This window comes from Sulfitobacter sp. AS92, from assembly GCF_038900015.1.
Taxonomy (GTDB): domain Bacteria; phylum Pseudomonadota; class Alphaproteobacteria; order Rhodobacterales; family Rhodobacteraceae; genus Sulfitobacter.
In genome coordinates, this window is the sequence record NZ_JBBMQL010000002.1 from 569,306 (window position 1) to 617,594 (window position 48,289).

Here is a 48,289-nt window from a genome sequence, read left to right on the forward strand (position 1 = left end):
ATCGCCATCCTTACCAATGGCGCCGTTGCGGGCGCGGGCGACAACCAGGCTGAGCATCAGACAGCCACCGGCGCTTTGATCGCGGGATCGGGATCATAGCCTTCGAAAGTGAAATCCTCATAGCGGAATTCAAAGATTGAGCTGACCTTGCGGTTGATCCGCAGTTTCGGCAGCGCTTTGGGTGTTCGCGCAAGCTGGGTCTGCACCTGCTCTACGTGGTTTGAATAGATATGCGCGTCGCCCATGGAATGCACGAAATCACCGGGCGCGTAGCCAGTAACGTGGGCCAGCATTTCCAACAACAGCGCGTAAGAGGCGATGTTGAACGGCACACCCAGAAACATATCAGCCGAGCGTTGGTAAAGCTGCAGATGCAGCTTGCCGCCTGCGATGCGTACTTGCCACAGGGTGTGGCAAGGCGGCAACGCCATCTGATCAACCTCCCCGGGGTTCCAAGCTGAAACGATCAGGCGGCGGCTGTCGGGGGTGGCACGGATCGCGTCTACCAATTTGGCGATTTGATCAACTTGGCCCGAGCGGTGCAGCACCGTGCCGTCAGGCTGGGGCATGGGTTCGCCCACCATGGGGAAGCGCCGCCATTGGTGACCATAGACCGGGCCAAGATCACCATCCTCATCCGCCCATTCGTTCCAGATGGAGACACCGTTTTCTTTGAGATAGGCGATATTGGTATCACCTGCGAGGAACCACAAAAGCTCATGCACGATGGATTTCAGATGCAGCTTTTTGGTCGTAACCAATGGGAAGCCATCAGCCATACGGTAGCGCTGCTGCATCCCGAAATGAGAGATCGTGCCCGTCCCGGTACGGTCGGTCGAGGTCACCCCCTGGTCCAGCACTTCGCGCAGCGCATCATGGTACTGTTTCACGCGGCAACCCTCGTCATTGTGGCATTTTCTTCTGCATAGCCGCACGTGGCGTTTTCCTCAAGCGGCGCGCTATTGCTTTTCAGCTTCACTCCGGCCCCAAGTTGCCCGACACGGCGCAAGCACGTTGACAGAATAGGCGCGGCTTTGTGACAGTTTGGCAAAACAAGCAGACGCAGAAATTGAGGCAGCGCAATATGACACGGATTTGGATGGGCCTTGCGCTCGGCTTTGGGCTTTCGGCTTGTGGTGGAACGCCCCCTTTCGGCGGCGAAGGCGATGGCGACACCGAAGCGGGCAGTGACAGTGTTTACTTTGCTGAGAGCAGCGACACCATGACGCTGAACAACATCACCTACGATCCCACGACGGATACATTAACACTCAACAACATCCCCTTTGATGACCCCGATAACGCTTATGAGCGGATTACTCAGGAAAATTTTTCGAATAACTTTGACGCCTACGAGAGCGCTCCAAAAGCGGGCACCAATGAAATCCAGTATTTTGCGGTCTTTCGCCGTTCTGACACTGGTGCATCGCAGGTCGCTGCTGCCGGGACCAATGGCTATATCGACTTTGGCTACGGCGGTGCGGGTGCACAACGCCTTGGCAATCGGCCAAACCTGCCTTCGTCGGGCATCTATTCCTACAATGGTGAATATGCCGCCGTCCGCACGACACGCGATGGGACGAACGATGGCGTGACCTTCGTTACGGGAGATGCGAACCTGCGGGTCGATTTTGATGATTTCGATGTCGTCGGCGCAGCGGGTGGCTCGATCGGCAACCGTGAGGTCTATAACGTTAACGGTCAACGCATCGGGGCGCTGGACGGGTTCATTTCGCTGACCGATACGACCATTGATTTTGACAACAGCAACATCGGATCGGCAACCGCTACCGAGATTGACGGCACCGGAACCGCGACAGGCGCAAGCGGCAATTGGCAGGGCGTCTTCGCCGGACCGAACGGGAGCGAGATCGCAGGTATCGTCTTTGTCGAAGGGTCGGAAACACGAGAAGTTGGCGGTTTCATCGCCACACAATGATGCAAAAGCTGGCCCTCGCCGCTGCGATGAGCCTGACAGTCGGGGACCATGGCGCAGCGCAATCCACGCTTGAACCAGAGGCCGCGCGGCTGACTGCCGCGCAGCTGCTGTCGCGTGGTCATGCGCAGGCTGCAGCACAGATCACCGATGTGCTGGTGCTGCGCGACCCCAAAGACAGCACCAGCCTAATCCTAAATGCCCACGCCCTGCGCACGATGGGCGACAACACCCGTGCCCGCCAAGCCGCACGTCAGGGCTGGCAGACCGCCGACCGACCGGTTGAGCGTTATGGCGCGGCGATGGCCATGGCGCAGGCACTGTCGTCAGATGGTGCGAAAACACGGGCGCAATTCTGGCTACGCCGCGCGGCGCATGTGGCCCCTGACGCGCGTACCCGCGCCCGCGCCATCCGCGACTATCGCTATGTCAGCACGACAAACCCATGGTCGGTGAACCTGTCCTTCAGCTTTGATCCCAGCGACAACGTCAATGGTGCGCCCAGCGACAACACTTTTGTCTTGGGTGGGCTGATCTTTACCAACCCCACCGCGGTGCCGATCTCGGGCGTTGTATTGCGCCAAAATACCGCGCTGCGCTACAATTTTGGCATCAGCTCAACCGAGCGTAATTTCGTGGCGCTAAATTGGACCGAAAGCCACACCGTTTTCACCGACAACGATGTGCCCTTAGGTGTTAGCGCCTCGGATTTTGCCTTTCGTCGGGTACAGGCGCAGTTTGGCCGCGACTTTACGACAGGGCCAGAGGCCCCGCGCCAGACCCTGTCGCTGAGCATTGGCCGCCTGTGGTCTGCAAATGCTCCCCTCGCGGATGAGGTTAAGGTCGATTGGCGGCAGACATACGCCCGGCCCGAGCAACGCCTATTTTCGTGGAACGCCGGGCTTGGCTATTCGCAGCGCAAAGACAGCGACCTACGCTCGGGTGTGACGGCGACGCTGGGCAGCTATTGGGCGCGTCCGACGGCCAGCGGCGGCCGGTTATCATGGAACGCCGAGGTCGGGCGAACCGATACCGACAGCCGCGCGTTGACGCACACGACCCTCTCGGCGGGGGTGCAGTACACTTTCGCCGAACCGGTGCTAGGGGCCACGGCGCAGATCGCGCTGAACGCGCAGGCCAAACAGTATGACGATCCGCTTTACGGCCCAGACCCGCGCGCCGATCTTGGGGCGGTGGTTTCGACCTCGCTGGTATTTACCGACTTTGACACCTACGGTTTCGCCCCTAAACTTACCTTTGAAGCGCGGAAGACAAATTCCAACATTACCCGCTTTAAGACAGAGAATTTCGGTCTGAATATGGGGTTTCAATCCCTGTTCTGACGGACCGCTACAGACCAAAGGAAAACCGATGCCCATCAAATACCTGCACACAATGGTGCGCGTGAAAGACCTCGACGCCTCTATCGCATTTTACAAACTTCTGGGCCTTGTTGAGCGGCGGCGCATCGACAATGAGGGTGGCCGCTTCACGCTGGTCTTTCTCTGCCCACCGGGCATGGACGATGGCCATGCGGATGTGGAGCTGACCTACAACTGGGACGGCGACGATGCGTTGCCAAGCGACAGCCGCCACTTCGGCCATCTCGCCTATACGGTCGAGAATATCTATGAGACCTGCCAAATGTTGCAGGATAATGGGGTGACCATCAACCGGCCGCCGCGTGACGGGCGTATGGCCTTTGTCCGCTCGCCCGACAATATCTCGGTCGAGTTGCTGCAAGAGGGCGACGCCCTTCCCGCACAGGAGCCTTGGGCCAGCATGGAGAACATCGGCCATTGGTAAGGATTTGCATCAGTGCCGCGCTGGCGCTGATGCTTGCGCCCATGGCTGCGCGGGCGGCGCCCTGCCGTCTTGCGCTACTGCTGGCGCTGGATGTGTCCTCATCGGTTGACCCCGAGGAGGACCGTTTGCAACGTGGTGGACTGGCCGCTGCGCTACGGGCGCCGTCGGTCGCGCGGGCTTTTTTTGCCAGTGACGCGCCGGTGACGATTGCCGCCTTTGAATGGTCGGGCGAGGCGCATCAGCAGATCGTGCTGGATTGGACGGTGATCGACCACCCCGGCGCCCTCGCCCGCGCCGCTGACGTTATTGGGTCGAGCCAACGCAGCGAAAGCAGCCAACCCACAGCGATGGGCCACGCCCTGCGCTTTGGGGCGACGTTTTTTGACGGCGCGCCGTCCTGTGATGCCCGGGTGATCGACATGGCCGGCGATGGGCAAAACAACGAAGGAATCGGTCCACAGACCGCGTATCGCGCTACAGCTTTTTCGCAAATCACCGTCAATGGTTTGGTCGTGAACGCCGCCGATTTCGAAGGCGAACTGGGCCTCATCGCCTTCTATAAATCTCAGGTGCTGCACGGACCGGGCGCTTTTATGGTCATCGCCTCTGGCTTTGCCGATTTTGAGCGCGCCATGCGCGTCAAGCTGATCCGGGAAGTCTCGCCGCCTGCGCTCGGCGCTATAACACAGCCTGAAAGACCGAAGGGATGATCCGCACGGCCCTTGCCTTCGTTCTGACCCTCAGTACCACCCAATGGGCCGAAGCCGCCTGTCGGCAGGCGCTCGCCTTGGGGCTGGATGTGTCCGGCTCTGTCGATGCGCGGGAGTATCGGTTACAAATCGGCGGCTTGGCCGATGCGCTGAACGATCCCCGGGTGCGGCAGGCACTGCTCATGCTGCCGGGGCATCACGTCGATCTGCTGGTTTTCGAATGGAGCGGGTCTGGCGATCAGTCTGTGATCCTGCCTTGGACGCCGCTGAGCGACACCGCAGCGCTCGACGCGGCCATCGCCCGCCTGCGCGCCACTCAGCGGCGAGACGCATCGCCCGGTACGGCCCTTGGCGCGGCGATGGAACTTGGCGCGCGACTGCTTGCAGAGCGGCCCGGGTGCCAGAAACACACACTCGACATCTCTGGCGACGGCATCTCGAACTTCGGCCCCCGCCCCCGGGATGTGCGTGACGGTTTAGCAGCGCTCTCCATTGGCCCACTCGGGCTGACCATCAACGGTCTGGTGATCGGCGCGGATGATCCCGCCTCTGGCGATAGCCGACAGGCCGAGATCGGCGCGCTTGCGTCTTACTACCGGGCCGAAGTGATGCTTGGCCCCGAGGCATTTGTTCAAACTTCGCTAGGGTTTGAGGACTACGCCCGCGCCATGGCTGAGAAACTACTGCGTGAGCTGGACGGGATGGTATTTTCCCAACTCACGCCCCCTGCCCGTGTGGATCAGTAGATATAGCGGATCTGGTCGGTCCAATAACGCTCCATCCTTTTGAGAGAGCGGGTAATATCCTCAATCCCCGCGTCCCCCAGCACACCTTTGCTTTCCATCCCATCGGCATGGCGGGAGAAAAGCTCAGCCACCACATCACGGATATAGCGCCCCCGTTCGGTAAGCCGCACGCGGACCGAACGGCGGTCAATCTCGCAGCGTTGGTGGTGCATATACCCCATCTCGACCAGTTTCTTGAGATTGTAGCTGACGTTGCTGCCTTGATAGTAGCCACGGCTTTTCAATTCGCCCGCCGTGACCTCATTATCACCGATGTTGAACAGCAAAAGCGCCTGTACGGCGTTGATCTCCAACACGCCGACGCGCTCAAACTCGTCTTTGATCACGTCCAGCAGCAAGCGGTGCAACCGCTCTACCAAAGACAGGGATTCAAGGTAGCTGACCATGAAACCTTTTAAAGCCATCGGCTGCGTGGCGGGGTCTTGAATGCTCATGCGAAATCTCCGGTTCAAGCTGTTTAAACCGGAAACTCGCTGAAAAATCGGAATATTTCGTTAAACCCGAAGCAATTCCTTGGGCTATCCGCGCGCCTCGGCCAATTGCCCGCGAATATCTGTGACCATTCCGCTGTATTTTTCTGGCGCTTCGGTCTGACCGCTGACCCAAAGATATAGATCGTGGTCATTCTCATTCAGCATCTGATCATAAAGCGTAAGACCCGCGTCATCCATCTGCGGCAGCCGCGCTTCGGCATAGGCTGATAGGATCAGATCCATTTCCTTGATGCCCCGGCGCATGGAGCGCATTTGCAGGCGTTTCAACCGGTGTTCATGAACTTCAGGCATCTGCGGGCTCCGTCATAAGGCGCCGAATGCGCTTTTCCAATTTGCCGACAGTCTCGGCTTTTTTCAGCAGGTCGGTGCGCAGGGCACGCATATCGGCCAGCACCTCTTCGAGATCAACGCGGCGCGCGGTTTCACCTGCGTCGGGGGCATCGACGCCCTCGCCTTCGCCGTTGATCAACCACATCATTGAGACATTCAAAAGCCCCGCCAGCATCGAAAGCCGGTTCGCGCGTGGCTCAGACAGGTCTTCTTCCCAGCCCCGCAAAGTGGCCAGACGCACGCCCAGCCGTTTGGCCAGCATCGCCTGCGTCATGCCAGTCTGTTCGCGGGCCGCCGCGACCCTGTCGCCAAAGGTGGCGGCCTCAGGGCCGTACCAGTCAATCTCGTCGGTCATGCTACATCTCCTGCCAGATACCCTTGCCGGGTGCGGGGACGCCCCCTATGAACGTGGGGATATTCATAAGCAACCCGAGGCAAAAATGGAACTGCTGTCCGCGACCCTTGATCGGGTCAAACCGTCGCCCACTGTCGCCGTCACCACCCAGGCGGCTGAACTCAAGGCCGCGGGGCGCGACATCATCGCTCTCGGCGCAGGTGAACCGGATTTTGACACGCCGCAGAATATTAAGGACGCAGCCGTGGCCGCAATCAATGCGGGCAAGACGAAATACACAGCCGTCGACGGTATTCCCGAGCTAAAACAGGCGATCTGCGCCAAGTTCAAGCGCGACAATGGGCTGGACTATACGCCTTCGCAGGTCAGCGTCGGCACTGGCGGCAAACAGATCCTCTACAACGCGCTGATGGCGACGATGAACCCCGGCGAAGAAGTCGTGATCCCCGCGCCCTATTGGGTCAGCTACCCCGATATGGTGCTGCTCGCAGGCGGCACCCCAGTGATTGCCCCCGCCACGCTTGAGAATAATTTCAAACTGACCCCCGAGGCGCTGGAAGAGGCGATCACGCCGAAAACCAAATGGTTCATCTTCAACTCGCCCTCGAATCCCACCGGCGCAGGCTATAGCCGTGACGAGTTGAAGGCGCTGACCGATGTGCTGATGCGCCACCCGCATGTCTGGGTGATGACCGACGATATGTATGAGCACCTCGCCTATGACGGCTTCGCGTTCTGCACCCCGGCTGAGGTGGAACCCGCGCTTTACGACCGCACACTGACGGTCAATGGCGTGTCCAAGGCCTATGCCATGACCGGCTGGCGCATCGGCTATGCCGCAGGCCCGGAAAAGCTGATCGGGGCGATGCGCAAAATCCAGTCGCAAAGCACGTCGAACCCCTGCTCGGTCAGCCAGTGGGCCGCGGTTGAGGCGCTGAATGGCACGCAGGATTACATCGCTGAGAACAACGAGATGTTCGTGCGCCGCCGCAATTTGGTGGTGGAGATGCTTTCGGCTATCGACGGCATCACCTGCCCCACGCCCGAGGGGGCCTTCTACGTCTATCCCTCCATTTCAGGGCTGATCGGCAAGACCACAGCGGCAGGCACCAAGATCACAGATGATGAAACCTTCGCCACCGCCCTGCTTGAGGAAACCGGCGTTGCGGTCGTCTTCGGCGCGGCCTTCGGTCTTTCGCCGAATTTCCGGGTCAGCTACGCTACGTCTGACGAGGCGTTGAAAGAGGCATGCACCCGCATCCAAACCTTCTGTGCCGGGCTGACGTAAGGGCGAACCATGGCAGGCGATCTTCCCGACTATTACTTCAGGGTCCGCGAGAATGGCGCGGCGGTGTTTCGGCTCGATACCGAGAACCGCCAGCGCCGGATCGAGATGGAGCAGATCGCCGTGGTCAACCTGCGCAGTGGCGAGGTAAAGCCGCACGGGCTGCACCGTCTGACCGAAGCTGATGAGGCCGAGATCGCCCGCTGGGCAGAGGCGCGCCGCGACACCCTTGCCGCGCGGGAGATTGACGACATCCGCCGCGCGGTGGATCACCTGAACCTCACCACCCAATGGGTGCAATCGCGCGCCACCGACGCAGAGCTCGACGCCGTGACCGATGACCTGTTGCTGGCGATGCATGATTTGCGCAGCACGCTTGTGCGTAAAAAGGCAGACCGTATCGGGCGCAGCGACGAAAGCGCTTGAAGGGCGCAGGTCTGTCTCTCCGCACTTAGGCGGGGTCAGAACGGTAGTATCTTGATCGTATGCTTCCAGAACCGCAGGTTCAGCAGTACGCCCGCGACACCGAGCCCTGCCACCAAACCGGCCCAAATACCCATCGCGCCATACCCCAGTGTGAAACCCAGCAGATAGGAACAAGGCATGCCGACCAGCCAATAGCTGATCGCGGCCATGATCATCGGCACTTGTGTATCCTGTACGCCGCGCAGCAGGCCCAAAGCCACCACCTGCGCCCCGTCGACCAACTGGAACAACGCCGCCATCACCAAAAGCCCGGTGCCGATGGCGAGGATCTCCAGCCGGGCGGGCTCATCCTCTTGCATAAAGACCGAAATTAGCGGCTCTGGCCAACCAACAAAGCCGACCATAGTCACCAGCGCAAAGACCAGCGACAGCCCCGTTACGATCACCGCACCGCGTGCCATATGCTGCACATCCCGACGGCCATAGGCGTTACCGGCGCGAATGGTAGCGACATTGCTCAGCCCCAGATGCACCATGAAGGTCAGTGAGGCGAGCTGGATCGCAATCCCATGCGCTGCCAGCGTGATCGTTCCGAGCCAACCCATCATCAACGACGAGGCCGCAAACAGACCGACTTCGCTCAGCGTCGTCAAACCAATCGGCAGGCCCAGCGTAAAGACCCGCACCAGCATCTGCGTATCGACCCGCCACAGCCGCACGAATAGGCTGTGCTGCGGCAGCGCGATCAGCACGTAGATCACCACCCCGATGAGAGAGACGAACTGCGTCGTGACCGAAGCCACGGCCGCACCCATCACGCCAAGCTCGGGCGCGCCCCAGTTGCCAAAGATCAGCGCGTAGTTCGCCAGCGCGTTGATCGTGGCAGCCAAGAGTGTGATCCACAGCACCACCTGCGTGCGTTCCAAAGCGGCGAGGTAGGATTTCAGCACCATCACCAGCAGCGCAGGCACGATGCCCCAGCCTGCGACTTTGAGGTAATCGCCCGCCGTATCGGCAAGGTTGGGCCCCTGCCCCAGCAGGTCCAGCACCGCAGGCGACCAGATCATCGCGGGCAGCGCGATCATCGCAAAACCCACCGACAGCCACAGCCCCATGCGCGTGGCGCGGCGCAGGCCAATCTCATCATCCTCAGCGTCATAGGCGGCCACCAGCGGCATCACCGCCATGGCAAAGCCCGAGCCAAAGATGAACAGCACGAAGAAATAGGTACTGCCCAGAACAACCGCTGCCAGCGCCTCGACCGAATACCAGCCCAGCATGACCGTATCGGTCACCCCGATGGCCATCTGTGCCAGATGTCCGCCGATCAGCGGCAGGCCAAGCGTTAGGATCGCCCGGACGTGATTGCGGTTGGTCATTACTTTGGTCATGGGGAAAGCCTTACGCCGGGGTTGGGCAAAGGGGAAGTCCGGTTTTAACGCTCTATCATAGGGTTGCGGGACTTTGTTGCCCTGATTTTGACATGAATTCCTTGCGTCCGAAGCCCTTAACGGCAAAGCTAGATGCAGGAGGGATCGCGATGGAACCGACACGGACCGAAACCCGCCAAGTGAACGGCCAAGAGATTTTCATTCGCCATTGGGGCGATGAGAGCCTGCCGCCGCTTCTGATGTTACATGGCTTTCCTGAATATGGCGGCGCATGGGCTGATCTCGCCCCGCTGCTTTGCCAGCACTTCCACTGCATCGCCCCCGACCAGCGCGGCTATGGCCAAAGCAGCACGCCCGAAGGGATTGAACCCTATGCCATGGCGCATCTCATGGCCGATATGGCCGCGTTGATCGAAGATAAGCCGGTCACCGTTCTGGCCCATGATTGGGGCGCCTCTGTCGGCTATGCTTTGGCGATGTTTCGGCCCGAGGTGGTGGCGCGGTTGATCATCCTCAACGGCGTGCATCCCGTGCCCTTTCAGCGCGCCATGGCGGCAGGCGGCGCGCAATCCAAGGCCTCACAATATATCAACACACTGCGCAGCGAAGGCAGCGCGATCAGATTGGCCAAAGACGATTTCGCAGGACTGCTTAAGTTGTTTTCGGCCCATATGGACCTCAGTTGGCTGACAGCCGATCGGCTTGAGGCTTACCGCGCGGAATGGGGGCGGCCAGGGCGGCTGAGAGCGATGATCAACTGGTATCGCGCCTCCCCCCTGCAAGTCGCAGCGCCCGGCAAGCCGATCCGAGATCTACCTGATTTCCCGGTAGAACGCCTACGTGTGAGATGCCCGCATTTGTTGATCTGGGGCCGTGAGGATACCGCATTGCTGCCCGAAGCAACCGAAGGGCTAGAGGTCTTCGCGCAAGACCTCACCCGCGTCGAGATCGAAGGCGCGGACCATTGGCTACACCACCAGAAACCACAGGCGGTGGCCGAGGCCGTGTTGGACTGGTGCGCGCAGCGGCCCTTGTAAAATGGGCTGTGTAGTGTATATTTAAATATACATTGAGGAAACAAAACATGTCTCGTATTCACACCAATCACATCGCGACCATGACCGAAATGCGCGAACCGCATAAGGTGCTCGAACGCTCGGGCGGCAAGCCCGTGGCGGTGATGAAGAACTCGCGCTGCGTAGGCTATTTCGTACCGGCAGAGGCGACACTTCAAGAAGAGCCGCGGGTCGCGACCATGGACGAGGTGATGGAGAGTATTGCGGCCACCCGTGCGCAAACCCAGCCTGTGCTCGACTATCTTAAAGATAAATGAGCTACGTCCTTTTGAACGCCGACATTGTTGAGGCGATTCACGATGCCGTGCTGAACCCCGGCGAACTTACAGGTCGTGCGCTCGACAAGTCACTGGATGGCGCTTTAGCACGGGTCGACAACCGGCTGGTCTACGGCCTGATCGAGGATATCTTTGACCTTGCAGCCGCCTATTGTGTGGCGGTGGCGACGGGCCATGTCTTCAATGATGCCAACAAACGCACATCTTATAAAACCATGATCGTTTGCCTGCATCTTAACGGCGTCCGTATTGCCCATGAAACAGTCGAAGCCGGTGATCTGATCCGCGAAGTGGCCCAACGGCGCATCGACGAAGAGACCCTCGCCGATTGGCTGCGCGCCAAAGCCACCTGACCACCCCAAATCCAGCCCATCTGACAAACCCGCGATTGCCCCCGGCGCGCGGGACTGTCAAAATGGCCCCCACCCATAACAAAGAGCAGGCCCGCATGACCGACCTTCTTTCCGGCCAAGAACCCACAGATTACGACGCCTCCTCCATCGAAGTGCTGGAGGGGCTGGAGCCCGTCCGCAAGCGCCCCGGCATGTATATCGGCGGCACCGATGAACGCGCGCTGCACCACCTTGTGGCCGAGGTGCTCGACAACTCGATGGATGAAGCGGTGGCAGGCCATGCAAACCGGATCGAGGTGGAGTTGAACGCGGATTACTCCGTCACCATCCGCGACAATGGCCGCGGCATCCCGATCGACCCGCACCCGAAGTTTCCTGATAAATCCGCGCTTGAAGTGATCCTCTGCACACTGCACGCGGGCGGGAAATTCTCGGGTAAAGCCTACCAAACCTCGGGCGGTCTGCACGGGGTTGGTGCCTCGGTCGTCAACGCGCTGAGCGATTCCATGGTGGTGCAGGTCGCGCGCAACCGCGAATTGTTCGAACAAAGCTTTTCGCGCGGCATCCCCCAAGGCCCGGTCGAAAAAATCGGCGCAGCGCCTAACCGGCGCGGCACAACCGTCACCTTCCACGCCGACGAGCAAATCTTTGGCGCGCATCGCTTCAAACCGTCCCGACTGCTCAAGATGGTCCGCTCCAAAGCCTATCTCTTCTCCGGCGTCGAAATCCGCTGGAAGTCCGAGATCGAAGACGGCGACACGCCGATAGAGGCGACCTTCCACTTTCCCGGCGGCCTTTCTGATTACCTGCGCGAAACACTCGGTAAATCAACCACCTACGCCGAAAATCCCTTCGCAGGCACCGTCGAATTCCAAGAACGCTTTGGCGTGCCGGGCAAGGTCGAATGGGCGATCAACTGGACCCCTGCCCGCGACGGCTTCATCCAGTCCTACTGTAACACCGTCCCCACGCCCGAGGGCGGCACCCATGAAGGCGGCTTTTGGGCCGCGATCCTCAAAGGTATCCGCGCCTACGGCGAGCTTGCGAACAATCGCAAAGCCAAGGACATCACCCGCGACGACCTGATCACCGGGGGCTGCGCGCTGGTGTCTTGCTTCATCCGCGAGCCGGAATTCGTGGGCCAGACCAAAGACCGTCTCGCCACAACTGAGGCCGCGCGTCTGGTGGAAAACGCCGTGCGCGACCACTTTGACAACTGGCTGGCGGCGGATACCAAATCCGCTGGCGCGATCCTCGATTTCCTTGTCCTGCGCGCCGAAGAACGGATGCGCCGCCGTCAGGAAAAAGAAACCGCCCGTAAATCCGCCACCAAGAAACTGCGCCTGCCCGGCAAACTGACCGATTGTACCAGCAAGACCCGCGAAGGCACCGAGCTGTTCATCGTCGAGGGCGACTCGGCGGGTGGCTCTGGCAAGGGCGCGCGCAACCGGAACACGCAGGCGCTGTTGCCGCTGAAGGGTAAAATCCTGAACGTGCTCGGCGCGGCCTCCAGCAAGATCACCACCAACGCCGAGATCAGCGACCTCTGCGAGGCGCTTGGCGTTGGCATGGGCACGAAATTCAACCTCGACGATCTGCGCTATGACAAGATCATCATCATGACCGACGCGGACGTGGATGGCGCCCATATCGCGGCGCTGCTGATGACGTTCTTCTTCACCCAGATGCGCCCGTTGATTGATTCAGGGCATCTGTACCTGGCCTGCCCGCCGCTGTTCCGTCTGACCCAAGGGGCCAAGCGGGTCTATTGCTTGGATGAGGCAGAGAAAAACATGTGGCTGGAGAAGGGCTTGGGCGGCAAAGGCAAGATCGATGTCAGCCGGTTTAAAGGTCTGGGCGAGATGGACGCGAAGGACCTTAAAGAGACCACCATGGACCCCGCCACCCGCAAGCTGATCCGCGTGACCGTGGATGAGGACGTGCCGGGCGAGACGGGGGATTTGGTGGAGCGGCTGATGGGGAAGAAGCCGGAGATGCGGTTTGAGTATATTCAGCAGAACGCGCAGTTTGTGGAGGAGTTAGATGTTTGAATGGTAGATTTTTTGCTATTTGCAGACGAGGGGAACCCGGAGCAAACAGATGTAAACAAGTTCTTCTGCTACGGCGGAACATTCATTCCTACGCGGCACTATTCTGCGCTGTCTAAGGCTATAGAACAGCTACGCAATAAGTACGACTTGGATAGAACCGACCCGCTAAAGTTTGCGTCTCGGGATCGCCCTAAAGGAATGGATGTCCAAACGCACACCAAGCTAAAGAACGAAGTTTACTCGCTCGCTTTCAAGCACGAAGTAAAATTTTGTGGCTATGGCATTCTCCACGCAATTTCACGGCATCACGATCATAATACCTTAGTGGGTTTCGGTGCGAACAATCTGCTTTCAAAATTCAACCAGTTCCTAGGAGAGAACCGAGCGAAAGGCTGGGCTAACTTTGACCGAATGAACACAAGTAACCCATTCGGCTATTTGCGCGAGAAGTTCTCTCACAGAATTAAGAGTGAAAACGAGCGCGTACAATTGGAGAATATATTAGGATATTCATTCACTTGCGATGGAGCTTCGCACGCCTCCTCTGTTGCGGACATTTTGCTTGGTGGCTTTCGATACATACTCAACGAGCCACAACGCGATATTGCAGGTCGAGCAATCGCAAAAGAGCTATCTAGCGTGATGTGGCATTCACCTGAGCCCTACGAACAAAGAAACTTCTTCGATCGTGGCTTAGTCCTACGCCCCAAAGAGATTAGTTTGACTAGGTACCAAGCAGATTATCAGGAAATTCGAGATAGATTCACTAGATGGGTCGAGGTTCCAGATTGATAACCCCCAGCCACATCTGTTCCGTATCAAATGCGCCTTTGGCGCATAGCCCCTTCCCTTCCCCCCGTGGGGAAGGGGCTTCGACACAACAATAGGTCGGGACCGCACCAGCAGTTACCCGCAACATCAGCGCCCACCCCCAATCTTTCCCCTTGATCCGCCGCCCACACCGGTCCTAACTCCCCCCATGATCCGCGCACTCCTCCTTCTCCTTCTCCTCACCGCCTGCGGTCGCCCGCTGACGGAGAACGAGCGCGCCTATCTCTCCACCATCCACGGCACATCTGTCGACTACGACCGCGTGCGCCTGCACGACGGTGCGCCGACCCGCGCCGTGACCTTCACCCGCAAACCGCGTCCGCGCACCACCTGTCGTGAGTTAATCCTACCGCCGCAGGAGGGCGACACCGTCACCTCCAAACCCGCCGCCGTGGCGCTGTGGAACGACCTGCTTTTCGACAAGGATTGGTATCTCGACGACTACCTGCCCGATCACCCTGACCGCATCGGCCTGATCGCCGCGATGCTGCTCGCGCATGAGGTCACCCATGTCTGGCAATGGCAGAACCGCCGCGTGACGGGCTATACTCCGCTGCGTGCGGCGTCGGAACACAGCAACAACCCCGACCCCTATCTCTTTGATATCGATACGAAACCGCGCTTCCTCGATTTCGGCTACGAGCAGCAGGGCTCAATCGTTGAGGAATTTGTCTGCTGTCGCGCGCTCGACCCGCAGGCGCCGCGCACCAAGCGGTTGCACGACATGCTGTCCGAGGTCATGCCCGTCGCCCCCCTGCCCCAAAGCCGCGCCCATGATGTGCGCCTGCCGTGGGACGGGGTCGAGCTGGACAATATCTGCGGCTAGATCAGACCGGCACCAATTGCCCAGCCTCAAGGCGGATCTGTCGGTCCATCCGCGCGGCCAGTTCGAGGTTATGTGTAGCAATCACCGCCGAAAGCCCGGTGCCGCGCACCAGCGCCATCAGCGCGGCAAACACCTGATCTGAGGTCGAGGGGTCGAGGTTGCCCGTAGGCTCATCTGCCAGCAACAGACGCGGCGCGTTGGCCAGCGCCCGGCAAAACGCCACCCGCTGCTGCTCACCGCCCGACATGGCAGCGGGGCGGTGGTCGGCGCGTTCCGAAATGCCCACTTCGGCCAGCAATTTGCGCCCGCGCGCTTCGGCCGCAGAACGCGCCACGCCGTTGGCAAGCTGCGGCAGGACAATGTTCTCCAGCGCCGTGAACTCGGGCAGCAGATGGTGGAACTGATAGATGAAGCCGACGTCCGCCCGGCGCACCCCGGTGCGCTTGCGGTCGCTCTGGCCGGTCAGGTCATCCCCCGCGATTTCGACCGTGCCGCTGTCCGCCGTATCCAGCAGCCCTGCGATATGCAGCAGCGTCGACTTGCCAGCCCCGGAGGGCGCGACCAGTGCCACGACTTCACCGGGAGCGACCTCCAGATTGATGTCGCGCAGGACATGCACCTCGTTGGGCTTGCCGGGGTTGTAGGCCTTAGAAATGCCGCTCAGGCGCAAGACGGGATCATTCATAGCGCAAGGCCTCCACAGGGTTCATCCGCGCCGCGCGGCGGGCGGGAAAGATCGTGACGATGAAGCTAAGGCCAAGCGACAGGGCCACGGCGGAGAGCACATCGGCCAGCTGCAATTTGGCAGGCAGGAAGTAGATGCCCCGGATCGAGGCATCCCAAGCATTGCCGCCGCTGAGATAGTTAACGAAGGCAAAAATCTGGTCGACGTAGATCGCAAAGAGCACGCCCAGCACCACGCCCGCGGCGGTGCCGATGATGCCCGTGAACGCGCCGCAGATAAAGAACACCCGCAGCACCGAGCCCTCAGACAGCCCCATGGTGCGCAGAATGCCGATGTCGCGGCCCTTGTTCTTGACCAGCATAATTAGCCCCGACACGATGTTCATCGCGGCAATCAGGACCAGCACCGAGAGGATCACGAACATCACCCGGTCCTCAATATCCAGCGCCGACAGGAACGACCCGGACGCATCGCGCCACGTCCAGACCTGCGCCCGGTCGCCCGCCGCCTGCATCAACGCGCGCGCCATGGCGTCAACGCTCTCGGGGTCTTCGACCATGACTTCCAACTCGTCCGCGACACCTTCGCGGTTGAAAAAGCTCTGTGCCTCAGCGATCGGCAGGTAGACACGTGTCTTATCAATGTCATAGCGCCCGGCAGAGAAGACATAGACGACCTCATAGCCGTTCACCCGCGGGCTGGTGCCAAAGGCGGTTTTCACCCCATTGGGCGAGATTAGCTTGATCGTATCGCCCACCTGCACGCCCAAGCTCTGCGCCACGCCGCTGCCGATGGCGATGCCTTCTTCGAACCGACCAATGTCTCCGAATGACCTTTCCGAGGGCTGGATGCCGGGGATGGTCATCAGATCATCAGACGCGATGCCAAAGACCTCAACGCCTGCGTTGGACTGCCGCCGGTTCGCCATGACCTGCTGGCGCACCAAGGGGGCCACGCGGGTCACGCCGGGCACTTTCGCAACCTCGGCGGCCATTTCGGTATAGTTGGCGATGGTGCGGTCAATCTGGCCGGTCTCTTGAACCTCGCCCATCGTGTAGACCGTCACATGGGCGTTGGCGCCAAGGATCGTGTCGACGAATTCGGCCCGGAAGCCCGAACGAACCGACAGCGTGGCAATCAGCGCGAAGACCGCGAGCGTGATGCCGATCAGGCTGATCCACGTCATCACGCTCACCCCGCCCTCGGCGCGGCGGGCGCGGAGGTAGCGCCAAGCGATCATCCATTCAAAGGCCGCGAATGGGGCGGTTCGGGTGGGCTTACTGGCCATCGGGGAGGGCTCCGGTCTGAGGTGCGCGCAACGTGAGGCTTTGCCTCAGAAGGGTCAAGAATGCAATGCCCGGCGGCGGCGGTAGCGTCCGGGCCATGTGGGCAGCCAGAGAAGCAGTCGCGCGATGGCTGTCCCGACGATGAAGCCTATGGCGGCAAAGATCAATTCGGCACGGCTGCGCGGCGCGGTGGGCGAAAACATCTGCGCGGTCGCGCGCAACGCTCCTGTATCAGGCGCGCGCAGCAGGTAATAGCTGCGCAGGAACGGACCCGCCGTTTGCAGTCGCGGCAATTGCGCCTCAAGCGCCGCGTGACGTTCGATGTTTTCGATCAGTTCAATACGGCGACGTTCCAGCAGAGCCGACCCACGCAGCCGCGTCAGTGCGGCCTCTCGGTCAATCCCGGCGGCGCGGGCGGCAGCGTCGAAATGCGCCACAACGCCGGAGAGCGTCCGCTCTGCGGCCACTAGCTCAAACACATAGGCCCGGGAAAACCCCGGGCCTTGCGCCGCAATCCCTGCCCCTATGATCCCACCGGCCAATGTCAGCGCCCGCAGGATCATCGGCGACCTCAGGCAATACCGGCGTAGATTTTCGCCAGCTTTTCGACCGCCTGCTCTGGCGGTAGCTCTTCGCTTTCACCTGTGCGGCGGCTGGTCAGCTCAACCACACCATTCTTCAGCCCGCGTGGCCCGACCGTGATGCGCCACGGCAGACCGATCAGATCCATTGTCGCAAATTTCATACCCGCCCCGCCCTTGCGGTCGTCATAAAGTGGATCAAGGCCCAGCGCCTTCAAGCTCTTATAAAGCGCGTCACAGGCCGCATCGGCTTCAGCGTCGCCTTGTTTGAGGTTCACGATACCCGCGTGGAACGGAGTCACGCCCTCAGGCCAGATGATACCCTTATCGTCATGGCTGGCCTCAATGATCGCGCCCAGCAGGCGGCTGACGCCGATGCCGTGGCTGCCCATATGCACCGGCACCTGTTTGCCGTCGGGGCCTTGGACCTTGGCGTTCATCGCGTCGGAGTATTTTGTGCCGAAGTAGAAAATCTGTCCCACTTCAATGCCGCGCGCGGTGCGCTGGCGGTCTTCGGGCACCTTGGCGAAAAGCTCGGGGTCGTGGGTCTCATCGGTGCGGGCGTAGCGCGAGGTGAACTCCTCCAGCACAGCGCGGCAGGCGTCGTGATCGCTGGGGTCAATCTCGCGGTCGCCAAAGGTCAGATCGGTGATCTCGCTGTCATAAAAGACCTCCGACTCGCCCGTTTCGGCCAGCACGAGGAATTCATGCGTGTCATCGCCGCCAATCGGGCCAGAGTCCGCCCGCATCGGGATCGCCTGCAGGCCCATACGCTCATAGGTGCGCAGATAGCTGACCAAATGGCGGTTGTAAGCGTGCAGCGCATCCTCTTTCGTGAGGTCGAAGTTGTAGCCATCCTTCATCAAGAACTCGCGGCCTCGCATCACGCCAAAACGCGGACGGATCTCGTCGCGGAATTTCCACTGGATGTGGTAGAGCGTCAGCGGCAGGTCTTTGTACGACCCAACATGGCTGCGGAAGATGTCGGTGATCATCTCTTCGTTGGTGGGACCGTAGAGCATGTCGCGGTCCTGGCGGTCGCGGATGCGCAGCATTTCGGGGCCGTAGGCGTCATAGCGGCCCGATTCCTTCCACAGATCCGCCGATTGCAGCGTCGGCATCAGCATCGGGATATGGCCCACGCGCTGCTGCTCTTGATGCACGATCTCTTCGACCTTGCGCAGCACTTTGTAACCCAGCGGCAGCCATGAGTAGATCCCCGCGCTGGATTGCTTGATCATCCCCGCCCGCAGCATCAGCCGGTGGCTGACGATCTGCGCCTCGGCAGGGTTTTCCTTCAGCACGGGCAGAAAATATTGGGACAGACGCATGGTGTTTCCTCATTGACGAATTGTCCCCTGACTAGTGCATGTCAAAGGGCGAGACAATCACATCGCGGCAGGGCCTCAGGCTTTTGCGGCCCGCTGCGCCAGTTCCACTGCCACCTTGGTGGCCAACGCCATGTCCTGCACCGAAATCCATTCCAGTGGCCCGTGAATTTCCTGCATTCCGGTAAAGACATTCGGACAGGGCACGCCCATCTCGGTCAGACGAGAGCCATCTGTGCCGCCGCGAATGGGGACCGAGCGCGGCTCCAGTCCCACCGCTTCGACTGCTCCGCGCACCAGATCGACGGGGGTCATGTCCTTCTCCAGCCAATAGCGCATGTTGCGGTACTGCGGCTGGATATCCACCTCAATCTTCGCGCGCGGCTCGCAGGCGGCGACGGCAGCACAGACCTGACGCAGCAGATCGCCTTTGGCCTGCAAGCCTTCACGCTCAAAGTCGCGTAAGATCAGTTTAATCTCGGCCTCAGACGATCCGCCGTTCACTTCCGATATATGGATGAAACCTTCTAGCCCCTCGGTCGTTTCAGGCGTCATCGTGGCCTGCGGCAGGGTCATCACGATCTTCGCCGCCAGATGCAGCGCGTTGACCATCTTGTCCTTGGCGAAACCGGGATGGGCCGAGACTCCGGTGATCGTCACCATGGCCCCATCCGCGCTGAAGGTCTCATATTCGATCTCACCTGCCTTGCCGCCATCAAAGGTATAGGCAAAGTCACAACCCAAATCCTCAGGCAGCCGCGCGTCTACCCCGCGCCCGATCTCTTCGTCTGGCGTAAAGGCGAGGCGGATCTTGCCGTGCGGAATCTCTGGGTTCTCAATCAGATGCCGCGCTGCCGTCATGGCAATCGCCACCCCCGCCTTGTCATCCCCGCCCAGCAAGGTCGTGCCGCTAGCGGTAATGATATCCTCGCCTTGTTTCTCAGCCAGATAGGGCGAGTTTTCAGGCGACAGCCGCAACTCCGGCGCATCGGCAAAGGTAATATCACCGCCGTTGTAACCGCGATGCACCACTGGCTTTACTCCCGTGGCGTTGTACTGCGGGGCCGTATCCACATGCGCGACCCAGCCCATCACCGGGCCACCCTCAACCGTGGCAGGCACCGTCGCCAGCACCACGCCATAGTCGGTGAGCGTGACATCCTGCGCGCCCATCTCGTGCAGTTCCTCAACCAGCAGCCGCGACATATCAAGCTGGATTTCTGTGCTGGGCGCGGTCGGGCTGTCCGCATCGCTCTGGCTGTCGATCTTCGCATAACGGACCAACCGCTCTTCCAGCTCGTCGTCAAATTCACTGCGCATCATTTGCTCCCTCAATTCACCGCCATCGTCGCCTGATCTACCGCACTGTCAAGCCGCCCTGCCCGCAGGCGAGACTTGAAACGAAACGCCACATGGGCGATGTGATGATATTCCTTGCCGGAGAGCATCATGGCCCTGCCAATCCGAGACCAACTGAAATACTGGGGCATCGCTGCGGCGGTGTTCATGGTGGCGCTGTGGTTTATGGGCGATGTGCTGCTGCCCTTCCTGCTGGGCGGGGCGATTGCCTATTTTCTCGATCCCGTGGCCGACCGGCTTGAACGTTTGGGGCTCAGCCGGGTTATGGCCACCGCGCTCATCACCGTGGCGGCAATTTTGATCTTTGTGCTCATGGCACTGCTGGTCGTGCCGACGCTGGTCAATCAAACGGTCAACCTGATCGAGACTGCCCCGCAGGTCACCCGCAACTTCACCGATTTCATAACTAGCCGCTTCCCTTCGCTGCTCGACGACGATTCGACCCTGCGCACCTCGCTGACCACCTTAGGCACCACGATCCAGGAACGCGGCGGGGAGTTGTTCCAGACAGCGCTTGCGTCCTTTGCGTCGCTGATCAACATCCTGCTGCTCTTTGTCATCGTACCGGTGGTGGCCGTCTATCTCCTGCTTGACTGGGACCGCATGGTTGCTGGCATTGACCGCCTTTTGCCGCGCGACCATGCCCCCACGATCCGCCAACTGGCACGCGAGATTGACGCGACACTTGCCTCTTTCGTGCGTGGCATGGGCACGGTCTGTCTGATCCTTGGCACCTATTACGCCGTGGCGCTGATGCTCGTGGGGCTGCAATTTGGCCTCGTTGTCGGTTTTATCGCCGGGCTGGTTACCTTCATCCCCTACCTTGGTGCACTGATTGGTGGGGCGCTGGCCATCGGGTTGGCGCTGTTCCAGTTCTGGGGGGACTGGCTCTCGATTGGCCTCGTGGCGGGCATCTTTGTGTTGGGCCAGATTATTGAGGGCAACCTGCTGACGCCGAAACTGGTCGGCAATTCGGTCGGGCTGCACCCGGTCTGGCTACTGCTGGCGCTGTCGGTTTTTGGCACGCTCTTTGGATTTGTCGGCCTGCTGGTTGCCGTACCCGTGGCCGCCGCCATTGGCGTGATTGCCCGGTTCGCCACGGCCCGCTACCGCGAAAGCGTGCTCTACAAAGGCCGTGAACCGGAACCGACACTTGACGAGGACATCCGCTAACATGGCCCATCAACTCGGGTTGAACCTGCCCAGCCGGACGGCTCTGGGCCGCGACGCTTTCTTTGTTGCCCCTTCCAATGCGATGGCGATGGCGATGATCGACGGCTGGCGGGGTTGGGCCGGGGGCAAGCTGGCGCTGACCGGGCCACAGGGGTCGGGCAAGACGCATCTGACGCATGTTTGGGCGGACCTTTCGGGCGCGCAGATCATCAGCGCGACGAACCTGCAAAAGGCCGACATCCCTGTCCTTGCCCGTGGCCCTGTTGCGGTGGAGGACGTACACCTTATCGCGAATGACGACGCTGCGCAGACTGAGCTGTTTCACTTGCACAACCTCGTACTGGCAGAGGGCCAAGCGCTGCTCCTGACCGGCACCGGCTCTGTCGCCCATTGGGGGCTGACGCTACCCGATCTCGTCAGCCGGATGCGTGGCGCCACGGCCGTAGAGATGGACGCGCCAGATGACGCGCTGCTCTCGGCGCTGCTGGTCAAACTGCTGGCTGACCGGCAACTCACGCCCAAACCGGAGTTGATCAATTACTTGATGACCCGGATGGACCGTTCCTTTGCCGCCGCCATCGCGCTTGTTGACCGGCTGGATGCCGCCAGCCTTGCGCAGAAGCGCCCCCTAACCCGCGCACTGGCCGCGCAGGTGCTGGACATCGCCCCGCCCCGCGCGTGATACTGGAATAATTAACGCAAGCCTTCGCAAACCCGTTACATTCCAATGTCATGAGGCCCGCATGACCCAAGCTGATTTTCTGCAAGCGCCCTTCCCGCCCGCCACCGATCTGCCCGAGCTTGATACCGCCGGGCCGGGCCGTTTCTTTAACCGCGAGCTGAGTTGGCTCGACTTCAACTGGCGGGTGCTGGAAGAGGCCGAGAACCCCCGCGTGCCGCTGCTGGAGCGGCTGCGCTTCTTGTCGATCTCGGCCACCAATTTGGACGAATTCTACACCGTGCGTGTCGCGGGCCTGCGTGAATTGGCGCAGGCGGGCAATACCACCGCCGCCGCCGATGGGCTGACCCCAGCCGAGCAACTGGTGCTGATCAACGAAGACGCACGCAACCTGATGATGTCTCAGCAGCGCGTGCTGGTCGATCTCATGGCCGAAATGGACGCCCAGAACATCATGCTGGAGCGCACGGCCGATCTGACCGAGGCCGACCTAAAACATCTCGAAGGTGTTTTCCTCAATCAAGTCTTCGCGGTGCTCTCTCCGCTGGCTATCGACCCCGCGCATCCCTTCCCCTTCATTCCCAACACCGGTTACGCGCTGGCCTTGCAACTGGAACGCACCCGGGACAAGCGCCCGCTTCAAGCCCTGCTGCCAATCCCCGGCCAAATCGACCGCTTCGTATCCCTGCCTGCGCCTGAGGGCTGTCTGCGGTATCTACCGCTCGAAGACTTACTAATCATTAATATTCCCAACCTTTTTCCCGGCTACAAGTTAAAGGCCCATTTCGAATTCCGCGTCCTGCGTGACAGCGACCTCGAAGTTGAAGACGAAGCCGAAGACCTCGTGCGCGAGTTCGAAGTCGCTTTAAAGCGCCGCCGCCGCGGCGAGGTCGTGCGCCTAACCCATTCCGCAGGTGCCCCGGACAAACTAAAATCCGTCGTCATGCGCGAGCTTTGCGTGCGGCCTCAGGATGTCATTGAGCTTGAAGGGATGCTAGGCATTGCAGACTTGTCCAAACTGGTGACAGACGCCCGCGCCGATCTGCTTTGGCCGTCTTTCACCCCGCGTGTGCCCGAGCGCGTGAGCGACCACGACGGCGATATGTTCGCGGCAATCCGTCAAAAAGACATGCTGCTGCACCACCCATACGAGACCTTCGATATGGTGGTGCGTTTCCTCGCCCAAGCGGCGCGTGACCCTGATGTCGTGGCGATCAAGCAAACCCTCTACCGCACCTCGCGCGACAGCCCGATTGTCGAGGCACTTTGCGAAGCTGCCGAGGATGGCAAGTCGGTCACCGCGCTGGTTGAGCTCAAGGCCCGTTTTGACGAGGCCGCCAATATCCGCCAATCTCGCCGACTGGAGCGCGCCGGCGCACATGTGGTCTACGGGTTTCTTGATCTCAAAACGCACGCCAAAATCTCGACCGTGGTGCGGCGCGAGGGCGATCAGTTGGTGACCTACACCCACTATGGCACCGGCAATTACCACCCGATCACGGCGCGCATCTATACCGATCTGTCGCTCTTTACCTGCGACCAGAACCTTGGCCGCGATGCCACCAAGGTCTTCAATTTCCTCTCGGGCTACGCCCCGCCGGAGCGGCTTGAAAACCTTGCGATCTCTCCCACCACGCTCAAGCCGCGCCTGCTAGAGATGATCGCCGCCGAGGCCGAGCATGCCCGCAGCGGCAAGCCTGCAGCGATCTGGGCCAAGATGAACGCGTTGATCGACGCCGAGGTGATTGACGCGCTTTACGCCGCGAGCCAAGCCGGGGTCGAAATCAGCCTTGTTATACGCGGCATCTGCGGGCTGCGGCCTGGCGTAAAGGGGCTGTCGGACAACATCCGCGTCAAATCAATCATCGGGCGTTTCCTAGAGCACAGCCGCATCGTTTGTTTCGGCAACGGCCACGGGCTGCCGCACAAAAAGGCGCGCGTGTTTATGTCCTCCGCCGATTGGATGGGGCGTAACCTGAACCGCCGGGTCGAGACGCTGGTCGAGATCGACAACCCGACCGTAAAGGCGCAGATCACCAGTCAGATCATGGCGGCCAATCTCGCTGATGTGGCGCAAAGCTGGGTCATGGGACCGGAGGGGAAATTCACCCGCCCCGCCATCCCCGAAGGCACTTTTGCGTTCAACTGCCACCGCTTTTTCATGGAAAACCCGTCGCTTTCCGGGCGCGGCAGTGCGGGGGCGTCGGATGTGCCCAAGCTGACCCATACCGAGGATTGACCTATGGAGAGGTCCGTTAGCAATTGACCTTACCGCCCCCCTGCGCCAATTATCCCCCCCAAACGGATGGCCCGCAGGAGCATTGATGGCAGACCAGACCGACCCCTCCCGAGCTGCCCCAGTCCCTGAGACTGGCGTGGCGGAACTGGGCCTTTTCGCCAAACCCTTGTTTCAGGATCCGGGCGCGCGCGCCTTGGCGCGGGTCGGCGTGGTCGATGTGGGCTCGAACTCCGTCCGGCTTGTGGTGTTTGACGGTGCGGCGCGCTCTCCGGCCTACTTCTACAATGAAAAGATCATGTGTGCCCTTGGCGCTGGCATGTCTGAGACGGGCCACTTGTCCCCCGAAGGCCGCGCCCGCGCGCTCTCGGCGCTGCGGCGGTTCAGCAAGCTTGCCGATGGCATGGGCCTGTCGGAACTCACCGTCGTCGCCACGGCCGCGGTGCGCGATGCCAGCGATGGGCGCGAATTCTGCGCCGATGTGCTGCGTGAAACCGGCCTGCGCATCTGGGTGATCGACGGCGAGGAAGAGGCGCGGCTCTCGGCCCAAGGCGTGCTGTTGGGCTGGCCCGGCGCTTACGGCCTTGTCTGCGACATTGGCGGCTCTTCGATGGAGCTTGCGGAAATCTCTGGCGGGCGCGTTGGGCGGCGGGTGACCTCGCAACTCGGGCCCCTGAAACTGCGCGACCTTAAGGGCGGGGCCAAGGGGCGTCACGCACATATCAAAGAGGTCATCACCGGGCTTCAGGAGAAGATGGGCAGCCAACGCGATCGGTTGTTCCTTGTGGGCGGCTCTTGGCGCGCCATTGCGCGGATCGATATGTACCGCCGCGGCTATCCGCTGCATGTGCTGCATGAATACCGCATGACCGTCACCTCGGTCCGCGAGACGGTGAAGTTTATCCAAGGCTCTGATCTAGATGAGCTTCGCAACGCCTGCGGTGTATCTTCCAGCCGCATGTCGCTGGTGCCCTATGCCGCCGAGGTGCTCAGCCGTCTGGTCAAAACCTTCCGCCCCAAAGACATCGCAATCTCAAGCTACGGCATCCGCGAGGGCATGCTCTATGAGCAGATGCCGCAACGCCTGCGCGACCGTGATCCGCTGATCGAAGCCTGCTATTTCGCCGAAGCCAAAGATGCGCGGATGCCCGGCTTTGGCAAGGTGCTCTATAACTTCATCCTGCCGCTTTACCGCTCTGCACCACATGCGCGCAAACGCCTCGTCAAAGCGGCTTGCTTGCTGCATGACGTCAGCTGGCGCGCGCATCCCGACTACCGGGCAGAGACCTGCTTTGACAATGCCACCCGCGCCAATCTGGGCGGGCTGAAGCATTTGGAACGCATCTATCTGGGGTTGGCGCTGCTGCACCGCTACTCCAACAAGCGCGAGAATACGCGGTTCGAAGACCTTTATGAAATGGTCGACGAACAAACCCGGCTTAAGGCTGAGATACTGGGCAAAGCCATGCGCTTTGGCGCGATGCTGTGGATGGACAAAAACGAACAACGCGGCGAATTGCGCTGGTTCCCCAAGAAAAAGCAGCTGGAACTGTGGCTTACCCCTGACATGGTGCCCCTCTTCGGAGAGGTCGCAGAGGCGCGGCTCAATTCGCTGGCGAAATCGCTTGATGCTGAGGTGCATGTGCGCACCGGCAAACGGCCTCCGAAATAGTCCGCGCTACAGATCGATCTGAGGTGTAGGCTCTGTCGGAGTTTCTGGCGGGACCATCGGGTGGTCCGGCTTGCGGCGGATGATAATATCGCCGTTGGGCTGCATCTCGGGCGCTTGATAGGCGCTCCAATCCTCAACCTGATCCAGCAGTTCCGTCAGCTTCGGCCCCATCTCCCGCGCGAAATCGCGCAGCGCGGGGCGCATGGTTTCGGTGAAGCCTTCGAAACCCTCCATGACCGGGCCCATCTCATCCATGATGCCGTCCATGAACATCTGCGCGCCGCGCTCCATCAGACCGAGGCCGCGTTCTTCGGTGTCTTCCTGCGCGTGGGCCGAAAGCGGCAGCATCGTGCAAAGGGCGATAAGGGGCATAAAGCGTGTCATGCAATTGATGTAGGCGGCGCATTTGGGATTTCTAGTCCTGTGGCGATGCGCTGGCACAAGCCCGCCTAGAGGTCGACATCCAGCGTAACGGGGAAGTGATCGGACGCCGCCAGCAGCGCATCGCGCAGCGCCTCATTTCGCCAGCAGGCAGGATCATCCATTGGATGCCAGATGCGCCAACGGGCATCGCGGGCACGGATTTGCGGGCTGACCATGATGTAGTCCAACAGCGCCTGAAGGAAGCGTTCTTCTGGCGCGATCCAGAAGCGCGCGCTGGTGGGCGCGGCCCCCAATAGTCGACTGAGCGCCTGTTTGGCATGTGGGTCAAAAAGGGCGGCCTCCCCCTCCCCCAGAATGATCTCAACCGAGGACCGTCCGAACAGGCTTTCGAATTCATCCAGCCCCGGCCCGTCATTCAAATCACCCATCACCATCATCGGCCGATCCTCCGCCAGATGCATGTCGATCCGCCGCCTGAGCCAGATCGCCTGCGCCAATTGCTTGCGCCGGTTGGCAATGGCGATGCGCAGCACATCGGCCTCGGACTTGGCCCCATGGGGCGCCTTGGATTTCAGATGCGCGCCGATCATCTGAAAGGCAAACCCGGCCTTTGTGGTCACTTCCAACTCTAGCGGCGGTTTGGAGAAGACCACGGCGTCTTCCGTCGCATCGACATCCAAATCAATCCGCAACGTCTGATCAAAGCGCGGGGCATCAGCAGCAGCCTGCGGCGCATGGCGGGCCGTGAGCTTGTCCGGATCATAAAGCAGCGCAATCTCCTGCTCTGTATCGTTGGAAAACCCCATGACGGCCGCCCGCGCCCTAAGGGAAAACCGCGCGGCGAAATGCTCAAGTGCTGCCACGGTGGACTGCCGCCGCCCGTGGTTTGGCGCCTCAATCACCATGATCGCATCCGCATCCAGCGCGGTGGAAACCAATCCTAAAGCCGTCGTTTGCTGCGCACGCGTTACATTGTAGCGCGAAGACCAGCCGCCATCGTCATAGAGCCGGTTGTCGTTATCAAAAAGGCTCGCGAAATACTCAACATTGTAGGTCGCGATGCGCATCAAGCGTGTTTGCCCGAGATCGTTTCCCACGCGCGGTTGATGTCAATCATGCGCTTTTCGGCCATCTTGACCGCCTCGTGCGGCAGGCCACGTGCCACCAGCGCGTCGGGGTGGTTCTCCCGCACCAATCGCCGCCACGCCTTGCGTGCTTCTTCGCGCGTGGCATGGGGGCCGATGCCCAGAACGGTGCGCGGCAGGGGTGAGCTGTCGGGCACAAAGCGTGCTTTGAGCGAGGCAAAGGCCTCCTCTCCCATGCCAAAGATCGCGGCGACATCCTCTAGGAAGGCGTTCTCATTCGGGTGATAGATCCCGTCGGCCATAGCGATGTGAAACAACCCCTCCAAGAGGTCGTGCAGCATCTCCGGCTGGCCACTGAACATATTGGCGATGCGTTTAGCGTATTCCTCAAATCCCGTCACATCCTGACGGGCAAGGTTGAAAACACGCGCAGCGCCGTCTTGATCCCCTTCGGCAATCTGGAAGACCTCGCGGAAAGCCGTCACCTCGTCGCGGGTCACCAGCCCATCAGCCTTGGCCATCTTCGCACCCAAGGCGATCACCGCGATGGTAAAGGCGACCGACCGCTCAGGCGGGCTGCGCAGACGGTCAAAGACGGCCGACAGCCCCTCGCCCGCGGTGAGGGCTGACAAAGCTTCGGTAATGCGTGTCCAGATCGACATGGGCTAACCCCTTGGTATTCGGACCCCAGCTTAACCGCTGGCACCGGGGAAGTCAGGATGCTGACAAGGTTTTTTGCATCAAGATCAGGTCAAGCCATTGGCCGTGTTTGCGCCCCACCTCGGGCATCTGGCCCACCTGTGCAAAGCCCAATTTTTCATGGAAAATCACGGCACCAGGGTTGGCGCTGCTGATCGCGGCGACCATCACATGATGGCCCTGCGCCGCAGCCGCCTCCTCTGCCCGCGTCATCAAGCCGCGGCCCAGCCCCTGCCCCTGCGCGGCGGCTGACAGAACGATGCTATGCTCCACCGTCGCGGCATAGCCCGGCCCGCTGCGAAAGCTGCCGTAGGTGACAAAGCCCAGCACTGTGACTCCATTTTCGGCCACCCAGAAAGCATCTACGCGGGTGGCGATTAGCGCGGCAATCTCAGCAGGCGTCTTTTCATCTGTGGTGAATGTCGACAGGCTATCGCGGATCATGCCGTTCCACAGGTCGGCCACGGCAGCGGCATCGCGCGGCTCTGCCAGACGGATCACCCCGCCCCTTGGGGCGGAGCGATCAGCAGACTGCGTCACTTCCGCGTCTCACGGATCAGCTTGAGGATATCCTTCGCTGCCGTCGGGATATTCGTCCCCGGCCCAAAGATCGCCTTGACCCCAGCGTCTTGCAAGAACTTGTAATCCTGCTGCGGAATGACCCCGCCACAGATCACCAGAATGTCCTCCGCACCCGCATCCTTCAGAGCCTGAATAAGCTGCGGGGCCAATGTCTTATGCCCCGCCGCTTGACTGGAGATGCCGATCACATGCACGTCGTTGTCCACCGCATCCTGCGCGGCTTCGGCAGGCGTCTGGAACAGCGGGCCGACATCCACGTCAAAGCCGATGTCGGCGAATGCCGTGGCGATCACCTTGGCCCCGCGGTCGTGCCCGTCTTGGCCCATTTTGACCACCAGCATACGCGGACGACGGCCTTCGGCCTCGGCGAACTCGTCGACCGATTTCTGAATATCGGCAAAGCCCGCGTCGCCCTCATAAGCTGCGCCATAGACGCCCGACAGCGTCTTGACCTCGGCCCGGTGCCGCCCGAATTCTTTTTCCATCGCCATGCTGATCTCTCCCACTGTGGCGCGCGCGCGCGCGGCTTCGACCGCCGCGTCGAGCAGATTGCCGCCCTCGGCGGACCGCCGTGTCAGTTCTGCCAATGCGGCGGTGCAAGCTGCGTCATCGCGCTCGGCCCGGATGCGTTCCAGCGCCTTGATCTGTCCGGCGCGCACCTTGACGTTGTCGACATCCAGAATGTCGATCGGCTCTTCCTTGTCACGACGGTATTTGTTGACCCCGACTATCACATCGGTTCCCCGGTCAATGCCCGCCTGCCGCTGCGCCGCTGCCTCTTCGATGCGCAGTTTCGGCATGCCTGAGGCCACGGCTTTGGTCATGCCGCCCATCTCTTCGACTTCTTCGATCAGCTTCCACGCGGCCTCGGCCAGATCGGCGGTCAGCTTTTCGACGTAGTAGCTGCCCGCGAGCGGATCGACGACGTTAGTGACGCCGGTTTCTTCTTGCAGGATCAGCTGGGTGTTGCGGGCGATGCGGGCGGAATGCTCGGTCGGCAGGCCAATCGCTTCGTCCAGCGAGTTCGTGTGCAGCGACTGCGTGCCGCCCAGCACGGCAGAAAGCGCCTCATAGGCCGTGCGCACGACGTTGTTAGAGGGGTCCTGTTCAGCGAGGCTGACGCCAGAGGTCTGGCAGTGGGTCCGCAGCATCGATGACTTGGGGTTCTTTGGCTCAAATTCCGCCATGACCCGCGACCAAAGCAGGCGCGCGGCGCGCAGCTTGGCGGCTTCCATGAAGAAGTTCATGCCGATGGCAAAAAAGAAGCTCAGGCGCGGCGCAAAACGGTCCACATCCATGCCCGCCGCAATCGCCGTACGCACATATTCGCGCCCATCGGCGATGGTAAAGGCCAGCTCCTGCACGAGGTTCGCGCCCGCCTCTTGCATGTGGTAGCCCGAGATCGAGATCGAGTTGAACTTCGGCATGTGGTCCGAGGTATATTCAATGATATCCCCGATGATCCGCATCGACGGTTCCGGCGGATAGACATAGGTGTTGCGCACCATGAATTCCTTGAGGATGTCATTCTGGATCGTGCCCGACAGCTTGGCGCGGTCGTGCCCCTGCTCTTCACCCGCGACGATGAAACTCGCCAAAATCGGGATCACCGCGCCGTTCATCGTCATGGAGACGGAGACCTGATCGAGCGGAATGCCATCGAACAGGATCTTCATATCCTCAACACTGTCAATGGCCACACCGGCCTTACCGACATCACCCTCGACGCGCGGATGGTCACTGTCATAGCCCCGGTGCGTCGCCAAATCGAAAGCGACCGACACACCCTGCTGCCCGGCGGCCAGCGCGCGGCGGTAAAAGGCGTTGGATTCCTCTGCCGTGGAAAAGCCCGCATATTGCCGGATCGTCCAAGGGCGGCCCGCGTACATCGTCGCTTTCACCCCGCGCGTAAACGGCGCTTCGCCGGGGATGCTGCCGAGATGCTCCAGACCACTGACATCGTCGGCGGTATAGAGCGGTTGTACATCGATCCCTTCCAACGTCTTCCACGTCAAATCATCCAGATTGCGCCCGCGCAATTCGCCTGTTGCCAGTTCCTGCCAGCGTGCCTTGGCGTTTTTTGGGTCGGATGTCATATATCTGTCCTTCTCTCATGGCACCGGGCGGCAGGCATGAGCCTGCGCATCGCCGGCGGCTGATTTGTCACGGGGCACAGCCCGGCAGGTATAAATCCCCCCTGCGGCGCTTTGCCCTTCGCAAACTGGCGCAAGACCCCTATATCTGAGGGGACAGGAGCCTTGATGAAACGTTTGATCTCACTTGTTTTTGCAGGATTACTCGCCACCGCGGCGATCGCCCAAGGGGCCGACGCCCCGCTGGAGGATCCGCTGTTCTTGGTTGCCGACATGGCTGACCTCAGCGAGTTCCAGTGGAAAAAGCGGCCTGTTCTGGTCTTTGCCAATTCCGAAAACGATCCCGCATACGTCGCCCAGATGGAATACCTGCAAGATCGCGAAGAAGAGCTGCGTCTACGAGATGTTGTGGTGTTGACGGATACCGATCCCGCTGCACGCAACCCGCTGCGGCTTAAAATGCGGCCGCGCAATTTTATGTTGGTGTTGGTCGACAAAGAAGGCGGCATCGAGCTGCGCAAACCCTTCCCTTGGGACGTGCGCGAGATCACCCGCAGCATCGATAAGATGCCCCTGCGCCAGCGCGAAATTAGAGAGGCAAAGGAGCCGCGAGTCATCCGATGATGACCTGCCCCCTGCCCGCCCTGATCGCCAGCGCGTTGCACCCTATTCGAACTCCATGATCACATCGTCCACCGCAAGACTGTCGCCAGCGCCCGCGTTGACCTTGCTGACAACGCCCTTCTTCTCGGCGCGTAGGATGTTCTCCATCTTCATCGCCTCAATGGTGCAGAGCGCTTGACCCTCTTGGACCTCATCGCCCACCTCCACGTCGAGTTTCACCACCAGACCCGGCATCGGACAAAGCAACATCTTGGAGGTGTCTGGCGGAAGTTTTTCAGGCATCAGCGCAGCCAGTTCGGCCTGACGCGGGGTGCGAACATGCACCTTCATATCCGCGCCGCGTGTGCGGATGCGGAACCCGCCTGAGATTTTGCCGACCTTCAGCACCAGCGCTGCACCATCGACGGTCATTTCTGCAAGTTGGTCACCCGGTGTCCAAGCGCCGCTGACGCGCATTTCCGTGCCGTCAGAGAATTGCACTGTGGCACCTTCGGGATCGGCCTTGGTAACAACGTCAAAGTTTTCGCCTTGAAGCTTCACGTTCCAATCGCTGCCGACTTTGCGCTCGTGATTGTCCATCCGGCCCGAGACGCGGGCGCGGCGAATTTCGCCCACGCGGTGCATAGCAGCACAAGCAGCAGCGATGCGGCGCAGCTCGCCTTCCGGCAAGGTCACGCCTTCAAAGCCGTCAGGATATTCTTCTGCGATAAAGGCTGTGGTCATCTCGCCCGAGACGAACTTGGGGTGGTCCATCACGGCGCTCAGGAACGGCAAGTTATGCCCGATCCCCTCAACCTCAAAACTATCCAGCGCCACACGCATCTTTTCGATTGCCTCGGCCCGGGTCGGTGCCCATGTGCAAAGCTTAGCGATCATCGGGTCGTAGTACATCGAGATCTCGCCGCCCTCAAAGACGCCGGTATCGTTCCGCACAGCCATCTCGCCGCTTGGCGCGTCGCCCTGCCATGTGCCCTGCTCCAGAAGCGGTCCAGCGGCCACCTCCTGCGGCGGGCGGTAGCGGGTTAGACGGCCAATGGAAGGCAGGAAGCCGCGGTAGGGGTCTTCGGCATAAAGCCGGTTCTCGATGGCCCAGCCGGTGAGCGTCACATCATCTTGGGTGATCGACAGTTTTTCGCCATTGGCCACGCGGATCATCTGCTCGACCAGATCAACACCGGTGATCAGCTCGGTCACCGGGTGTTCCACCTGAAGGCGGGTGTTCATCTCTAGGAAAAAGAAGTCTTTGTTGCCATCGACGATGAACTCCACCGTCCCCGCGCTGGTGTAGCCCACAGCCTGCGCCAGAGCGACGGCTTGCTCGCCCATCGCCTTTCGGGTGGCCTCATCAAGGAAGGGGCTCGGCGCTTCTTCGACAACCTTCTGGTTGCGGCGCTGGATCGAACATTCACGCTCGCCCAGATAGATGCCGTTGCCATGCGCGTCGCAAAGCACCTGAATTTCAATGTGGCGCGGCTGGGTGACGAATTTCTCAATAAAGATACGGTCATCGCCAAAAGAGTTGGCCGCTTCGTTCTTGGACGATTGGAAACCTTCGCGCGCTTCTTCGTCGTTCCACGCGATCCGCATGCCCTTGCCGCCGCCGCCTGCCGAGGCTTTGAGCATCACCGGATAGCCAATCTCATTAGAGATTTTCACCGCTTCATCCGCGTCTTCGATCAGCCCCATATAGCCGGGTACGGTCGATACACCTGCTTCCTGGGCGATCTTTTTGGACGTGATCTTGTCGCCCATCTTCTCAATGGCGCCGACAGGGGGGCCGACAAAGGCCACACCAATAGCATCAAGCGCTTCGGCGAACTTGCTGTTTTCGCTTAGAAAGCCGTAGCCGGGATGCACGGCTTGCGCGCCGGATTTCTTGACAGCCTCCATCACCTTGTCGATGACGATGTAGGATTGGTTTGCAGGGGGCGGGCCGATATGAATTGCCTCATCCGCCATTTCTACATGCAAAGCTTGGGCGTCAGCGTCTGAATAGATGGCGACAGTGGTCAGCCCCATTTTCTTGGCCGTTTTGATGACGCGGCAGGCGATTTCGCCCCGGTTGGCAATGAGGATCTTGTCAAACATCAGCAGTTCCTTTGACGGTGACAGGCAACGCAAAAAGCCGCGTCAGCCGGGGCTGCGCGGTGCCTGAAAAGATAGAGAGGGAAGCCGTTCCACCAACGCGAATGCGTGGCGGAACGGCCAAAATTAGTCGTTTAGCACTTGCCGGGGTTAAGCTGGCAGTACCCGACGTTGGCTGCGGCGCCGATCGCTGCACCCTGTGCCAGCGAACCGCCAGTAATTGCAGCAGTGCCCGCGCCGACGGCAGCGCCGCCAATACCCTGCTCGGCAATGGTGTCGCCGCAAGCGGCCAGCCCAACTGTTGCGCCAAGCGCGAGAATAATATTGCGAATCGACATGTGCCTGTTCCTTTACTGCTAATTTCCAACTGACCAACGCTTTGATAAGCATAGGGTTCCCGGTTGGATTTTCTGTTGAATGCCTTGCGCCTAAAAGGCCGCATACCCAAAATGCCGAGCACCAACGCAGATAGATTGGATCGCTGCCCGGCAGGTCTAAGGATATCGCCTTCATACGCGGCGAAACCTGAAACGGTCACAGCTCCACCAGCAGGCTGCAACATGCCCCAAAACCCGCCCGGCGCCACGCAAATGTTAAGTGCCGACCAAAAACCGGCAGCCCGATGCTGATTTAGGGAAAAGGCCGGCGACAACATGCTGATTAGCCCTCAAACGCTTCGGGGAAGGACGCGCGGGCGGCAGAGACATCAAGCACCAAAAGCGCTTCGTAATCAGCGGGATCAAAAGGATCGGTCGCGGGCAGCACCTCGCGACCAAAAAGCCAAGACAGACGGCCTGCATCGAGATTGCCGCGCTCGAAAGGATGCTCACCAAATGCTTCCCAGAGGGCTTTGACAAAAGCGGTGTCGGCACGACGATCCGGCGCGCGGCGGTCAGGGCGGCGCTCGCGCCGCGTGATCGGCGTGACCCCTTTGGGGTTTGGACGGCGAACTGTAAATTGGAAATCGGTGCCGGGCAGTCGCCCGGGGAACCCGCGGTGTTTCAGCATATAGGCGGGCATTACACACCCCTCCCGATTGCAGGGGTGGCAGAGATCAGGGCAGGCGCGGACGCCTGCCCTGCAACGACATTACTTGTACTTGCCGGTGTATACTGGCTCGACCGAGATGGGCGCGGGCTCAACAACGACGAATTCTTCTTCTTGCTGTGCGCAAGCCGAAACAGCTGCGACGAAACCGAAAGCTGCCAGCAATTTGATGCTCTTGGACATGTAAATCTCCTATTAATGTTAGTGGAACCTGATGCGACATCATGCCGACCAAGCCCGGGTTCTGAGGCAAGGGATACGTGGGTATTCCTTGACCGCATCATATGCGATTCACATGGCAATGGATATGCTTGCAAGCGCAATCGGTCGTGCTGTGACTCCAATGCATCATTCCAAATGGGCGATCGGCGGATTCTTGCAAGATATTGCGTCCGCATCACAAACCCTCCCAAATACAGGTGTCGTTCTGAGCGCGAAAAGCTTCGAAATATTGGGTCGCATCGGGATCTGCGGCGCCAAACTCCACCGGGCGGTCGGCCAGCGAGACAACAATCACCTGACCAGCCAGTGCATGTTCGGTCATATAGGGCAGCGCAACTGCAGCGCAGAGGTGCTCCATATCCGGCGCGGCCAGATCATATGCGATGGTATCCGGCCCCGTCGCGATCTGTGGCGCGATAAAGCGAAAGCGTAGCCAAGTTTCCCCGCCCAATTCCTCGACAAGGACTTCTTGTAAATCAATCGCTTGGCCCGATGGCACGTCAATCGCAAGCGCGGGTTTTACGACCCCAAGAAACAGCGCACTCAAAGCAAATGCGCGAGCAAAACGCGCCGCTAATGGTTGCGGAGCGCGTCGATGAGCGCGCCCTTGTCCATATCCGAGCGCCCCTCTATCCCAAGCTCCTGCGCGCGATCGTAAAGGTGGTCCTTGGTCCAGTCCTCGTAGGGCCGCTGTTTGCCCCCCTTCTCGCTGGGATGCTGGCTGTCGCTTGCCTGTGCATTGGCAATCCGGGCAGCTTTCTCCCTGCTCGCCCCGTCCTCGCGCAGGGATTTGTAGGTCTTTTCGTCTTTGATGGATGCGTTCGGCATGGGTTGGCCCTCCTTTACGAAGGAAACCACCCAGCCTGCGGAGGGTTCCGCGCGCGGCCCCTGTGGGATCGGTATTTAAGAAAGGATGAAACTGCATGGGTGAGCTCAGAGCGGGATGTTGTCGTGTTTCTTCCACGGGGTCTGCACTTTTTTATTGCGCAGTGAGGCGAATGCGCGGGCGACCCGTTTGCGGGTAGAGCGCGGCTGGATCACCTCATCAATAAAGCCCCGCTCGGCGGCGACGAAAGGATTGGCGAATCGGTCTTCGTAGTCTTTCGCATACTGCGCGATTTTCTCGGGGTCATTGAGGTCTTTGCGGTGGATGATCTCCGTCGCACCCTTGGCCCCCATCACGGCGACTTCGGCGGTGGGCCATGCGTAGTTGAAATCCGAGCGCAAGTGCTTAGAGGCCATCACGTCATAGGCCCCCCCATACGCTTTGCGGGTGATGACTGTAACCATCGGCACTGTCGCCTCGCCGTAAGCAAAGAGTAATTTAGCGCCGTGTTTGATGACGCCGCCGAATTCCTGCCCGGTACCAGGCAAGAAGCCGGGCACATCGACCAATGTCAGGATTGGAATTTCAAAAGCGTCGCAGAAGCGCACAAAACGTGCCGCCTTGCGAGAGCTGTCGATGTCCAGGCAGCCTGCTAAAACCATCGGTTGGTTGGCGACGACGCCGACGGTACGACCCTCGATGCGGATAAAGCCAGTAATAATGTTCTTAGCGAATTCTTCTTGGATTTCGTAAAAATCGCCTTCATCAGCAAGCTTTAGAATCAGTTCCTTCATATCGTAGGGGGTGTTGGCATTGGCCGGCACCAACGTGTCGAGCGAAGGTTCGATCCGGTTGGGATCATCGAAGAAGGGGCGGACTGGGGGTTTCTCGCGGTTGTTGGCGGGCAGCAGATCAACGAGGCGGCGCACCTCGGCCAGCGCCTCGACATCATTCTCAAAAGCACCATCAGCGACCGACGATTTTCGCGTGTGGGTGGTGGCGCCGCCCAACTCCTCGGCGGTGACGACTTCGTTTGTGACCGTCTTCACCACGTCAGGGCCGGTCACGAACATGTAGGAGCTGTCTTTGACCATGAAAATAAAATCGGTCATCGCGGGCGAATAGACCGCCCCGCCTGCGCAGGGGCCCATGATGACACTGATTTGCGGGATCACGCCAGAAGCTTCGATGTTGCGCTGGAAGACTTCGGCATAGCCGGCAAGGCTTGCCACGCCTTCTTGGATTCGCGCGCCGCCGGAATCGTTAATGCCGATCACAGGCGCGCCGTTTTGCACGGCCATGTCCATGATCTTGCAAATCTTTTGCGCGTGGGTTTCCGACAAGGAACCGCCAAAGACAGTGAAATCCTGACTGAAGACATAGACAAGGCGGCCGTTGATTGTGCCCCAACCTGTGACCACCCCATCACCTGCAGGTTTTTGATCCTGCATGCCGAAATCGGTGCAGCGGTGGGTGACGAACATGTCAAATTCTTCGAACGAACCTTCGTCGAGCAACAGATCGACCCGTTCCCGCGCGGTCAGCTTGCCGCGGCCATGCTGCGCATCTATCCGCGCCTGACCGCCGCCCAAGCGCGCATCTTCGCGGCGCCGCTCCAGTTGTTCGAGAATGTCTTTCATGACGCACCCCTGTTGTGATTTTCACCATTCTATCGGAGGAGCGCAGACGACCAAAGCGCATTTTTGCAAATTTGCAAAACTAATACAGACGCAAAACTGCAAAATGAAAAGTTGCAAATCAATCTAGTTAACATGGACATTTCTCATACCCCAGACTACTTGCATTTGCATGAGCGATATCCCCCGTGTCCGGTATTTAGATCGGAAGACCCCACCCCACATTTCCACGCTGATCCTGCTGGCCGGGCTTTCGGCGATGGTGATGAACATCTTTTTGCCCAGCCTGCCGAAGATGGCAGAGCATTTTGGCACGGACTATGCGGTCATCCAACTCTCGGTTCCGCTGTATCTTTTCTTTAGCGGCATATTACAGATTTTTATCGGACCGATTTCAGACAACCTTGGACGGCGGCGCGTGATGCTTTGGGGTTTGGGCATGTTTCTTGTGGCTACCGTGGGCTGCCTTCTCGCGCCAAACATCGCTGTCTTTCTCGTCTTTCGCATGGCGCAGGCTGTGATCGCTACGGGCATGGTATTGAGCCGCGCTGTGATCCGCGACCTCTATACCCAAGAAGAATCAGCCTCCATGATCGGCTATGTCACCATGGGGATGGCGCTTGTTCCGATGATCAGCCCTGCCGTAGGCGGCCTGTTGGAACAGGGGTTCGGCTGGCAGGCGTCCTTCTGGGCGATGCTTATCCTTGGCGGTGTCGTGTTCTGGGTGGCATGGGCCGACTTGGGCGAAACAGCGCGCGCCAGCGGTAAAACCCTTGCGCAACAGTTTGGCGAATATCCTGAGCTGCTTCGGTCTCCGCGATTTTGGGGCTATGCGATGGCGACCGGGTTCTGCTCGGGCGCATTCTTTGCCTATCTTGGCGGTGCACCCTTCGTCGGTACGGTTGTTTTCGGAATGGAGCCTGCGGTGCTGGGCCTCTATTTCGGCGCGCCCGCGATTGGTTATTTCGTCGGCAATTTCATCACTGCGCGCACGGCGACGCGCTTTGGCGTGAACACGCTCGTGCTGTGGGGCTGCGTTTCTAACGCGGTGGGCGGCACGGTCTCACTCTTAATTTTCCTCGCGGGCTACGGCTCCCCTCTTAGCTTTTTCGGATTGATGACACTGGTGGGGCTGGGCAATGGCCTATGCATCCCCAATGCCACTGCCGGCATGCTTTCTGTGCGGCCACATTTGGCAGGGACGGCCTCTGGCCTTGGCGGGGCGATCATGATCGTCGGTGGCGCGGCGTTGAGCGCGCTGGCGGGTGCGCTGCTCACACCTGAGACGGGTGCCTACCCGCTCCTGTGGCTGATGTTGCTCACGGCCATCGCCTCGGTTGGTTCCATCTGGTTGGTGATCCACCGCGAGAAAGTCTTGGGTCTGTAACCTGCGCCAATCCCGCCACCGTACTTGCGGCGGAAAGTTTGCAAAGCTACGCTTCGGCCAATTGCAAAGTTGCAAAGGCGCGGGAATGGCGATTCAAAAACTTTATGCTGGCGTGAAGTTGCGAGAGACCCGCACCCGTGCGGGGCTGACGCAAAAAGACTTTGCCGCCCGGCTTGGCGTATCCTTGCCATATCTCAACCAGATGGAAAACAATAACCGGCCCGTCAGCACCAATGTCGTGCTCGCGCTGGCGTCGGAATTCAGGCTGGATGTCACCGAGCTTTCCAGCGGCGACGGGGAGCGATTGGTAAGTGATCTGCGCGAGGCGTTGGCCGATCCAATTTTCGCGGGCAAGGCGCCCCCCATGGCCGATCTGCGTCTCACCGCTTCGAATGCACCGGGATTGGCACATGCGTTTCTTGCCCTGCATCAAAGCTACCGACAGGTGCAAGAACGGCTTGCGTCACTAGACGAAGCACTTGGCCGTGAAGACGCCCGCGCCACCCCGTCCCCTTGGGAGGAAGTGCGCGATTTTTTTCACTATTGCGACAATTACATTGATGCCGTCGACCGCGCTGCAGAGCATTTTGCAACCCGCGAGGGCACGACAGGCGATGCCCGCGCCACAGCTATGGCGACCCTTGATGCCGCCGGGGTAGCGGTGGTCTTTGCTGATGACGATCGCCTGCGTGCCTATGACCCGGCAAGTAAAACACTGCACCTCTCCTCCCGCGCGGCACCTGAGACTCAGACCTTTCAGCTTTTGTTGCAAGTGGCACTGACGCGGCAGAACGCGCTGCTAGAAGCGACACTCGATTTGGCGCGGTTTCACAGCCGGGCAGCGCGGGACATTGCTAAAATCGGACTTGCAAACTATTTCGCCGGTGCGGCGTTGTTGCCCTATGGGCGGTTTTTGGAAAAAGCGCAGGCCTGCCGCCATGATCTTGAGGTCTTGGCCGGGCATTTTGGGGCATCGATTGAGCAAGTGGCGCATCGGCTGTCGACCTTGCAAAGGCCCGGTGCGAAGGGCGTGCCATTTTTCTTTGTGCGCGTGGATCAGGCGGGGACGATCACCAAACGTCACTCGGCGACGCGCTTGCAATTTGCCCGCTTCGGCGGCGCATGTCCGCTGTGGAACGTACACCGTGCTTTCGAAACGCCGGGTCGATTCCTGCGGCAATTGGCCGAAACCCCAGACGGGGTGCGCTACATTAGTCTGGCGCGCGACATCTCAAAACCGGCAGGGCGCTTTGGGGCGCCGGTGCGGCGCTACGCGATCTCTCTCGGGTGCGAAGTGCGCCATGCACCAGCGCTGGTCTATGCCGATGGGATGGACATCAATCGCGCCGAAGCCTTTGAGCCGATTGGTATTTCCTGCCGTATCTGTGAACGCCGTGATTGCCATCAACGCTCCGTTCCACCGCTAGAGCGGCAGCTGGTCGTCGATCCTCATCTGCGCGACGTGTTGCCCTACCAGGTAGAGTGATCAGCGCTGCGCGCGCCGCCAGCCGGCGCCGCGGGCTTCGGCTTCTGAACAGAACCAACGTTCGCCTTTTTGGGTGCTGATCCGGGTACGGCTGTAAAAATCTTGCCCGGGCATATGATAAATCTTGGTCCCCTTAGCACTGATATTGCCTTTGATCTGACAACTCCCCTCAGCCCGGACAGGCTCGGCCCCGCTGCGACGGGTCACGCGGTAGCGTGCAGGGGACACCGTTTTGAACCCATGGATCCCACGCGCTGCGACAAAGGCGGCCTTTTCATCCAGATCATAATCCATCGAATACTTTCGATAAGCAAAGGCCAACCCGTCTTGCACCAGCGCCTGCCCCACATCGACACCATCGATACGGCAGCGCGCAACGATGCGCTCATAGCGGTCCCGATCCAGTTCTTCGCACTGGGCCTCTGCCCCTTGATAGCGGTCGCGCACCTCCCTCGTTGTCCAATCGCCGCAGGCCCACGGCTGACCACCTTCTGTTTCACAGGTCTGGCGCGCCTCAAGCGCGTCGATCCCATGCAAACGAATGCGCGTGCCGCCAAGATCAAAGGTATCCCCATCAATCACACGCACCACGCCAGAGACGGTTTGCGCATCAGCCGAGACAGCCCAGAGACTCAGCGTTAGACTGAGGGCGAAAAGTGAACAGATTCTTAACATGAGGCAGGTATGACGCCCTGCCCCGCTAGCTTCAAGGGACGAGATTAAGACAGGTTAACGATCAGCGCTGTGCCACTTGCCAATTGGGGTGCAGCCAAGGCTCTTCATTGGCGCGCGGCAGCGGATCACGACCCAAAAGCAGGTCCGAGACTTTCTCGCCCACCATGATCGACGGCGCGTTCAGATTGCCATTGGTTATGCGCGGGAAGATCGAACTGTCGGCCACCCGCAGCCCCTCAACTCCGATAACCCGTGCCTGTGGGTCAACCACGGCGTTCCGGTCATCGGCCGCGCCCATCCGGCAGGTGCCGCAGGGGTGATAGGCGCTTTCGGCATGTTCAGCGATGAAACTGTCAAGTTCCGCGTCCGATTGCAGCGCCGCACCGGGCTGGATTTCGTGCTTTACGAAAGGTTTGAAAGCCTCTTGCCCGAAAATTTCCCGGGTGAGACGGATACATGTGCGAAACTCTTCCCAATCGTCGGGATGCGACATGTAGTTAAAGCGGATTTTCGGCGCATCTGCCGGGTCCGCCGAGCGCAGGGTAATGTTGCCCCGCGACTTCGAACGCATCGGCCCGGTATGGGCCTGAAACCCGTGCCCCTCTGCTGCCGCCTGCCCGTCATAGCGCACGGCAATGGGCAGGAAATGGTATTGGATATCAGGGTATTCCACGCCGGGCTTCGAGCGGATGAAGGCCGCGGATTCGAACTGATTCGACGCCCCCATGCCGGTCTTGGTAAAGAGCCACTGCGCGCCGATGACGGCCTTCGACAGCAGGTTCCAGTGCTTATAAAGCGTGATCGGTTGGCTTGAGGCCATCTGGATATAGAGCTCCAGATGGTCCTGAAGGTTCTGCCCCACGCCGGGACGGTCGGCGACCACGTTGATGCCATGTTCTGCCAGATGCGCTGCTGGGCCGATGCCGGACAGCATCAGTAGCTTTGGAGAGTTGATCGACGACGCGGCCAGTACCACTTCACGCTGCGCGCGGATGATCTCGATCGCGCTGCCGCGCTTAACCTCAACGCCTACGGCACGCCCCTCTTCGATCACCACACGCTGCGCGAGCGCGCGGATTAACGTCACATTCCCAGTCTTCTGCGCCGGGCGCAGATAGGCGTTCGCCGCAGACCAGCGCCGCCCGTTCCAGACGGTCTGCTCCATTGGGCCAAAGCCCTCTTGCTTCTCGCCGTTGTAATCCTCGGTCATCTGGTACCCGGCCTGCGACCCCGCCTGCACAAAAGCATCGAACAGCGGATTGGCGCGCGGCCCCCGGCTGACGTGCAAAGGCCCGTCCGTGCCGCGCCAATCCGCATCGCCGCCGTGACCGTTCTCGTGCCAAGTTTCCATGCGCTTGTAATAGGGCAGCACGTCAGAATAACCCCATCCTCGCGCGCCGCTTTCTTCCCAATGGTCGAAATCCTTGGCGTGACCACGCACATAAACCATGCCGTTGATCGACGACGAACCGCCGATCACCTTTCCGCGCGGGCAGACCAGTTGCCGCCCATTCAGATGCGGCTCTGGCTCGGATTTATAGCCCCAGTCATAGCGTGGCATGTTCATCGGATAGCTGAGTGCTGCGGGCATCTGAATGAAGGGCCCCGCATCGCTGCCGCCATGTTCGATGACGATCACCTTGCGGCCCGCCTCGGCCAGACGGTAGGCCATGGCGCAGCCCGCAGACCCCGCGCCGACGATGACAAATTCAGCTTCCATTCCACTCACTTTCCGCAAATCCGCACGGGTGCGGGGCAGCGCCCGACGTTGTCGGCTCTATGCGCTGAGGCCTAATTTTCCGTTGCTCAGAACGGCGCTTCGACATTGCCCATGCGGACATAGACCGACTTCAACTGGCTATAATGGTTGATCGCGGCCTTAGAGTTTTCGCGGCCCACGCCGGAGTTCTTCATGCCCCCAAAGGGCGCTTCGACCGGCGCGTCGTTATAAGTGTTGATGTAGCAAGTACCCGCCTCAAACCCGGCTGCGACGCGATGTGCGCGGGTCAGGTTTTGGGTAAAGACACCAGCGGCGAGGCCGAATTCCGTGGCATTGGCGCGGGCCATGACCTCGGCCTCATCCTCAAAATCGAGCACGGCCATGACGGGGCCGAAAATCTCTTCGCGGGCGATCACCATGTCGTCTTTGACATCCGCGAAAACGGTAGGCTGCATGTAGAAACCTTGGCGCTCGATCCGCGCGCCGCCATAGGCCAACCGCGCGCCCTCGGACTTGCCTTTGGCAATATAGTCCAACGCAATCTGCATTTGCCGTTCGCTGACCATCGGGCCAAAGGAGGTGTCAGGGTCCATCGGGTCGCCAATCACGGCGTTTTCTAGGCGTTCCGCAAGCCGCGCGAGGAAGGCTTCCTTAATGTCGCGGTGCACGAAGACCCGCGTGCCGTTGGAGCAAATCTGCCCGGAGCTGTAGAAGTTGCCCAAGATCGCACCGCTGACCGCGTTGTCGATGTCCGCATCTTCAAAGACGATTATGGGCGATTTGCCACCCAGTTCCATCGTCACGTACTTGATGCCCTCGGCAGCCGCGGCATAGACCTTGCGGCCCGTTGGCACCGACCCGGTCAGCGATACTTTGTCGACCCGCGGGTCGGTGACCAGCGACTGCCCTACTTCGCCCATGCCCTGCACGACGTTAAAAAGCCCCGCGGGCAGACCAGCCTCGATTAGGATTTCCGCTACTTTCAGTGCGCAGAGCGGTGTGGTCTCAGAGGGTTTGAAGATCATCGCATTGCCGCAAGCCAGCGCGGGCGCGGCTTTCCAGCAGGCGATCTGCGTGGGGTAGTTCCACGCGCCGATCCCGACACAGAGGCCAAGCGCCTCGCGGCGGGTATAGACCCAGTCTTCACCTAGTTGAATATGCTCGCCCGTCAGACTGCCCGCCAGCCCGCCGAAATACTCCAGCGCATCGGCCCCGCTGGTGGCATCGGCGACGGAGGTTTCCTGGTAAGGTTTGCCAGTGTCATAGGTCTCCAGCACCGACAGATCGTGGTTGCGCTCGCGGATCATATCCGAGGCACGGCGCAGCACTCGGCCGCGTTCGGTGCCCGTCATCGCGGCCCAGGCGGCCTGTGCGCGGCGGGCCGAGGTGATGGCTTGTTCCACGATCGCGGGTGTGGCGGCATAGACCGTCGCGATCGTCTCGCCCGTGGCGGGATAGATCACCGGGATCGGCGTGCCGTTCGTGTCTTCGACATAAGCGCCGTCGATGAAATGGCTGGCTGTGGGTTGGGGATCATAAGACATCAAAGATACTTTCTTGCCTGAGGCGCGGAGTGTTCGAGGAGGCGGAGCGCGGCAATGCCGCCCTTCTCCGCGGTGTTCAGCGGGCCGCTTTCAGCAGCAGGTCAAGGGTATAGAGCGCGCGAGTCATGGCTTCGGCGGCGCTGACATTGTCCGACAGTGCCGCCCTCAAATAGAGCCCATCAATCAGCGCCGCCAATGTGTCAGCGTCGCCCTCGGGTTGGGGGCTGATCGGCCGCAGCGCATGGGTGAGGTTGGAGCGCAGGCGGCTTTGGTAAGCCGTCAGCAGCCGCCGCGTTTCGGGATTGGTGCGGGCATGGGCATAAAGCGTCATCCACGCGCTAATCGTGCCGGGGTGAAAGCCGGTGTCGTCGAAACTGGCCACGATGATCGCCGCCGCCCGGTCATGTGGTGTGCGGGCCGTGGCCAGCCGTTCACGCACGCCTGCCGCATATTCCGACAGGATATGGCGCATCGCGGCGAGGAAAATCTGGTTCTTGCCGCCGAAATAGTGATGCGCCAGGGCGCTGGACATGCCCGCCCGCTTGGCGATCTGGCTCACCGTCACATCCAGCGACTGAGCTTCACCGATCTCGGCGATGGTGGCCTTGACCAGCGCAGAGCGGCGAATGGGTTCCATTCCGACTTTGGGCATTGGATTCGGGTCCTTGGGGCAGTGACGACTGCCTCAGGATAGGGGATTTTTTATTGACGCGTCAATCAAGTTCCCGAAGGCCGCGGCCTCCGTTAGAATTTCGTGGCGTGAGAGGGCGGCGTGACCTGCCGTTTCAACATCGCTTCGCGCCAAGTAATAAAGGTGACCGAGCCCAAGATCACCGCGCCGCCCAGCACCACCCAGATGTCGACCGGCTCGGCAAAGACCACGACGCCAAGGATCGTGGCCCAAATCAATTGCAGGAAAGTCACCGGCTGCGTCACCGTCACGGGGGCCGCGGCAAAGGCCAGCGTCATGGTGAAATGCCCCGCCGTGGCGAAAAAGGCGACGCCGGCGAGGATCAGCAATTCCTGCGCGGTGGGCGTGATCCAAACGGTGAAGGCAAAGGGTGCAAGCCCGATGGTCACAAAGATCGACAGCATGGTGACGATCATCACCGGGCGCGCTTCATCGGCGAGCACTTTGGCCAAGAGGTAGGAGCCCGCAAACACCACCGCTGCCAGCAACATCGCCAAATGCCCGGTTGAAACTTCGCGGAAACCGGGCCGCAGGATGATCGCCGCCCCCGCCAGCCCCAGACAAACGGCCACAATGCGCCGCGCCGCGAGCTTTTCGCCCAGAAAAATCGCAGCGCCGACGGTGACATAGATCGGCGCGAGGTAGTTCATCGCCGTCACTTCGGCAATCGGCAGGCGCGTCATGGCGTAGAACCACAAAATCACCCCGCCCGCGTGGAAAAAACCACGCAACCCGAACAGCCCCCACTGCCGTTTGCTGACCGGTGTCGCCAACAATGACCGCAGCATCGGCAGGATGAAAACCAATCCCATAGCGTAGCGCAAAAAGGCTGCTTCTGCCGAAGGCAGGCGCGGCCCCATATATTTCACCAGCGCGGTCACGCCGATGAAACATGCCCCCGTCACCAGCATCCAAAAGACCCCGACTAGCGGGCGGTTGGCGGGAACGGGGATGTCGGGGGTGGTGGCCGGGTTTTGTGTCATGCCGCGACCCTTTCCCAAAGTGCTGCCAAGGGCAAGATGGCCGCGGCACTTTTATTCACATCGCAAGCAATTTGAGCGCAATTGCCCACATGGTCAAGGCGATCAGTGCATCTAAAACCTGCCAACTGCGCGGCTTGGCAAAGAGCGGCGCAAGCAGCCGCGCGCCATAACCAAGGGCAAAGAAAAACACGAAGCTGGCTAAAGCCGCGCCGATGCCAAAGCTCAAGCGATCAGGATATTGCGCCGAGATCGACCCGAGCAGCACCAACGTATCGAGATAGACATGTGGGTTCAGCCAGGTCAGTGCCAGCAGCGTCAGTACCGCCTTGCCCAAGCTGCGGGTGGGTTGACCTTCGGCCTCCAGCCCCTCACCGCCGCGCCATGCCGACACGGCATTGCGCCAACCGTACCACAGCAGGAAGGCCGCGCCGCCGTAGCGCATCAATGGGCCGAACCACGGTGCCGCTTCGGCCAGCGCGCCAAAGCCAGCCACACCGGCAGTGATCAAGATCGCGTCCGAGGTGGCGCAGACCAACACCACCACCAGCACATACTCGCGCCGCAGCCCTTGGCGCAGGACAAAGGCGTTCTGCGCGCCGATGGCCATGATGAGAGTGAGGCTGAGAGCGAAGCCGGGGAGGAATGAGGTCAGCATTGGGACGTCCTATCTTGGGTTGCTTTTGCCTACCGCGGCGGTACAGATTACTCAAATTCAATAGTTTTCGCCGGGATTAGCAAAACTTATGCAGCTCGACAGTGCCCAACTGACCGCCCTTGCCTATATCCTGCGCCTCGGCAGTTTCGATGCCGCATCGGCGGCGCTTGGGGTGACGCCTTCGGCGATCTCACAACGGTTAAAGTCTCTGGAGGACCGGGTGGGTGCGACCCTGGTGCTGCGTGGCCAGCCCTGCACGCCAACCCCTTTGGGCCAGCGGCTCGCCAAACATGCCGAGGATGTCGCCTTGCTGGAAGCGCAGGCTTTAGGGGCCAGCGACAGTGTCACCGCCCCTCGGCTTCGGCTCGCCGTGCCTGCGGATGTGCTGGCGACATGGCTCATCCCGGCCTTGGCGCAGATACCGGATATGCTCTTTGATTTGGTGATCGACGATCAGGACACATCTGCCGACTGGCTACGCCGTGGAGAGGTCAGCGCGGCAGTCACCGGACAGGCCCGCGCGGCGCCGGGATGCAATGTGCTGGCCTTAGGCGCGCTTCGCTATCACGCAACTGCCAGCCCCGCTTATGTGAGAGACTGGTTCGCCGATGGCGTCACACCCGCCGCGCTTGCCCGCGCACCGATGCTCACCTTTGACCGCAAGGATCAGTTGCAAGGGCGCTGGCTGTTGCAGAAAACCGGCCAGCGGCTCACCCCGCCCAGCCACCATCTGCCCTCAAGTCACGGATTTGTGGCGGCGGCGCGCGAAGGCTTGGGCTGGGGCATGAACCCTGCCCCGCTGGTGGCTGACGATATGAAGAAGGGCCGTCTTGTCTCGCTCGACGAGGCTCTGCCGTTGGATGTGCCGCTCTATTGGCAAGTGGCGCGGATCATGGCGCCCGCGCTGGCCCCGCTCACCGCTGCCATAAGGGCTGCGGCGCGCGAGGCGCTGGTGCAAGAGACGCGTTAAAGCTGCGCCATAACCTCGTCGGAGGCCTCAAAGTTCGTGGTGACGCGCTGCACGTCGTCGTCTTCCTCAAGCGCATCGACCAGCTTCATCAGCTTTTCCATGGCCTCAAGGTCCATCTCGGTGGTGGTGGTCGGACGCCAGATCAGTTTGGTCGATTCAGACTCGCCTAGTTCCGCCTCAAGCGCTGTCGAGACATCGTTAAGATCGGTATCCGTGCAATAGATCACATGGCCGTCTTCAGAGCTTTCCACATCCTCGGCCCCGGCCTCAATCGCCGCCATCATTACAGTGTCCGCGTCGCCGACGGCGGCGGGGTAGATCACCTCGCCCTTGCGCTCAAACATAAAGCCGACCGAACCGGTTTCGCCCAGATTGCCGCCGTTCTTGGTAAAGGTCGAGCGCACGGTCGAGGCGGTGCGGTTGCGGTTGTCGGTCATCGCTTCAACGATCACTGCCACGCCGTTCGGGCCATAGCCCTCATACCGGATTTCCTCGTAATCCTCGCCCTCGCCGCCGATTGCCTTCTTGATCGCGCGTTCGATGTTGTCCTTGGGCATGGACTGGCCCTTGGCCTCTTTCACAGCCATGCGCAGACGCGGGTTCTTTTCCGGGTCAGGGTCGCCCATCTTGGCCGCGATGGTGATTTCCTTGGAAAGTTTGGAAAACACCTTGGCGCGCAGCTTGTCCTGACGGCCCTTGCGATGCTGAATGTTTGCCCATTTGGAGTGACCGGCCATGAATACCTCGTTTTGGCAATGCGTTTGCGCCACTCTATAGGCCAGCCGCTGCGATGGAACAAGCCGTGCCGCCGTTGTGGCGGCTTATCGGTCCGTTGTTTCTCCATTTCTATATTAGATTCCGGGCGTGCTTTGGGCAAAGACAGTGGCGGCAAATCTTTTGGAAAGATGACGCCCAATGCAAAAAGGCGCGCCACATGGGCG

51 protein-coding genes (1 of these 51 only partly in view) are annotated in these 48,289 nt (G+C 60.4%); 21 read left to right on the forward strand and 30 right to left on the reverse strand.

Annotation, left to right across the window (positions count from 1 at the left end):
• On the reverse strand, positions 1–57 hold the 5' portion of the coding sequence (locus tag WNY61_RS05870) for a dihydrofolate reductase (protein WP_342850521.1). Its footprint begins 423 nt before the window's first position; 57 of the gene's 480 nt are visible here — the first part of the coding sequence; it begins with the start codon at positions 55–57; the stop codon falls past the left edge of the window.
• On the reverse strand, positions 57–890 hold the full coding sequence (locus WNY61_RS05875) for a thymidylate synthase (protein ID WP_342850522.1): 834 nt from the start codon (positions 888–890) through the stop codon (positions 57–59). The genes WNY61_RS05870 and WNY61_RS05875 overlap by 1 nt, the downstream gene beginning before the upstream one ends.
• 194 nt (positions 891–1,084) lie before the next feature.
• Here WNY61_RS05875 and WNY61_RS05880 point away from each other — a divergent pair, with 194 nt between their 5' ends.
• From WNY61_RS05880 to WNY61_RS05900, 5 genes are read left to right on the forward strand one after another with little or no spacing between them, the layout of a single operon-like run.
• Positions 1,085–1,939: a hypothetical protein gene (locus tag WNY61_RS05880; protein WP_342850523.1), complete on the forward strand. Its 855-nt coding sequence runs from the start codon at positions 1,085–1,087 to the stop codon at positions 1,937–1,939.
• Positions 1,936–3,279 (forward strand): surface lipoprotein assembly modifier, encoded by a 1,344-nt coding sequence (locus tag WNY61_RS05885; protein ID WP_342850525.1) that lies wholly within the window; start codon positions 1,936–1,938, stop codon positions 3,277–3,279. The genes WNY61_RS05880 and WNY61_RS05885 overlap by 4 nt, the downstream gene beginning before the upstream one ends.
• A gap of 28 nt (positions 3,280–3,307) precedes the next feature.
• Positions 3,308–3,742, forward strand: coding sequence for a VOC family protein (locus WNY61_RS05890; protein ID WP_342850527.1), 435 nt, complete (start codon positions 3,308–3,310; stop codon positions 3,740–3,742).
• On the forward strand, positions 3,736–4,452 hold the full coding sequence (locus tag WNY61_RS05895; RefSeq protein ID WP_342850529.1) for a DUF1194 domain-containing protein: 717 nt from the start codon (positions 3,736–3,738) through the stop codon (positions 4,450–4,452). Before WNY61_RS05890 ends, WNY61_RS05895 begins: the two co-directional genes overlap by 7 nt.
• Complete coding sequence (locus tag WNY61_RS05900) at positions 4,449–5,198, forward strand: DUF1194 domain-containing protein (RefSeq protein WP_342850530.1); 750 nt, start codon at positions 4,449–4,451, stop codon at positions 5,196–5,198. The genes WNY61_RS05895 and WNY61_RS05900 overlap by 4 nt, the downstream gene beginning before the upstream one ends.
• Here WNY61_RS05900 and WNY61_RS05905 read toward each other — a convergent pair.
• The 3 genes from WNY61_RS05905 to WNY61_RS05915 form a co-directional block, all read right to left on the reverse strand.
• Positions 5,192–5,692 carry a winged helix DNA-binding protein gene (locus WNY61_RS05905; protein ID WP_342850531.1) on the reverse strand — a complete coding sequence of 167 codons (501 nt, stop codon included), beginning with the start codon at positions 5,690–5,692 and terminating at the stop codon, positions 5,192–5,194. The two genes, WNY61_RS05900 and WNY61_RS05905, sit on opposite strands and share 7 nt — an antisense overlap.
• A gap of 84 nt (positions 5,693–5,776) precedes the next feature.
• Entirely contained in the window at positions 5,777–6,043 is a 267-nt protein-coding gene (locus WNY61_RS05910; protein WP_342850532.1) for a succinate dehydrogenase assembly factor 2, read from the reverse strand.
• A complete protein-coding gene (locus WNY61_RS05915; protein ID WP_007119282.1) occupies positions 6,036–6,437 on the reverse strand; it encodes a helix-turn-helix domain-containing protein in 402 nt (133 codons plus the stop codon). Before WNY61_RS05915 ends, WNY61_RS05910 begins: the two co-directional genes overlap by 8 nt.
• 85 nt (positions 6,438–6,522) lie before the next feature.
• Between WNY61_RS05915 and WNY61_RS05920 the strand changes: the two genes are divergently transcribed.
• Together WNY61_RS05920 and WNY61_RS05925 are read left to right on the forward strand one after the other, a co-directional pair.
• Positions 6,523–7,725, forward strand: a complete 1,203-nt coding sequence (locus WNY61_RS05920; RefSeq protein WP_342850533.1) for a pyridoxal phosphate-dependent aminotransferase — start codon at positions 6,523–6,525, stop codon at positions 7,723–7,725.
• A gap of 9 nt (positions 7,726–7,734) precedes the next feature.
• Positions 7,735–8,148 (forward strand): hypothetical protein, encoded by a 414-nt coding sequence (locus tag WNY61_RS05925; protein WP_342850534.1) that lies wholly within the window; start codon positions 7,735–7,737, stop codon positions 8,146–8,148.
• Between the two features lie 35 nt (positions 8,149–8,183).
• Here the strand turns inward: WNY61_RS05925 and WNY61_RS05930 are convergent, their stop codons facing one another.
• Positions 8,184–9,539: an MATE family efflux transporter gene (locus WNY61_RS05930; RefSeq protein ID WP_342850535.1), complete on the reverse strand. Its 1,356-nt coding sequence runs from the start codon at positions 9,537–9,539 to the stop codon at positions 8,184–8,186.
• Positions 9,540–9,688: 149 nt separating this feature from the next.
• On the opposite strand from WNY61_RS05930, the gene WNY61_RS05935 reads away from it, so the two are divergent.
• From WNY61_RS05935 to WNY61_RS05960, 6 genes are all read left to right on the forward strand, one after another.
• Positions 9,689–10,576 (forward strand): alpha/beta hydrolase, encoded by an 888-nt coding sequence (locus WNY61_RS05935; RefSeq protein WP_342850536.1) that lies wholly within the window; start codon positions 9,689–9,691, stop codon positions 10,574–10,576.
• A gap of 47 nt (positions 10,577–10,623) precedes the next feature.
• Positions 10,624–10,872 (forward strand): hypothetical protein, encoded by a 249-nt coding sequence (locus tag WNY61_RS05940; protein ID WP_007119277.1) that lies wholly within the window; start codon positions 10,624–10,626, stop codon positions 10,870–10,872.
• Positions 10,869–11,246 carry a type II toxin-antitoxin system death-on-curing family toxin gene (locus tag WNY61_RS05945; RefSeq protein WP_342850537.1) on the forward strand — a complete coding sequence of 126 codons (378 nt, stop codon included), beginning with the start codon at positions 10,869–10,871 and terminating at the stop codon, positions 11,244–11,246. Before WNY61_RS05940 ends, WNY61_RS05945 begins: the two co-directional genes overlap by 4 nt.
• A gap of 95 nt (positions 11,247–11,341) precedes the next feature.
• Positions 11,342–13,297 (forward strand): DNA topoisomerase IV subunit B, encoded by a 1,956-nt coding sequence (gene parE / locus WNY61_RS05950; RefSeq protein WP_342850538.1) that lies wholly within the window; start codon positions 11,342–11,344, stop codon positions 13,295–13,297.
• A complete protein-coding gene (locus WNY61_RS05955) occupies positions 13,298–14,089 on the forward strand; it encodes a hypothetical protein (RefSeq protein WP_342850539.1) in 792 nt (263 codons plus the stop codon).
• Positions 14,090–14,276: 187 nt separating this feature from the next.
• Positions 14,277–14,954, forward strand: coding sequence for a hypothetical protein (locus WNY61_RS05960; RefSeq protein ID WP_342850540.1), 678 nt, complete (start codon positions 14,277–14,279; stop codon positions 14,952–14,954).
• 1 nt (position 14,955) lies between these two features.
• Here WNY61_RS05960 and WNY61_RS05965 read toward each other — a convergent pair whose 3' ends face one another.
• From WNY61_RS05965 to pepT, 5 genes are all read right to left on the reverse strand, one after another.
• The gene (locus tag WNY61_RS05965; protein WP_342850541.1) at positions 14,956–15,639 is read right to left on the reverse strand and encodes an ABC transporter ATP-binding protein; all 684 of its coding nucleotides are present in this window, start codon (positions 15,637–15,639) and stop codon (positions 14,956–14,958) included.
• Positions 15,632–16,927, reverse strand: coding sequence for a lipoprotein-releasing ABC transporter permease subunit (locus tag WNY61_RS05970; RefSeq protein ID WP_342850542.1), 1,296 nt, complete (start codon positions 16,925–16,927; stop codon positions 15,632–15,634). The genes WNY61_RS05965 and WNY61_RS05970 overlap by 8 nt, the downstream gene beginning before the upstream one ends.
• A 54-nt stretch (positions 16,928–16,981) precedes the next feature.
• Positions 16,982–17,488, reverse strand: a complete 507-nt coding sequence (locus WNY61_RS05975; protein ID WP_342850543.1) for a DUF2937 family protein — start codon at positions 17,486–17,488, stop codon at positions 16,982–16,984.
• An 8-nt stretch (positions 17,489–17,496) separates the two neighbouring features.
• Positions 17,497–18,837 (reverse strand): proline--tRNA ligase, encoded by a 1,341-nt coding sequence (gene proS / locus WNY61_RS05980; protein ID WP_342850544.1) that lies wholly within the window; start codon positions 18,835–18,837, stop codon positions 17,497–17,499.
• A 75-nt stretch (positions 18,838–18,912) separates the two neighbouring features.
• Positions 18,913–20,154 (reverse strand): peptidase T, encoded by a 1,242-nt coding sequence (gene pepT / locus WNY61_RS05985; RefSeq protein WP_342850545.1) that lies wholly within the window; start codon positions 20,152–20,154, stop codon positions 18,913–18,915.
• Between the two features lie 129 nt (positions 20,155–20,283).
• Between pepT and WNY61_RS05990 the strand changes: the two genes are divergently transcribed.
• The 4 genes from WNY61_RS05990 (at position 20,284) to WNY61_RS06005 (ending at position 25,953) form a co-directional block, all read left to right on the forward strand.
• Positions 20,284–21,366, forward strand: a complete 1,083-nt coding sequence (locus WNY61_RS05990) for an AI-2E family transporter (protein WP_342850546.1) — start codon at positions 20,284–20,286, stop codon at positions 21,364–21,366.
• Between the two features lies 1 nt (position 21,367).
• Positions 21,368–22,048 (forward strand): DnaA/Hda family protein, encoded by a 681-nt coding sequence (locus WNY61_RS05995; protein ID WP_342850547.1) that lies wholly within the window; start codon positions 21,368–21,370, stop codon positions 22,046–22,048.
• Between the two features lie 61 nt (positions 22,049–22,109).
• The gene (locus WNY61_RS06000; protein ID WP_342850548.1) at positions 22,110–24,284 is read left to right on the forward strand and encodes an RNA degradosome polyphosphate kinase; all 2,175 of its coding nucleotides are present in this window, start codon (positions 22,110–22,112) and stop codon (positions 24,282–24,284) included.
• An 85-nt stretch (positions 24,285–24,369) separates the two neighbouring features.
• Positions 24,370–25,953: a Ppx/GppA family phosphatase gene (locus WNY61_RS06005; RefSeq protein ID WP_342850549.1), complete on the forward strand. Its 1,584-nt coding sequence runs from the start codon at positions 24,370–24,372 to the stop codon at positions 25,951–25,953.
• A gap of 6 nt (positions 25,954–25,959) precedes the next feature.
• Here WNY61_RS06005 and WNY61_RS06010 read toward each other — a convergent pair whose 3' ends face one another.
• The 5 genes from WNY61_RS06010 to scpA form a co-directional block, all read right to left on the reverse strand.
• Entirely contained in the window at positions 25,960–26,325 is a 366-nt protein-coding gene (locus WNY61_RS06010) for a hypothetical protein (protein ID WP_342850550.1), read from the reverse strand.
• A gap of 77 nt (positions 26,326–26,402) precedes the next feature.
• Positions 26,403–27,404: an endonuclease/exonuclease/phosphatase family protein gene (locus tag WNY61_RS06015; RefSeq protein ID WP_342850551.1), complete on the reverse strand. Its 1,002-nt coding sequence runs from the start codon at positions 27,402–27,404 to the stop codon at positions 26,403–26,405.
• A complete protein-coding gene (locus tag WNY61_RS06020; protein WP_342850552.1) occupies positions 27,404–28,084 on the reverse strand; it encodes a molecular chaperone DjiA in 681 nt (226 codons plus the stop codon). Before WNY61_RS06020 ends, WNY61_RS06015 begins: the two co-directional genes overlap by 1 nt.
• A gap of 52 nt (positions 28,085–28,136) precedes the next feature.
• On the reverse strand, positions 28,137–28,622 hold the full coding sequence (locus WNY61_RS06025; RefSeq protein WP_342850553.1) for an N-acetyltransferase family protein: 486 nt from the start codon (positions 28,620–28,622) through the stop codon (positions 28,137–28,139).
• Between the two features lie 35 nt (positions 28,623–28,657).
• On the reverse strand, positions 28,658–30,799 hold the full coding sequence (gene scpA, locus WNY61_RS06030; protein ID WP_342850554.1) for a methylmalonyl-CoA mutase: 2,142 nt from the start codon (positions 30,797–30,799) through the stop codon (positions 28,658–28,660).
• Positions 30,800–30,964: 165 nt separating this feature from the next.
• Here scpA and WNY61_RS06035 point away from each other — a divergent pair, with 165 nt between their 5' ends.
• Positions 30,965–31,420 carry a DUF4174 domain-containing protein gene (locus WNY61_RS06035; RefSeq protein WP_342850555.1) on the forward strand — a complete coding sequence of 152 codons (456 nt, stop codon included), beginning with the start codon at positions 30,965–30,967 and terminating at the stop codon, positions 31,418–31,420.
• A 42-nt stretch (positions 31,421–31,462) separates the two neighbouring features.
• On the opposite strand, the gene WNY61_RS06040 is transcribed toward WNY61_RS06035, so the two are convergent.
• The 7 genes from WNY61_RS06040 to WNY61_RS06070 form a co-directional block, all read right to left on the reverse strand.
• Positions 31,463–33,508 (reverse strand): acetyl/propionyl/methylcrotonyl-CoA carboxylase subunit alpha, encoded by a 2,046-nt coding sequence (locus tag WNY61_RS06040; RefSeq protein WP_342850556.1) that lies wholly within the window; start codon positions 33,506–33,508, stop codon positions 31,463–31,465.
• Positions 33,509–33,639: 131 nt separating this feature from the next.
• Positions 33,640–33,843 (reverse strand): hypothetical protein, encoded by a 204-nt coding sequence (locus WNY61_RS06045; protein ID WP_342850557.1) that lies wholly within the window; start codon positions 33,841–33,843, stop codon positions 33,640–33,642.
• Between the two features lie 322 nt (positions 33,844–34,165).
• Complete coding sequence (locus WNY61_RS06050) at positions 34,166–34,513, reverse strand: hypothetical protein (RefSeq protein ID WP_040701050.1); 348 nt, start codon at positions 34,511–34,513, stop codon at positions 34,166–34,168.
• Positions 34,514–34,594: 81 nt separating this feature from the next.
• Positions 34,595–34,735, reverse strand: a complete 141-nt coding sequence (locus tag WNY61_RS06055) for a hypothetical protein (protein WP_007119254.1) — start codon at positions 34,733–34,735, stop codon at positions 34,595–34,597.
• A 214-nt stretch (positions 34,736–34,949) separates the two neighbouring features.
• Positions 34,950–35,321 (reverse strand): DUF6497 family protein, encoded by a 372-nt coding sequence (locus WNY61_RS06060; protein WP_007119253.1) that lies wholly within the window; start codon positions 35,319–35,321, stop codon positions 34,950–34,952.
• A gap of 26 nt (positions 35,322–35,347) precedes the next feature.
• Complete coding sequence (locus WNY61_RS06065) at positions 35,348–35,602, reverse strand: Rho termination factor (protein WP_342850558.1); 255 nt, start codon at positions 35,600–35,602, stop codon at positions 35,348–35,350.
• Between the two features lie 105 nt (positions 35,603–35,707).
• Positions 35,708–37,240 (reverse strand): acyl-CoA carboxylase subunit beta, encoded by a 1,533-nt coding sequence (locus WNY61_RS06070; RefSeq protein ID WP_342850559.1) that lies wholly within the window; start codon positions 37,238–37,240, stop codon positions 35,708–35,710.
• A 169-nt stretch (positions 37,241–37,409) separates the two neighbouring features.
• Between WNY61_RS06070 and WNY61_RS06075 the strand changes: the two genes are divergently transcribed.
• On the forward strand, positions 37,410–38,624 hold the full coding sequence (locus WNY61_RS06075; protein WP_342850560.1) for a multidrug effflux MFS transporter: 1,215 nt from the start codon (positions 37,410–37,412) through the stop codon (positions 38,622–38,624).
• An 85-nt stretch (positions 38,625–38,709) separates the two neighbouring features.
• Entirely contained in the window at positions 38,710–40,110 is a 1,401-nt protein-coding gene (locus WNY61_RS06080; protein WP_342850561.1) for a short-chain fatty acyl-CoA regulator family protein, read from the forward strand.
• On the opposite strand, the gene WNY61_RS06085 is transcribed toward WNY61_RS06080, so the two are convergent.
• The 6 genes from WNY61_RS06085 to WNY61_RS06110 form a co-directional block, all read right to left on the reverse strand.
• On the reverse strand, positions 40,111–40,785 hold the full coding sequence (locus tag WNY61_RS06085) for a thermonuclease family protein (protein WP_342850562.1): 675 nt from the start codon (positions 40,783–40,785) through the stop codon (positions 40,111–40,113).
• Between the two features lie 61 nt (positions 40,786–40,846).
• Positions 40,847–42,505 carry a choline dehydrogenase gene (gene betA, locus WNY61_RS06090; RefSeq protein WP_342850563.1) on the reverse strand — a complete coding sequence of 553 codons (1,659 nt, stop codon included), beginning with the start codon at positions 42,503–42,505 and terminating at the stop codon, positions 40,847–40,849.
• Between the two features lie 86 nt (positions 42,506–42,591).
• A complete protein-coding gene (betB, locus tag WNY61_RS06095) occupies positions 42,592–44,049 on the reverse strand; it encodes a betaine-aldehyde dehydrogenase (protein WP_342850564.1) in 1,458 nt (485 codons plus the stop codon).
• 76 nt (positions 44,050–44,125) lie between these two features.
• Positions 44,126–44,701 carry a transcriptional regulator BetI gene (betI, locus tag WNY61_RS06100; RefSeq protein WP_342850565.1) on the reverse strand — a complete coding sequence of 192 codons (576 nt, stop codon included), beginning with the start codon at positions 44,699–44,701 and terminating at the stop codon, positions 44,126–44,128.
• A gap of 92 nt (positions 44,702–44,793) precedes the next feature.
• Positions 44,794–45,723: a DMT family transporter gene (locus WNY61_RS06105; protein WP_342850566.1), complete on the reverse strand. Its 930-nt coding sequence runs from the start codon at positions 45,721–45,723 to the stop codon at positions 44,794–44,796.
• Positions 45,724–45,778: 55 nt separating this feature from the next.
• Positions 45,779–46,378 carry a LysE/ArgO family amino acid transporter gene (locus WNY61_RS06110; RefSeq protein WP_342850567.1) on the reverse strand — a complete coding sequence of 200 codons (600 nt, stop codon included), beginning with the start codon at positions 46,376–46,378 and terminating at the stop codon, positions 45,779–45,781.
• 88 nt (positions 46,379–46,466) lie between these two features.
• Between WNY61_RS06110 and WNY61_RS06115 the strand changes: the two genes are divergently transcribed.
• Entirely contained in the window at positions 46,467–47,348 is an 882-nt protein-coding gene (locus WNY61_RS06115; protein WP_342850568.1) for a LysR family transcriptional regulator ArgP, read from the forward strand.
• On the opposite strand, the gene WNY61_RS06120 is transcribed toward WNY61_RS06115, so the two are convergent.
• On the reverse strand, positions 47,345–48,085 hold the full coding sequence (locus WNY61_RS06120) for a YebC/PmpR family DNA-binding transcriptional regulator (RefSeq protein WP_342850569.1): 741 nt from the start codon (positions 48,083–48,085) through the stop codon (positions 47,345–47,347). The two genes, WNY61_RS06115 and WNY61_RS06120, sit on opposite strands and share 4 nt — an antisense overlap.
• Positions 48,086–48,289: the final 204 nt, after the last annotated feature.

What these genes read in the sequence shown, in the direction of transcription:
- betI (WP_342850565.1), bottom strand. Translation starts at nt 44,701, where the DNA reads ATGCCCAAAGTCGGAATGGAACCCATTCGCCGCTCTGCGCTGGTCAAG.
- WNY61_RS06010 (WP_342850550.1), bottom strand. Translation starts at nt 26,325, where the DNA reads ATGCCCCTTATCGCCCTTTGCACGATGCTGCCGCTTTCGGCCCACGCG.
- WNY61_RS05890 (WP_342850527.1), top strand. Translation starts at nt 3,308, where the DNA reads ATGCCCATCAAATACCTGCACACAATGGTGCGCGTGAAAGACCTCGAC.
- betB (WP_342850564.1), bottom strand. Translation starts at nt 44,049, where the DNA reads ATGTCTTATGATCCCCAACCCACAGCCAGCCATTTCATCGACGGCGCT.
- WNY61_RS05915 (WP_007119282.1), bottom strand. Translation starts at nt 6,437, where the DNA reads ATGACCGACGAGATTGACTGGTACGGCCCTGAGGCCGCCACCTTTGGC.
- WNY61_RS05940 (WP_007119277.1), top strand. Translation starts at nt 10,624, where the DNA reads ATGTCTCGTATTCACACCAATCACATCGCGACCATGACCGAAATGCGC.
- WNY61_RS05935 (WP_342850536.1), top strand. Translation starts at nt 9,689, where the DNA reads ATGGAACCGACACGGACCGAAACCCGCCAAGTGAACGGCCAAGAGATT.
- WNY61_RS06005 (WP_342850549.1), top strand. Translation starts at nt 24,370, where the DNA reads ATGGCAGACCAGACCGACCCCTCCCGAGCTGCCCCAGTCCCTGAGACT.
- WNY61_RS06055 (WP_007119254.1), bottom strand. Translation starts at nt 34,735, where the DNA reads ATGTCCAAGAGCATCAAATTGCTGGCAGCTTTCGGTTTCGTCGCAGCT.
- WNY61_RS06015 (WP_342850551.1), bottom strand. Translation starts at nt 27,404, where the DNA reads ATGCGCATCGCGACCTACAATGTTGAGTATTTCGCGAGCCTTTTTGAT.
- WNY61_RS06080 (WP_342850561.1), top strand. Translation starts at nt 38,710, where the DNA reads ATGGCGATTCAAAAACTTTATGCTGGCGTGAAGTTGCGAGAGACCCGC.
- proS (WP_342850544.1), bottom strand. Translation starts at nt 18,837, where the DNA reads ATGCGTCTGTCCCAATATTTTCTGCCCGTGCTGAAGGAAAACCCTGCC.
- scpA (WP_342850554.1), bottom strand. Translation starts at nt 30,799, where the DNA reads ATGACATCCGACCCAAAAAACGCCAAGGCACGCTGGCAGGAACTGGCA.
- WNY61_RS05960 (WP_342850540.1), top strand. Translation starts at nt 14,277, where the DNA reads ATGATCCGCGCACTCCTCCTTCTCCTTCTCCTCACCGCCTGCGGTCGC.
- WNY61_RS05995 (WP_342850547.1), top strand. Translation starts at nt 21,368, where the DNA reads ATGGCCCATCAACTCGGGTTGAACCTGCCCAGCCGGACGGCTCTGGGC.
- WNY61_RS06120 (WP_342850569.1), bottom strand. Translation starts at nt 48,085, where the DNA reads ATGGCCGGTCACTCCAAATGGGCAAACATTCAGCATCGCAAGGGCCGT.
- WNY61_RS06070 (WP_342850559.1), bottom strand. Translation starts at nt 37,240, where the DNA reads ATGAAAGACATTCTCGAACAACTGGAGCGGCGCCGCGAAGATGCGCGC.
- WNY61_RS05900 (WP_342850530.1), top strand. Translation starts at nt 4,449, where the DNA reads ATGATCCGCACGGCCCTTGCCTTCGTTCTGACCCTCAGTACCACCCAA.
- WNY61_RS06065 (WP_342850558.1), bottom strand. Translation starts at nt 35,602, where the DNA reads ATGCCGAACGCATCCATCAAAGACGAAAAGACCTACAAATCCCTGCGC.
- WNY61_RS06045 (WP_342850557.1), bottom strand. Translation starts at nt 33,843, where the DNA reads ATGTCGATTCGCAATATTATTCTCGCGCTTGGCGCAACAGTTGGGCTG.
- WNY61_RS05905 (WP_342850531.1), bottom strand. Translation starts at nt 5,692, where the DNA reads ATGAGCATTCAAGACCCCGCCACGCAGCCGATGGCTTTAAAAGGTTTC.
- WNY61_RS06050 (WP_040701050.1), bottom strand. Translation starts at nt 34,513, where the DNA reads ATGCTGAAACACCGCGGGTTCCCCGGGCGACTGCCCGGCACCGATTTC.
- WNY61_RS06000 (WP_342850548.1), top strand. Translation starts at nt 22,110, where the DNA reads ATGACCCAAGCTGATTTTCTGCAAGCGCCCTTCCCGCCCGCCACCGAT.
- WNY61_RS06110 (WP_342850567.1), bottom strand. Translation starts at nt 46,378, where the DNA reads ATGCTGACCTCATTCCTCCCCGGCTTCGCTCTCAGCCTCACTCTCATC.
- WNY61_RS05880 (WP_342850523.1), top strand. Translation starts at nt 1,085, where the DNA reads ATGACACGGATTTGGATGGGCCTTGCGCTCGGCTTTGGGCTTTCGGCT.
- WNY61_RS05920 (WP_342850533.1), top strand. Translation starts at nt 6,523, where the DNA reads ATGGAACTGCTGTCCGCGACCCTTGATCGGGTCAAACCGTCGCCCACT.
- WNY61_RS05955 (WP_342850539.1), top strand. Translation starts at nt 13,298, where the DNA reads ATGGTAGATTTTTTGCTATTTGCAGACGAGGGGAACCCGGAGCAAACA.
- WNY61_RS05965 (WP_342850541.1), bottom strand. Translation starts at nt 15,639, where the DNA reads ATGAATGATCCCGTCTTGCGCCTGAGCGGCATTTCTAAGGCCTACAAC.
- WNY61_RS05885 (WP_342850525.1), top strand. Translation starts at nt 1,936, where the DNA reads ATGATGCAAAAGCTGGCCCTCGCCGCTGCGATGAGCCTGACAGTCGGG.
- WNY61_RS06075 (WP_342850560.1), top strand. Translation starts at nt 37,410, where the DNA reads ATGAGCGATATCCCCCGTGTCCGGTATTTAGATCGGAAGACCCCACCC.
- pepT (WP_342850545.1), bottom strand. Translation starts at nt 20,154, where the DNA reads ATGCGCAGTGAATTTGACGACGAGCTGGAAGAGCGGTTGGTCCGTTAT.
- WNY61_RS06115 (WP_342850568.1), top strand. Translation starts at nt 46,467, where the DNA reads ATGCAGCTCGACAGTGCCCAACTGACCGCCCTTGCCTATATCCTGCGC.
- WNY61_RS05990 (WP_342850546.1), top strand. Translation starts at nt 20,284, where the DNA reads ATGGCCCTGCCAATCCGAGACCAACTGAAATACTGGGGCATCGCTGCG.
- betA (WP_342850563.1), bottom strand. Translation starts at nt 42,505, where the DNA reads ATGGAAGCTGAATTTGTCATCGTCGGCGCGGGGTCTGCGGGCTGCGCC.
- WNY61_RS06040 (WP_342850556.1), bottom strand. Translation starts at nt 33,508, where the DNA reads ATGTTTGACAAGATCCTCATTGCCAACCGGGGCGAAATCGCCTGCCGC.
- WNY61_RS05945 (WP_342850537.1), top strand. Translation starts at nt 10,869, where the DNA reads ATGAGCTACGTCCTTTTGAACGCCGACATTGTTGAGGCGATTCACGAT.
- WNY61_RS06035 (WP_342850555.1), top strand. Translation starts at nt 30,965, where the DNA reads ATGAAACGTTTGATCTCACTTGTTTTTGCAGGATTACTCGCCACCGCG.
- WNY61_RS06085 (WP_342850562.1), bottom strand. Translation starts at nt 40,785, where the DNA reads ATGTTAAGAATCTGTTCACTTTTCGCCCTCAGTCTAACGCTGAGTCTC.
- WNY61_RS05925 (WP_342850534.1), top strand. Translation starts at nt 7,735, where the DNA reads ATGGCAGGCGATCTTCCCGACTATTACTTCAGGGTCCGCGAGAATGGC.
- WNY61_RS06105 (WP_342850566.1), bottom strand. Translation starts at nt 45,723, where the DNA reads ATGACACAAAACCCGGCCACCACCCCCGACATCCCCGTTCCCGCCAAC.
- WNY61_RS05970 (WP_342850542.1), bottom strand. Translation starts at nt 16,927, where the DNA reads ATGGCCAGTAAGCCCACCCGAACCGCCCCATTCGCGGCCTTTGAATGG.
- WNY61_RS05910 (WP_342850532.1), bottom strand. Translation starts at nt 6,043, where the DNA reads ATGCCTGAAGTTCATGAACACCGGTTGAAACGCCTGCAAATGCGCTCC.
- parE (WP_342850538.1), top strand. Translation starts at nt 11,342, where the DNA reads ATGACCGACCTTCTTTCCGGCCAAGAACCCACAGATTACGACGCCTCC.
- WNY61_RS05975 (WP_342850543.1), bottom strand. Translation starts at nt 17,488, where the DNA reads ATGATCCTGCGGGCGCTGACATTGGCCGGTGGGATCATAGGGGCAGGG.
- WNY61_RS05930 (WP_342850535.1), bottom strand. Translation starts at nt 9,539, where the DNA reads ATGACCAAAGTAATGACCAACCGCAATCACGTCCGGGCGATCCTAACG.
- WNY61_RS06020 (WP_342850552.1), bottom strand. Translation starts at nt 28,084, where the DNA reads ATGTCGATCTGGACACGCATTACCGAAGCTTTGTCAGCCCTCACCGCG.